This is a genomic window from Streptomyces sp. NPDC005728, from assembly GCF_040630895.1.
In the GTDB taxonomy this organism is placed as follows: Bacteria; Actinomycetota; Actinomycetes; order Streptomycetales; family Streptomycetaceae; genus Streptomyces.
The window spans coordinates 1-50,043 of sequence record NZ_JBEXYL010000028.1; the positions used below are offsets into that span (position 1 = coordinate 1).

At 70.6% G+C, this 50,043-nt stretch carries 48 protein-coding genes, 1 tRNA gene and 2 pseudogenes; 35 read left to right on the forward strand and 16 right to left on the reverse strand.

Annotated elements, in window-relative coordinates:
* Positions 1–802: pseudogene (locus tag ABZ471_RS20225) on the forward strand (glucose-6-phosphate isomerase); the annotation flags it as partial.
* 35 nt (positions 803–837) lie between these two features.
* Here ABZ471_RS20225 and ABZ471_RS20230 read toward each other — a convergent pair.
* Genes ABZ471_RS20230 through ABZ471_RS20240 form a run of 3 tightly spaced genes read right to left on the reverse strand, consistent with a single transcriptional unit; the run spans position 838 to position 4,417 of the window.
* Entirely contained in the window at positions 838–3,120 is a 2,283-nt protein-coding gene (locus ABZ471_RS20230) for an FtsX-like permease family protein (RefSeq protein ID WP_359068146.1), read from the reverse strand.
* Between the two features lie 35 nt (positions 3,121–3,155).
* Positions 3,156–3,905 carry an ABC transporter ATP-binding protein gene (locus tag ABZ471_RS20235; protein ID WP_359068147.1) on the reverse strand — a complete coding sequence of 250 codons (750 nt, stop codon included), beginning with the start codon at positions 3,903–3,905 and terminating at the stop codon, positions 3,156–3,158.
* A complete protein-coding gene (locus ABZ471_RS20240) occupies positions 3,902–4,417 on the reverse strand; it encodes a PadR family transcriptional regulator (protein ID WP_359068148.1) in 516 nt (171 codons plus the stop codon). The genes ABZ471_RS20235 and ABZ471_RS20240 overlap by 4 nt, the downstream gene beginning before the upstream one ends.
* Positions 4,418–4,545: 128 nt before the next feature.
* On the opposite strand from ABZ471_RS20240, the gene ABZ471_RS20245 reads away from it, so the two are divergent.
* The 5 genes from ABZ471_RS20245 to ABZ471_RS20265 all read left to right on the forward strand — a co-directional run bounded on the left by ABZ471_RS20245 (position 4,546) and on the right by ABZ471_RS20265 (position 11,150).
* Complete coding sequence (locus ABZ471_RS20245) at positions 4,546–5,814, forward strand: ABC transporter substrate-binding protein (RefSeq protein ID WP_359068149.1); 1,269 nt, start codon at positions 4,546–4,548, stop codon at positions 5,812–5,814.
* A gap of 135 nt (positions 5,815–5,949) precedes the next feature.
* The gene (locus ABZ471_RS20250) at positions 5,950–7,581 is read left to right on the forward strand and encodes an alpha-amylase family glycosyl hydrolase (protein WP_359068150.1); all 1,632 of its coding nucleotides are present in this window, start codon (positions 5,950–5,952) and stop codon (positions 7,579–7,581) included.
* Positions 7,582–7,618: 37 nt separating this feature from the next.
* The gene (locus ABZ471_RS20255; RefSeq protein WP_359068151.1) at positions 7,619–8,944 is read left to right on the forward strand and encodes an ABC transporter substrate-binding protein; all 1,326 of its coding nucleotides are present in this window, start codon (positions 7,619–7,621) and stop codon (positions 8,942–8,944) included.
* 8 nt (positions 8,945–8,952) lie between these two features.
* The gene (locus ABZ471_RS20260; RefSeq protein WP_359068152.1) at positions 8,953–10,314 is read left to right on the forward strand and encodes an ABC transporter permease subunit; all 1,362 of its coding nucleotides are present in this window, start codon (positions 8,953–8,955) and stop codon (positions 10,312–10,314) included.
* The gene (locus ABZ471_RS20265) at positions 10,311–11,150 is read left to right on the forward strand and encodes a carbohydrate ABC transporter permease (RefSeq protein ID WP_359068153.1); all 840 of its coding nucleotides are present in this window, start codon (positions 10,311–10,313) and stop codon (positions 11,148–11,150) included. The genes ABZ471_RS20260 and ABZ471_RS20265 overlap by 4 nt, the downstream gene beginning before the upstream one ends.
* Positions 11,151–11,212: 62 nt before the next feature.
* On the opposite strand, the gene pgl is transcribed toward ABZ471_RS20265, so the two are convergent.
* From pgl to tkt, 5 genes are read right to left on the reverse strand one after another with little or no spacing between them, the layout of a single operon-like run.
* The gene (gene pgl, locus ABZ471_RS20270) at positions 11,213–11,995 is read right to left on the reverse strand and encodes a 6-phosphogluconolactonase (RefSeq protein WP_359068154.1); all 783 of its coding nucleotides are present in this window, start codon (positions 11,993–11,995) and stop codon (positions 11,213–11,215) included.
* Positions 11,992–13,032: a glucose-6-phosphate dehydrogenase assembly protein OpcA gene (gene opcA, locus ABZ471_RS20275; RefSeq protein WP_359068155.1), complete on the reverse strand. Its 1,041-nt coding sequence runs from the start codon at positions 13,030–13,032 to the stop codon at positions 11,992–11,994. Before opcA ends, pgl begins: the two co-directional genes overlap by 4 nt.
* Positions 13,029–14,567 carry a glucose-6-phosphate dehydrogenase gene (zwf, locus tag ABZ471_RS20280; RefSeq protein ID WP_359068156.1) on the reverse strand — a complete coding sequence of 513 codons (1,539 nt, stop codon included), beginning with the start codon at positions 14,565–14,567 and terminating at the stop codon, positions 13,029–13,031. Before zwf ends, opcA begins: the two co-directional genes overlap by 4 nt.
* A gap of 1 nt (position 14,568) precedes the next feature.
* Complete coding sequence (gene tal, locus ABZ471_RS20285) at positions 14,569–15,687, reverse strand: transaldolase (RefSeq protein WP_359068157.1); 1,119 nt, start codon at positions 15,685–15,687, stop codon at positions 14,569–14,571.
* Between the two features lie 33 nt (positions 15,688–15,720).
* On the reverse strand, positions 15,721–17,808 hold the full coding sequence (gene tkt / locus ABZ471_RS20290; RefSeq protein ID WP_359068158.1) for a transketolase: 2,088 nt from the start codon (positions 17,806–17,808) through the stop codon (positions 15,721–15,723).
* A gap of 377 nt (positions 17,809–18,185) precedes the next feature.
* Here tkt and ABZ471_RS20295 point away from each other — a divergent pair, with 377 nt between their 5' ends.
* The 4 genes from ABZ471_RS20295 to ABZ471_RS20310 all read left to right on the forward strand — a co-directional run bounded on the left by ABZ471_RS20295 (position 18,186) and on the right by ABZ471_RS20310 (position 21,567).
* Positions 18,186–19,139: a heme o synthase gene (locus tag ABZ471_RS20295; RefSeq protein ID WP_359068239.1), complete on the forward strand. Its 954-nt coding sequence runs from the start codon at positions 18,186–18,188 to the stop codon at positions 19,137–19,139.
* Between the two features lie 58 nt (positions 19,140–19,197).
* Entirely contained in the window at positions 19,198–19,518 is a 321-nt protein-coding gene (locus ABZ471_RS20300; RefSeq protein WP_359068159.1) for a hypothetical protein, read from the forward strand.
* A gap of 186 nt (positions 19,519–19,704) precedes the next feature.
* Positions 19,705–20,811, forward strand: a complete 1,107-nt coding sequence (locus tag ABZ471_RS20305; RefSeq protein WP_359068160.1) for an amidohydrolase family protein — start codon at positions 19,705–19,707, stop codon at positions 20,809–20,811.
* An 18-nt stretch (positions 20,812–20,829) separates the two neighbouring features.
* Positions 20,830–21,567 carry a nucleotidyltransferase domain-containing protein gene (locus tag ABZ471_RS20310; RefSeq protein ID WP_359068161.1) on the forward strand — a complete coding sequence of 246 codons (738 nt, stop codon included), beginning with the start codon at positions 20,830–20,832 and terminating at the stop codon, positions 21,565–21,567.
* Here ABZ471_RS20310 and ABZ471_RS20315 read toward each other — a convergent pair.
* From ABZ471_RS20315 to ABZ471_RS20325, 3 genes are read right to left on the reverse strand one after another with little or no spacing between them, the layout of a single operon-like run.
* Positions 21,522–22,541 carry a COX15/CtaA family protein gene (locus tag ABZ471_RS20315; RefSeq protein ID WP_359068162.1) on the reverse strand — a complete coding sequence of 340 codons (1,020 nt, stop codon included), beginning with the start codon at positions 22,539–22,541 and terminating at the stop codon, positions 21,522–21,524. The genes ABZ471_RS20310 and ABZ471_RS20315 overlap by 46 nt on opposite strands.
* Positions 22,542–22,597: 56 nt before the next feature.
* Complete coding sequence (locus ABZ471_RS20320) at positions 22,598–23,371, reverse strand: ABC transporter permease (protein ID WP_359068163.1); 774 nt, start codon at positions 23,369–23,371, stop codon at positions 22,598–22,600.
* Positions 23,368–24,291 carry an ABC transporter ATP-binding protein gene (locus ABZ471_RS20325; RefSeq protein WP_359068164.1) on the reverse strand — a complete coding sequence of 308 codons (924 nt, stop codon included), beginning with the start codon at positions 24,289–24,291 and terminating at the stop codon, positions 23,368–23,370. Before ABZ471_RS20325 ends, ABZ471_RS20320 begins: the two co-directional genes overlap by 4 nt.
* Before the next feature lie 252 nt (positions 24,292–24,543).
* On the opposite strand from ABZ471_RS20325, the gene ABZ471_RS20330 reads away from it, so the two are divergent.
* Genes ABZ471_RS20330 through ABZ471_RS20365 form a run of 8 tightly spaced genes read left to right on the forward strand, consistent with a single transcriptional unit; the run spans position 24,544 to position 31,106 of the window.
* Complete coding sequence (locus ABZ471_RS20330) at positions 24,544–25,287, forward strand: ArsR family transcriptional regulator (protein ID WP_359068165.1); 744 nt, start codon at positions 24,544–24,546, stop codon at positions 25,285–25,287.
* Complete coding sequence (gene sufB / locus ABZ471_RS20335) at positions 25,284–26,705, forward strand: Fe-S cluster assembly protein SufB (RefSeq protein WP_359068166.1); 1,422 nt, start codon at positions 25,284–25,286, stop codon at positions 26,703–26,705. Before ABZ471_RS20330 ends, sufB begins: the two co-directional genes overlap by 4 nt.
* Positions 26,706–26,763: 58 nt before the next feature.
* Positions 26,764–27,948: a Fe-S cluster assembly protein SufD gene (gene sufD / locus ABZ471_RS20340; protein ID WP_359068167.1), complete on the forward strand. Its 1,185-nt coding sequence runs from the start codon at positions 26,764–26,766 to the stop codon at positions 27,946–27,948.
* Positions 27,945–28,268: a non-heme iron oxygenase ferredoxin subunit gene (locus ABZ471_RS20345; RefSeq protein WP_355715238.1), complete on the forward strand. Its 324-nt coding sequence runs from the start codon at positions 27,945–27,947 to the stop codon at positions 28,266–28,268. The genes sufD and ABZ471_RS20345 overlap by 4 nt, the downstream gene beginning before the upstream one ends.
* A 7-nt stretch (positions 28,269–28,275) precedes the next feature.
* Entirely contained in the window at positions 28,276–29,040 is a 765-nt protein-coding gene (gene sufC, locus ABZ471_RS20350) for a Fe-S cluster assembly ATPase SufC (protein WP_359068168.1), read from the forward strand.
* Positions 29,037–30,293: a cysteine desulfurase gene (locus ABZ471_RS20355; protein ID WP_359068169.1), complete on the forward strand. Its 1,257-nt coding sequence runs from the start codon at positions 29,037–29,039 to the stop codon at positions 30,291–30,293. Before sufC ends, ABZ471_RS20355 begins: the two co-directional genes overlap by 4 nt.
* A gap of 16 nt (positions 30,294–30,309) precedes the next feature.
* A complete protein-coding gene (sufU, locus tag ABZ471_RS20360; protein WP_359068170.1) occupies positions 30,310–30,777 on the forward strand; it encodes a Fe-S cluster assembly sulfur transfer protein SufU in 468 nt (155 codons plus the stop codon).
* On the forward strand, positions 30,774–31,106 hold the full coding sequence (locus ABZ471_RS20365; RefSeq protein WP_061928429.1) for a metal-sulfur cluster assembly factor: 333 nt from the start codon (positions 30,774–30,776) through the stop codon (positions 31,104–31,106). The genes sufU and ABZ471_RS20365 overlap by 4 nt, the downstream gene beginning before the upstream one ends.
* 82 nt (positions 31,107–31,188) lie before the next feature.
* Here the strand turns inward: ABZ471_RS20365 and ABZ471_RS20370 are convergent, their stop codons facing one another.
* Complete coding sequence (locus tag ABZ471_RS20370) at positions 31,189–32,004, reverse strand: AbfB domain-containing protein (RefSeq protein WP_359068171.1); 816 nt, start codon at positions 32,002–32,004, stop codon at positions 31,189–31,191.
* Between the two features lie 198 nt (positions 32,005–32,202).
* Between ABZ471_RS20370 and ABZ471_RS20375 the strand changes: the two genes are divergently transcribed.
* The 4 genes from ABZ471_RS20375 (at position 32,203) to ABZ471_RS20390 (ending at position 35,082) form a co-directional block, all read left to right on the forward strand.
* On the forward strand, positions 32,203–32,523 hold the full coding sequence (locus tag ABZ471_RS20375; RefSeq protein WP_359068172.1) for a multidrug efflux SMR transporter: 321 nt from the start codon (positions 32,203–32,205) through the stop codon (positions 32,521–32,523).
* Positions 32,523–33,065, forward strand: coding sequence for a TetR family transcriptional regulator (locus tag ABZ471_RS20380; protein ID WP_359068173.1), 543 nt, complete (start codon positions 32,523–32,525; stop codon positions 33,063–33,065). Before ABZ471_RS20375 ends, ABZ471_RS20380 begins: the two co-directional genes overlap by 1 nt.
* A gap of 73 nt (positions 33,066–33,138) precedes the next feature.
* A complete protein-coding gene (gene dapD, locus ABZ471_RS20385) occupies positions 33,139–34,137 on the forward strand; it encodes a 2,3,4,5-tetrahydropyridine-2,6-dicarboxylate N-succinyltransferase (protein ID WP_359068174.1) in 999 nt (332 codons plus the stop codon).
* Between the two features lie 267 nt (positions 34,138–34,404).
* Positions 34,405–35,082 carry an HNH endonuclease family protein gene (locus tag ABZ471_RS20390; RefSeq protein WP_359068175.1) on the forward strand — a complete coding sequence of 226 codons (678 nt, stop codon included), beginning with the start codon at positions 34,405–34,407 and terminating at the stop codon, positions 35,080–35,082.
* Positions 35,083–35,421: 339 nt separating this feature from the next.
* On the opposite strand, the gene ABZ471_RS20395 is transcribed toward ABZ471_RS20390, so the two are convergent.
* The 3 genes from ABZ471_RS20395 to dapA all read right to left on the reverse strand — a co-directional run bounded on the left by ABZ471_RS20395 (position 35,422) and on the right by dapA (position 37,116).
* Positions 35,422–35,643 carry a hypothetical protein gene (locus ABZ471_RS20395; RefSeq protein WP_359068176.1) on the reverse strand — a complete coding sequence of 74 codons (222 nt, stop codon included), beginning with the start codon at positions 35,641–35,643 and terminating at the stop codon, positions 35,422–35,424.
* A 167-nt stretch (positions 35,644–35,810) separates the two neighbouring features.
* Positions 35,811–36,035, reverse strand: a complete 225-nt coding sequence (locus ABZ471_RS20400; protein ID WP_359068177.1) for a helix-turn-helix transcriptional regulator — start codon at positions 36,033–36,035, stop codon at positions 35,811–35,813.
* A 187-nt stretch (positions 36,036–36,222) separates the two neighbouring features.
* A complete protein-coding gene (dapA, locus tag ABZ471_RS20405; RefSeq protein WP_359068178.1) occupies positions 36,223–37,116 on the reverse strand; it encodes a 4-hydroxy-tetrahydrodipicolinate synthase in 894 nt (297 codons plus the stop codon).
* A gap of 168 nt (positions 37,117–37,284) precedes the next feature.
* On the opposite strand from dapA, the gene ABZ471_RS20410 reads away from it, so the two are divergent.
* The 6 genes and pseudogenes from ABZ471_RS20410 to ABZ471_RS20435 all read left to right on the forward strand — a co-directional run bounded on the left by ABZ471_RS20410 (position 37,285) and on the right by ABZ471_RS20435 (position 40,407).
* A complete protein-coding gene (locus tag ABZ471_RS20410; protein ID WP_359068179.1) occupies positions 37,285–37,425 on the forward strand; it encodes a hypothetical protein in 141 nt (46 codons plus the stop codon).
* Positions 37,422–38,117, forward strand: coding sequence for a hypothetical protein (locus tag ABZ471_RS20415; protein WP_359068180.1), 696 nt, complete (start codon positions 37,422–37,424; stop codon positions 38,115–38,117). The genes ABZ471_RS20410 and ABZ471_RS20415 overlap by 4 nt, the downstream gene beginning before the upstream one ends.
* Positions 38,118–38,203: 86 nt before the next feature.
* A pseudogene (locus ABZ471_RS20420) lies at positions 38,204–38,305 on the forward strand (phage holin family protein); the annotation flags it as partial.
* A complete protein-coding gene (locus ABZ471_RS20425) occupies positions 38,302–38,892 on the forward strand; it encodes a DUF3618 domain-containing protein (protein WP_359068181.1) in 591 nt (196 codons plus the stop codon). The pseudogene ABZ471_RS20420 and the gene ABZ471_RS20425, both read left to right, overlap by 4 nt.
* A 151-nt stretch (positions 38,893–39,043) precedes the next feature.
* A complete protein-coding gene (locus ABZ471_RS20430; protein ID WP_359068182.1) occupies positions 39,044–39,652 on the forward strand; it encodes a helix-turn-helix domain-containing protein in 609 nt (202 codons plus the stop codon).
* 17 nt (positions 39,653–39,669) lie between these two features.
* A complete protein-coding gene (locus ABZ471_RS20435; RefSeq protein ID WP_359068183.1) occupies positions 39,670–40,407 on the forward strand; it encodes an SRPBCC domain-containing protein in 738 nt (245 codons plus the stop codon).
* Positions 40,408–40,422: 15 nt separating this feature from the next.
* Here ABZ471_RS20435 and ABZ471_RS20440 read toward each other — a convergent pair whose 3' ends face one another.
* Positions 40,423–42,249 (reverse strand): endonuclease/exonuclease/phosphatase family protein, encoded by a 1,827-nt coding sequence (locus ABZ471_RS20440; protein WP_359068184.1) that lies wholly within the window; start codon positions 42,247–42,249, stop codon positions 40,423–40,425.
* 265 nt (positions 42,250–42,514) lie between these two features.
* On the opposite strand from ABZ471_RS20440, the gene ABZ471_RS20445 reads away from it, so the two are divergent.
* From ABZ471_RS20445 to ABZ471_RS20475, 7 genes are all read left to right on the forward strand, one after another.
* Positions 42,515–43,942, forward strand: a complete 1,428-nt coding sequence (locus tag ABZ471_RS20445) for a hypothetical protein (protein ID WP_359068185.1) — start codon at positions 42,515–42,517, stop codon at positions 43,940–43,942.
* Positions 43,943–44,196: 254 nt separating this feature from the next.
* Entirely contained in the window at positions 44,197–45,654 is a 1,458-nt protein-coding gene (locus tag ABZ471_RS20450; protein WP_359068186.1) for an alkaline phosphatase PhoX, read from the forward strand.
* A gap of 83 nt (positions 45,655–45,737) precedes the next feature.
* A tRNA-Lys gene (locus ABZ471_RS20455) sits at positions 45,738–45,807 on the forward strand.
* 366 nt (positions 45,808–46,173) lie between these two features.
* Positions 46,174–47,757 carry a TROVE domain-containing protein gene (locus ABZ471_RS20460; protein WP_359068187.1) on the forward strand — a complete coding sequence of 528 codons (1,584 nt, stop codon included), beginning with the start codon at positions 46,174–46,176 and terminating at the stop codon, positions 47,755–47,757.
* 95 nt (positions 47,758–47,852) lie between these two features.
* Positions 47,853–48,491 carry a GntR family transcriptional regulator gene (locus ABZ471_RS20465; protein ID WP_359068188.1) on the forward strand — a complete coding sequence of 213 codons (639 nt, stop codon included), beginning with the start codon at positions 47,853–47,855 and terminating at the stop codon, positions 48,489–48,491.
* Positions 48,492–48,514: 23 nt separating this feature from the next.
* Entirely contained in the window at positions 48,515–49,522 is a 1,008-nt protein-coding gene (locus ABZ471_RS20470) for a 1-aminocyclopropane-1-carboxylate deaminase (RefSeq protein WP_359068189.1), read from the forward strand.
* Positions 49,523–49,661: 139 nt separating this feature from the next.
* Positions 49,662–50,043, forward strand: a 382-nt coding sequence (locus ABZ471_RS20475) for a hypothetical protein (RefSeq protein ID WP_359068190.1), incomplete at its 3' end; no start/stop codon positions are given.

The window sequence follows — 50,043 nt, forward strand, 5'->3', positions numbered from 1 at the left end:
GATGATCGCCATCGGCCCGGACCGCTTCCGGGAGATGCTCGACGGGTTCCACCTGGTCGACGAGCACTTCCGCACCGCGCCCGCCGAGTCCAACGTGCCGCTGCTCCTGGGCCTGTTGGGCATCTGGTACGGCAACTTCCACGACGCCCAGTCGCACGCGGTACTGCCGTACAGCCACTACCTGTCCAAGTTCACGGCCTATCTCCAGCAGCTGGACATGGAGTCCAACGGCAAGTACGTGGCGCGGGACGGCAAGCAGGTCGAGTGGCAGACCGGGCCGGTCGTCTGGGGCACGCCCGGCACCAACGGACAGCACGCCTACTACCAGCTCATCCACCAGGGCACCAAGCTCATCCCCGCGGACTTCATCGGCTTCGCCGAGCCGGTCGCCGAGCTGAGCGGTGACCTCAGGGCGCAGCACGACCTGCTGATGGCCAACTTCTTCGCCCAGACCCAGGCCCTCGCCTTCGGCAAGACGGCCGAGGAGGTCCGCGCGGAGGGCGTGCCCGAGGAGCTGGTCCCGCACAAGACCTTCCCGGGCAACCGGCCGACGACCACGATCCTGGCGCGCGAGCTGACCCCGTCCGTGCTCGGTCAGCTGGTCGCGCTCTACGAGCACAAGGTGTTCGTGCAGGGCGCCGTGTGGAACATCGACTCCTTCGACCAGTGGGGCGTCGAGCTGGGCAAGGTCCTCGCCAAGCGGGTCGAACCGGCTCTCACCGAGGGCGCCGAGGTTCCGGGTCTGGACGCCTCGACGAAGGCGCTCGTCGCCAAGTACCGGGAGCTGCGCGGCCGGAGCTGACCGCCCGCGCTCGCGGCGGCCGTGGCGGGCTGGAGTCAGGCCACCGCGCTCAGGGTGTCCGCCAGCCGTCGGCGTGCCGCCCGGGCGGCGGGCAGGGCGGCGAGGGCGGCCGCCCCGAGCACGGCGCCTGCGCCCAGCAGGAACAGCAGGCCGGGCGAGGGCGACCGGGCGATACCGGCGCCGATGCCGCTGGAGCTGCCCTGGGCGTCGATCAGCCGGTGCGCCAGCGGGAGCCCGAGGGCCGTGCCGACGAGGACCGCGGCCAGGGCCGTACAGGTCGTCGCCGTCACGGTGATCGCGGTGATCTGCCGGGGGGACATGCCGATCGCCCGGAGCGCCAGCATGTCCCGCTCGCCCTCCCGGACGCTCCCGCCGATCGCGGTGAGCAGCTCGACGAGCCCGATGAGAGCCAGCACGGCGACCAGCCCCGCGACGACCGCGCGCAGCGGGGACAGCCCGTCGGCCGGATTGGTCACGGTGTGCACGTCCAGGTGTCCGCGGCCGGCCGCGGACAGCGCGGAGGCGACCTCCTGCGGGTCGGCGCCGGGGCTCAGCCGCAGCTGGTAGAAGGCCGGGGACAGCTGCGGGTCGTTCTCGCGCAGGGTGTCCAGGGAGGTCGTCACGACCCGGCCGGCGTTCTGCGGTTCGATGCTGCGGCCCACGATGTGCAGGATCTGCGGCTGTTCGCCCACCGTCATCCGCACCCAGTCCCCGACTCGTACGTGCAGCAGGTCCAGCAGGCCCTGGCCGGCCACCGCCTCGTCCGGTCCGTGCGCGGCCCGGCCCTCGGCGAGGGTGTAGGGGTACGGCTGGGCGCGGGTGCCGAGCCCGCGCAGCGCGATCGTGCCGGTCTGACCGGGGACCAGCGCGGCCACCTCGACGCCCGGGTAGGCGGCGGTGACCCGGGGGTCCGCCGCCAGCAGGGCCCGTACGCCCGGGCCGCTCATGCCACCGTCCGAGCGGACCGTGAGCGCCGCCGGCAGGCCCACCTGTTCCGGGCTGCTGTGGAACCGGTCGATGGTGGTCCACGCGCTGAGCGCCACCACGATCAGCAGCAGCGGCAGCGTCAGCCGGGCCACCCCGGCCAGCGACCGGCCGCGTCCCGCGAGCGCCTTGTGGCAGCCCAGGACCAGCGCGGCCGGCAGCCGCAGCCCCAGGGCGCCGCGGGCCAGGCCGGTCAGCCGGCCGCCCGCCGGAGCCGACGGGCGCGGCACCGGCACCGGCGGCACCCGGCCCGCCCGCCAGGCCGCGAGGCCCGTCGTCAGGCCGATGAACAGCACCGCGGCCACGGGTACGGCGGACAGCGCCAGGGTGTGCCCCGGCAGCCCCTGCCACACGCCCACCGCGTCACCGAGCCGTCCCGGGATCCGGTTGCCCAGACCCTCGGTGAGCGCGGCCACGGCCACCGCGCCCAGCGCGGCGTACGCCAGGTGCTGGAGCAGGAAGATCCGCACGACCTGGCCGGGCGTGAAGCCGATCGCCTTCAGCACCGAGATGTCCCGCAGATGACCCCGGATGCGGGTGCTGATCGCCCCGTGCACGGCGAATCCGGCGGCGACCAGGGCGCCGAGCCCGAACAGCCCGAGCACCTGCCCGAGGAGCCGGTTCTCGCCCTGTGCCTCGGCCCGCGCCTGCTGCCAGGTGGAGACCTCGCCGACCGCGCCCGCGCCCAGCGCGGTCACGGCACGCTGCACCGCGTAGTCCGTGTCGCCCGGGTCCTTCAGGCGCAGCCCGGTCACCTGGCCGCCGGGGGCGCGCACGGTGGACGGCAGCGCCCAGACCAGACCCGGCTGCGCGCCCGGGCTGTAGCCGGGCTCGGCGCTGTCGGCGATGCCCTCGACGGTCAGGGTGCGGGCGGTACCGGGCAGGGTGAGGGTGTCGCCCGGCTCGGCCAGCAGGGCCCGGGCCAGGCCGCTCTCCAGGACCACGCCGTCCGGCTCCGCCGCGTCCAGCCAGTGGCCGGCGGTGAGCAGGGGGCGGCCGACGGAGGGCGGGCGCGGGGTGCCGCGCAGTTCCACGGCGGCGCGGGTGCCGCGCGAGGCGACGGTGGCGGACTCGGTCCGGTAGGGGCCGGCGACGGACTCGACGCCGTCCAGCCGGGCGAGCCGGCGGGCGTCGGCGGAGGCGGCCGTGTGGATCCACACATGGGCCCCGCGTGCTTGGGTGAAGGTCCGCTGCCAGGGGTTGGTGGCGTAGCCGAAGAGGGCGGCGGCCAGCAGCAGCGAGGCGACGATGCCGGCGGTGGCGAGCGTGATGAACAGCGCCTCGCCGCGGTGCGTGCGCAGATCGGAGTGGGCCCAGCGGAGGGTGGCGCGCACGGCTCAGTCCCCGGTTCCGGGCAGTCGCCGCGCCATCAGTCCCTCAGCTCCAGCACACCCGATGTCCCGGGCTTGCGGGACGGGGTGCCGTCCAGTGCGGCGTCGTCGGCTATGCGGCCGTCGAAGAAGCTGATCACCCGGTCGGCGGCGCTGGCCAGCCGGGCGTCGTGGGTGACAAGTACGATGCTCTGCCCGCGCCCGTGGAAGCGGGACAGCAGCCGCATCACCTCGCGGGTGCCCTTGCTGTCGAGGCTGCCGGCGGGCTCGTCGGCCAGCAGCAGCGGCGGATGGTTGACCAGGGCGCGGGCGAGCGCGACCCGCTGCTGTTCGCCGCCGGACAGCTCGCCCGGCATGCTGCGCTCCTTGCCCTGAAGGCCCAGCTCGGAAAGGAGCGTCTCGCGCTCGGCCCGGGCCCGCTTCGGCGGGACACCGGCGAGCAGGGCGGGCAGCTCGACGTTGTCGGCGACCGACAGGCTGGACACCAGGTTGAAGAACTGGAAGACGATGCCGATGGCCTTCCTGCGCTCCACCGCCCAGCGCGCCTCGCTGAAGGAGTCCGTGCACCGGCCGTCGAGCCGGATGCTGCCCTCGTCCGGCCGCTGGAGCCCGCCGAGCAGGTGCAGCAGCGTGGACTTGCCCGCTCCGGACGGTCCCGTGATCGCCACGAACTCGCCCCGGGCCACGCTCAGGTCGACCCCGCGGACGGCGTGCGCGGGCGCGCCCTCGCCGTGGTGGGTCTTCACCAGACCCTCGGCGCACAGCACAGGAGGGTGGCCGTCACTCACTCCAGCTCCTCCAGTTCCTCCTGGCACCGCTCCAGCCAGTCGAGGTCGGCCTGCAGGTGCAGCATCGCGCCCTCGATGAGCAGATGGGCGATTCGGTTGTCCCGGTTCTCGGCGGCGGCCAGCTTCGACAGGTTGCGCATGGTGTTGAGGTACTGGCGCCGCTGTCTGTTGATGAGGGCTATCTGCTCGGCGAGACCGGTCTGCGGGGCGAGCGCCAGCTTCATGAAGAACTCGTCCCGTACCCGCGGCTCGTCCTCGGTCTCCTCGAACCAGGCGTGCAGCGCCTCGCGCCCGGCGTCGGTGAGGTGGTAGACCTTCTTGTTGGGTCGGCTGGACTGCTCGACGTCCTCGCCCTCGATCAGTCCCGACTTCTCGAGGCGGCCGAGGGTCACGTAGATCTGGCCGACGTTCGGCTGAGGGTACGCGGAGCCCAGCAGTTGCTCAAGGTCCTGCTTCAGCTCGTAGCCGTGGGCCGGGCCGCGCGCGAGGAGTGCCAGGAGGGGCAGGCGCACTCGTGCTGTCCTCCTGTCTGCTCAATGTGCTCCAGGCCCTAGTATCGCCCATACCTAACAGGTATACATGGCCTCTGTCCCCGGGCGAAGAAGCCCGTGGCCGGGTGTACGTGTTCAGGGAGGAACCTATGCGGTGGATGCGCGCCGCCGGTAGGGGGCTCCTGGTTCTCGCCGTGGTTCTCACCGGGTACGTGGCCTCCGGCGCGCACGCGGACGAGGGCGGCGGGCAGAGAGGGCCGCTCACGTTGGCCACCGCCGGTGACCTCACCGGTTACCTCGGACCGCTCCTCGAGGGCTGGAATCGTACGCATCCCGCCGAGAAGGTCACCCTCGTCGAGCTGCCGGACTCCGCCGACGAGACCCATGCGCAGATGACCACCGACCTGCGCGGCGGCGACCGGAGCCGGTTCGACGTCCTCAACATCGACGTCAACTGGACCCCGGAGTTCGCGGCGGCCGGCTGGATCCGCCCGCTGCCTCGCGAACGCTTCCCGCTGAAGACCTTCCTGCCGCCGGTCGTGGACACCGCCACCTACGACGGGCGGCTGTACGCCGTGCCGTACGTCACCAATGCCGGACTGCTGCTCTACCGCAAGGACGTCCTCGCCAAGGAGGGCGTGCCACCGCCGCGCACCTGGGCCGAGCTGGAGCGCGACGCGAAGACGATCGCGCCCAGATACGGCCTGGACGGCTACGCGGGGCAGCTCCTGCCGTACGAGGGTCTGACCGTCAACGCGGCCGAGGCCGTGTACTCGGCGGGCGGCACCATCCTCGGCGACGAGGGCGCGCGCGTCACCGTCGACTCGGACGCCGCCCGCGAGGGCATCGGCTTCCTCGCCCGCGGCCTGCGCGAGGGCTGGATCCCCAAGGCGGCGCTGACGTACAAGGAGGAGGAGTCCAAACAGGCCTTCCAGGACGGCCATCTGCTGTTCCTGCGCAACTGGCCCTACGCCTACGCCGTGGCCTCGGCCAGGGGCTCCGAGGTCGCCGGCCGGATCGGCGCCGTACCGCTGCCAGGGCCGGACGGGCCGGGGACGAGTGTCCTCGGCGGCTCCAACCTGGCCGTCAACACACGCGCCCGGCACCCCGATTCGGCCGCGCGGCTCATCGCGTACCTGACGAGTGGGAGCGTGCAGCGGCAGGTGCTCACGCGGGGCGCGCTGCCGCCCGTGCGGGCCGCGCTCTACGAAGATCCCGCACTCGTACGGCGGTTCCCCTATCTGCCGACCCTGCGCGCCGCCGTGCTCACGGCCGCCCCGCGCCCCAAGAGCCCCCACTACGACCAGGTCAGTCTGGTGGTGCAGGCGGTGGTGCGCGACGCCCTGACCGGGCACGAGACGCCCGCGGCGGCGGTACGGCGACTGGCGCGCGAGCTGGCGGCCGTCTCCAGTCGCTAGTTACTTGTTAGGTAACGCGGACATCTCATCTTGCTTCAAAGTGTCCGGATAGATCCGCATTTCACACCCCAACTCAGCGGTAGCTTCCGTTCTTTTCATTGACACCCTCGCGACACGCCTACCTAACATGCATGCATGTTGAGTAAGTACCACTGGTGGCGCGACGCCGTGATCTACCAGGTGTATGTCCGCAGCTTTCTGGACAGCACCGGTGACGGCATCGGTGATCTGGCCGGGGTCCGCGCCGGACTGCCCTACCTGAAGAAGCTCGGCGTCGACGGCATCTGGCTGAGCCCCTTCTACCCCTCGCCCCAGCACGACCACGGCTACGACGTCGCCGACTACCGCGGTGTCGACCCGCTCTTCGGCGACCTCGCCGAGTTCGACCTGCTGATGGCAGCCGCCCGGCGGCTCGGGATCCGAGTGCTCCTGGACATCGTCCCCAACCACTGCTCCAGCGAGCACCCGTGGTTCCGCGAGGCCCTCGGCGCCGAGCCCGGCAGCCCCGCCCGCGCCCGCTTCCACTTCGCCGACGGCCGCGGCCCGGACGGCAGCGAGCCGCCCAACAACTGGCACGCCATGTTCGGCGGCCCGGCCTGGACCCGGGTCACGGAGGCGGACGGCCGCCCCGGCCAGTGGTACCTGCACATGTTCACGCCGGAGCAGCCCGACTGGAACTGGCGCAACCCCGACATCCCCGCCGAGTTCGACCGCATCCTGCGCTTCTGGCTGGACCGGGGTGTCGACGGCTTCCGTATCGACGTCGCCGCCGGCCTGTACAAGCACCCCGAACTGCCCGACTCCGACGACCCGGAGGCCGACGCCCGCACCCGCGACTCGGTCAACCCGCTCGCCTGGAACCAGCCCGAGGTGCACGACGTGTGGCGGCGCTGGCGCTCCCTGTGCGAGGAGTGCGCCGCCCGCGACGGCCGGGAGCGTCTCCTCGTCGGCGAGGTGTCCGTCCCCACGGCCCGCGAACACGCCGAGTACGTCCGCCCCGACGAACTCCACCAGGCCTTCTTCTTCGACCTGCTCGGCGCCGCCTGGGACGCCGACGCCTTCCGCAAGGTCATCTCCGAGGCCATGCAGGACATAGCCGGCACGGGCTCGACGGTCACCTGGGTGCTCAACAACCACGACCAGGTCCGCACCGTCACCCGCTACGGCGAGCCCGCCACCGAGGGCAGCGGTCTCGGAGCCGCCCGCGCCCGCGCCGCCGCGCTGCTGATGCTGGCGCTGCCCGGAGCCGCGTACATCTACCAGGGCGAGGAACTGGGCCTGCCCGAGGTCGTCGACCTGCCCGACGACGTACTCACCGACCCGATCTTCCGGCGCACCGGAAGCCGCGCCCGCATACGCGACGGCTGCCGGGTGCCCCTGCCCTGGTCCGGGCAGGCCTCCCCGTTCGGCTTCACCTCCGGAGCCGAGGGTGCCAAGCCCTGGCTGCCGCAGCCCCCGTACTTCGCCGAGTACGCCACCGACCGCGCCCTCGCCGACACCCGCTCCTTCTGGCACCTGTACCGCGACGGCCTGCAACTGCGCTCCTCGCTGCCCCAGTTGGGCGAGGGCACGCTGCGCTGGCTGGACACCCCGCCCGGCGTCCTCGCCTTCGTCCGCGGCGACGGCCTCGTCTGCGCCGTCAACTTCGGTACGTCGCCCACGCCCGCGCCGGCCTCCGGCACCCCCCTGCTGTCCAGCGGCCCCTGTCCGGTCGGGGTGCTGCCCGGTTCGACGGCGGCCTGGTGGCTGAGCGACACCACCCTCTGATTTCCGTCAACTCCCATCCCCTGAAGGGACATCAAAGATGATGCGACGCCGTACGACCCTGCTCACGAGCTGCACCGCCCTCGCCCTGGCCCTCGGCGCAACCGCCTGCGGCGGCGGTCCGGTGACCGCCGGCGGTGGTGACAAGGCGCTCAGCGGCCAGACCGTCACCGTGGCCGGCGTCTGGTCCGGGACCGAGCAGAAGAACTTCCAGAAGGTGCTGGACGCGTTCACCGCGAAGACCGGCGCCAAGACGCAGTTCGTCTCCACCGGCGACAACGTCTCCACCGTCGTCGGCAGCAAGATCGAGGGCGGCAACGCGCCCGACGTGGTGATGGTCCCGCAGGTCGGCGTGCTCCAGCAGTTCGCGAAGCAGGGCTGGCTCAAGCCGCTGTCGGCCACGACCCGACAGTCGGTGGACGCCGGCTACGCCCCGGTCTGGAAGAAGTACGGCAGCGTCGACGGCACCCTCTACGGCCTCTACTTCAAGGCGGCCCACAAGTCGACCGTCTGGTACAGCCCCGACGCCCTCGCCCAGGCCGGCGTCAAGCCGCCGAAGACCTACGACGAGATGCTCAAGGCCGGGCACACCGTCTCCGACTCCGGGCTCGCGGCCTTCGCCGTCGCCGGACAGGACGGCTGGACCCTCACCGACTGGTTCGAGAACATCTACCTCTCCCAGGCCGGACCCGAGAAGTACGACGCCCTCGCCACCCACCGGCTGAAGTGGACCGACCCGAGCGTGGTCCAGGCGCTCACCACGCTCGGCAAGCTCTTCAAGGACAAGCAGCTCGTCGCGGGCGGCCAGAAGGAAGCGCTGAACACCGACTTCCCGGGCTCGGTGGAGAAGGTGTTCGGGCCCAAGCCCGAGGCCGGCATGGTCTTCGAGGGCGACTTCGTCGCCGGCGTCGCCCACGACCAGTTCCAGAAGACCATCGGCAAGGACGCGAACTTCTTCCCGTTCCCCGCGGTCGGCGGCGGCACCGCACCCGTGGTCAGCGGCGGCGACGCGGCCGTCGTCCTCAAGGACGGCAAGAACGCCAAGGCCGGCATGAAGCTCCTGGAGTACCTGGCCACACCGGAGGCGGCGGCCGTGTGGGCGAAGGCGGGCGGCTTCCTGTCCCCGAACAAGAAGCTCGACCTCGCCTCCTACGGCGACGACGTCACCCGGGCCACCGCCGAGTCCCTCGTCTCGGCCGGGGACTCGGTCCGCTTCGACATGTCCGACCAGGCACCGGCGTCCTTCGGCGGCACCAAGGGCACGGGCGAGTGGAAGCTGCTCCAGGACTTCCTGCGCGACCCCTCCGACCCGAAGGGGACCGCGGCGAAGCTGGAGTCCGCGGCGGCCAAGGCCTACCAGGGCTGAGCGGAAAAATGACCGTCACCACACTCGCCGAGCAACAGGCGAACCCGCGGGCCGCCGGCGCGGCCCGCGGGCGCCGCGGCCGGCGGCGCGCCCGGACCGTCGCCCTGCTCTTCGTCTTCCCCGCCCTGCTCCTGCTCGGAGCGCTCGTCGTCTACCCCGTGCTGTTCTCCGTCGGCCGCAGCTTCTTCGACGCCTCCGGCACCCGCTTCGTGGGCGGCGACAACTACGCCGAGATGTTCCGCGACCCGACGACCCTGAAGGCCGTCCGCAACACCACGATCTGGGTGGTCGTAGCCCCCACCCTGCTCACCGGACTGGGCCTGATCCTCGCCGTCCTGGTCGAGAAGGTCCGCTGGGCCACCGCCTTCAAGCTCCTGCTGTTCCTGCCGATGGCGGTGTCCTTCCTCGCCGCCGGCATCATCTTCCGGCTCGCCTACGACGAGGACCCGGACAAGGGCGTCCTCAACGCGGCCGTGGTCTCCGTCCACGACGCCTTCAAGGGGACCTCGTCGTATCCGGCGGCACGGGCACGTGACGGGCAGGGGCTCACCCCCGGCCGGGACGGCTCGTACCTGACGAACGCGGACCTGTCCCCGGGCCGCTCGGTGTCCCTCGGCCTGGTGGGCGTGCTGCCCGAGGACCTGCCGAAGGCTGCTTCGCCCGCCTACCCTGCCGCGGCCCGTAAGGCCGCCGCCGACGAACTGCGCGGTGTCGTCTACCTGGACTTCACGCCCGGCGGGGGAGGGAAGCAGGGCAGGGTCGACCCGAAGGAGAGCGGCCTGCCCGGCATGACGGTCGAGGCGCTGCGCGACGGAAGGACGGTCGCGAGCACGACGTCCGCGTCCGACGGCTCCTTCCGCTTCGCCGGGCTCCGGGAGGGCTCCTACACGGTGAAACTGCCCGCGTCGAACTTCGCGCCGCCCTACCAGGGAGTCTCCTGGCTCGGCCCGACGCTCGTCACACCGGCGATCATCGGCGCGTACCTGTGGATCTGGACGGGCTTCGCGATGGTGCTGATCGGCGCGGGTCTGTCCGCCCTCCCGCGGGACTCGCTGGAGGCCGCGCGGATGGACGGCGCGAACGAGTGGCAGATCTTCCGCAGGATCACCGTCCCGCTGCTCGCCCCCGTGTTGACCGTGGTCTTCGTGACCCTCGTGATCAACGTGATGAAGGTCTTCGACCTCGTCTACATCATCGCGCCGGGCCCCGTGCAGGAGGACGCCACCGTCCTCGCCACCCAGATGTGGCTGGTGTCCTTCGGCGGTGGCAACAACCAGGGCCTGGGCAGCGCTCTCGGCGTGCTGCTCCTGCTCCTCGTGATCCCCGCGATGGTCTTCAACGTCCGCCGTTTCCGAAGGAGCCAGCGATGAACGCGGTCAGGCGTGGCCTGGGCAATGGGCTCGTGCAGGCCTTCCTCGTGGTGATCGGCCTGGTCTGGCTGACGCCGCTGGCGGGGCTGTTCGTGTCGTCCTTGCGGTCGGCCTCGGACACGGCGAAGGGCGGCTGGTGGACGGCGCTGGCGAGCCCCGGCCAGTTGTCCTTCGACAACTACTCGGCGCTGCTGAAGAACGCCGGCATGACGCAGGCCTTCTGGAACACGGTCCTGATCTCGGTGCCGGCCACGACGCTCGTCGTGGTCATCGCGGCGCTCGCCGGATACGCCTTCGCCTGGCTGGACTTCCCGGGCCGCGAGCCGCTCTTCCTGCTGGTGGTGGCCCTGTTGGTGGTGCCGGTGCAGATCGGCCTGCTGCCGGTGGCCAAACTCTTCGGCCAACTGGGCCTGTTCGGCACGATTCCCGGCGTCGTCCTCTTCCACGTGGCCTACGGCCTCCCCTTCGCGGTGTTCCTCCTGCGGAACTACTTCGCGGAGATGCCGAAGGAGATGCTGGAGGCGGCGCGGATGGACGGCGGCAACGAGTGGCGCATCTTCACGCGCCTGGTCCTTCCGGTGGGCCGGCCCGCGATCGCTTCGCTCGCCATCTTCCAGTTCCTGTGGGTCTGGAACGACATGCTGGTCGCCCTGCTCTTCGCCGACAGCTCGTCCCAGCCGCTGACCGTGGAACTCCAGTCCCAGATCCGCCAGTTCGGCAGCAACATCGACGTCCTGGCGCCGGGCGCCTTCCTGTCCCTGATCGTGCCGGTGGCGGTGTTCTTCGCCTTCCAGCGGCACTTCGTGCAGGGGGTGATGGCGGGGTCGGTGAAGTAGTCGGAGGGTGGGCACAGGCCCGGGGTCCAGGGGGCGGAGCCCCCTGGGACGGTCACCGGCACTTACGGCGAGGCCGGCGGATACAGGGACCGAGGCAGCTGGGAGGCCGCCGCGGCGTCCAGGAGCCACAGGGTCCGGGAGCGACCGTACGCACCCGCCGCCGGGGCCTGGACCTCGCCCGCGCCCGACAGGGCGATGGCCACGGCCTGGGCCTTGTCCTCGCCGGCCGCGAGCAGCCAGACCTCGCGGGCCGAGCGGATCGCAGGCAGGGTCAGCGAGACCCGGGTCGGCGGGGGCTTGGGGGCACCGTGCACGCCGACCACCGTGCGCTCCGTCTCCCGGACCGCGGGCAGCTCCGGGAAGAGCGAGGCCACGTGGGTGTCCGGGCCGACGCCCAGCATCAGGACGTCGAAGGAGGGGACCGCGCCGTGGTTCTCCGGCCCGGCCGCCTTGGCCAGCTCGGCCGCGTAGGCCTCCGCCGCCGCCTCCACGTCCGCGCCGTACGGGCCGTCGGAGGCGGGCATGGCGTGCACGCGCTCCGGGTCCACCGGTACGGCGTCCAGCAGGGCCTCGCGGGCCTGCGTGACGTTCCGTTCCGGGTCGCCCTCGGGCAGGTAACGCTCGTCGCCCCACCACAGGTCGAGGCGGCTCCAGTCGATGGCGTCCCGAGCCGGGGCCGCCGCCAGCGCGGCCAGCAGGCCGTTGCCGTTGCGGCCGCCCGTGAGGACCACGGACGCGTGGCCCCGGGAGGCCTGCGCGTCCACGATCTTCGTGATCAGACGGGCCGCGGCGGCCTGCGCCATCAGGTCCTTGTCGTGGTGCACGACCAGCTGCGGAGTGCTCACTTCGTCGCCGCCTTCTTCGCCGGGGCCTTCTTGGCGGCCGCCTTCTTGGCAGGAGCCTTGGCGGCCTCCGCCCCGGCTTCCGCCACCGGTTCCGGCGCGGCGGCCTCGGCCCCCGAGTTCAGCCGCTCCACGCCGTAGCGCAGCGCCGACGCGTAGGTGTCGTCCGGGTCGAGCCGGCGCAGCTCCTCCGCGATCAGCTCGGCGGTGTCCCGCCGCTTGAGCGCCACCGCGCGGGCCGGCTGGCCCTCGATGGCGAGGGTGGCCAGTGCACCGTCCGCCCGGTCCAGCACGATGGGGCCGCAGCTGGTGTCCATGCGGACGCCGGTCAGGCCCGGGCCCGCGGACAGCGAGCGCTTGACGGGGACGTCGAGGCGGTCCGCGAGCCACATCGCCAGCAGCTCGCAGCTCGGGTTGAACTCCTCGCCCTCCACCTCGACGGCCTTCACCTCGCAGACCACCTGGTCCAGGGCCGCCGCCAGCATCGAGCGCCACGGCGTGATCCGGGTCCAGGACAGGTCGGTGTCGCCGGGCGTGTAGGCCTCGGCACGGGCGGACAGCTCCCGTACCGGCTGCTCGGCGGCGTAGGTGTCGGTGACCCGGCGCTGGGCGAGCGCGCCGAGGGGATCCTTGGCCGGGTCCAGCGGGGCGTTCACCGGCCACCAGACGACGACCGGGGCGTCCGGCAGCAGCAGCGGCAGCACGACCGAGTCGGCGTGCTCGGAGACCTCGCCGTACAGCCGCAGCACCACCGTCTCGCCGGTGCCCGCGTCCGCGCCCACCCGCACCTCGGCGTCCAGCCGCGAGGACGTGCGGTCGCGCGGGGAGCGGGAGACACGCTTGATGACCACCAGCGTGCGCGAGGGGTGCTCGCGCGACGCGTCGTTGGCGGACTTGAGGGCGTCGTAGGCGTTCTCCTCGTCGGTGACGAGGACGAGGGTGAGGACCATGCCGACGGCGGGGGTGCCGATGGCGCGGCGGCCCTGCACGAGCGCCTTGTTGATCTCGCCGGCGGTGGTGCCGGTCAGGTCTATCTTCATGGCCGGCGCCAGCTCCGTCCGTCTCGTGCGAGCATCTCGTCCGCCTCGGCGGGACCCCAGGTGCCCGACTTGTACTGCGCCGGCTTGCCGTGCTTGTCCCAGTACTGCTCGATCGGGTCGAGGATCTTCCAGGACAGCTCGACCTCCTCCGTGCGCGGGAAGAGGTTGGCGTCACCCAGCAGCACGTCCAGGATCAGGCGCTCGTAGGCCTCCGGGCTGGACTCCGTGAAGGACTCGCCGTAGGCGAAGTCCATGGACACGTCCCGGATCTCCATCGAGGTGCCCGGCACCTTGGAGCCGAAGCGGACCGTGATGCCCTCGTCCGGCTGGACGCGGATGACGATCGCGTTCTGCCCCAGCTCCTCCGTCGCCGTGTGGTCGAAGGGGGAGTGCGGAGCCCGCTGGAAGACGACGGCGATCTCGGTGACGCGGCGGCCGAGCCGCTTGCCGGTGCGCAGGTAGAAGGGGACGCCCGCCCAGCGGCGGTTGTCGATCTCCAGCTTCACGGCCGCGTAGGTGTCGGTCTTCGACTTCTGGTCGATGCCGTCCTCTTCGAGGTAGCCGATGACCTTCTCGCCGCCCTGCCAACCGGCCGCGTACTGGCCGCGCACGGTGCTGCGGCCCAGATCCCTGGGCAGCCGGACGGCGCCGAGCACCTTCTCCTTCTCGGCGGCCAGCGCGTCCGCGCCGAAGGAGGCCGGCTCCTCCATGGCCGTGAGGGCCATGAGCTGGAGCAGGTGGTTCTGGATGACGTCACGGGCGGCGCCGATGCCGTCGTAGTAGCCGGCGCGGCCGCCGATGCCGATGTCCTCGGCCATGGTGATCTGCACATGGTCCACGAAGGACCGGTTCCAGATCGGCTCGAACATCGTGTTGGCGAAGCGCAGCGCCAGGATGTTCTGGACGGTCTCCTTGCCGAGGTAGTGGTCGATCCGGAACACCTGGTCCGGCTCGAACACCTCGTGCACGACCTTGTTCAGCTGCTCGGCCGACTCCAGGTCGTGGCCGAACGGCTTCTCGATGACGGCCCGGCGCCAGGAACCGCCGGTCTGGTCGGCCAGCCCGTGCTTCTTCAGCTGCTGGATGACCACCGGGAAGGAGCGCGGCGGCACGGACAGGTAGAAGGCGAAGTTGCCGCCCGTGCCCTGTGCCTTGTCCAGCTCCTCGATGGTGGCGCGCAGCCGCTCGAAGGCGTCGTCGTCGTCGAAGGTGCCCTGGACGAAGCGCATCCCCTGGATGAGCTGCTGCCAGACCTCCTCGCGGAACGGCGTGCGCGAGTGCTCCTTGACCGCGTCGTGCACGACCTCGGCGAAGTCCTCGTGTTCCCAGTCGCGGCGGGCGAAGCCCACCAGGGAGAAGCCCGGCGGCAGCAGACCCCGGTTGGCGAGGTCGTAGACCGCGGGCATCAGCTTCTTGCGTGACAGGTCGCCCGTGACGCCGAAGATGACCAGGCCCGACGGCCCCGCGATACGCGGGAGCCGTCGGTCCGCGGGGTCACGAAGCGGGTTCGCTCCGGAACCAGCAAGGGGTGACAAATCAGCCCTCCGAGGGGGCGAGGCGCTGTAGCTCCGCCTCGGTCGACTTCAGCAGGTCGTTCCAGGACGCCTCGAACTTCTCGACGCCCTCGTCCTCCAGCACCTGGACCACGTCGTCGTACGAGATCCCGAGCTTCTCGACCGCGTCGAGCTCGGCGCGGGCCTGCTCGTAGGTGCCGCGGATGGTGTCGCCGGTGATCTGGCCGTGGTCGTCGGTGGCTTCCAGGGTGGCCTCCGGCATGGTGTTGACCGTGTTCGGCGCGACCAGGTCGTCGACGTACAGGGTGTCCTTGTACGCCGGGTCCTTCACACCGGTCGAGGCCCACAGCGGACGCTGCTTGTTGGCGCCCGCCTTCTCCAGCGCGTGCCAGCGGTCGGAGGAGAAGACCTCCTCGTAGGCCTGGTAGGCGAGCCGCGCGTTGGCGAGGGCGGCCTTGCCGCGCAGTGCCTTGGCCTCGTCGGTGCCCAGGGCGTCCAGACGCTTGTCGATCTCGGTGTCCACGCGGGACACGAAGAACGACGCCACGGAGTGGATCAGCGAGATGTCCAGGCCGCGCTCCTTGGCCTTCTCCAGACCCGTGAGGTAGGCGTCCATGACCGCGCGGTAGCGCTCGAGGGAGAAGATCAGCGTGACGTTGACGCTGATGCCGTGGCCGATCGTCTCCGCGATCGCCGGCAGACCCGCCTGAGTGGCCGGGATCTTGATCAGCGTGTTCGGGCGGTCGACCAGCCACGCCAGCTGCTTGGCCTCGGCGACCGTCGCCCGGGTGTGGTGGGCCAGGCGCGGGTCGACCTCGATGGAGACTCGGCCGTCCTGGCCGCCGGTGGCGTCGTAGACGGGACGCAGGATGTCGGCGGCGTCGCGGACGTCCGCCGTGGTGATCATGCGGATGGCCTCTTCGACCGTGACCTTGCGGGCGGCGAGGTCGGACAGCTGCTGCTCGTAGCCGTCGCCGCTGCTGATCGCCTTCTGGAAGATCGTCGGGTTGGTGGTGACGCCCACGACGTGCTGCTGGTCGATCAGTTCGGCGAGGTTGCCGGACGTGATCCGCTTGCGCGACAGGTCGTCCAGCCAGATCGCGACGCCTTCCTCGGAGAGGCGCTTGAGTGCGTCTGTCATGGAATTACATCTCCTACGTGTCGTATGTGAGCGTCAGCGCTGGGCGGCGGCGAGGGATTCCCGGGCCTGGGCGGCCACGTTCTCGGCAGTGAAGCCGAACTCGCGGAAGAGGACCTTGCCGTCGGCGGAAGCACCGAAGTGCTCCAGGGAAACGATGCGACCGGCGTCCCCGACGTACTTGTGCCAGGTGAGGCCGATGCCCGCCTCGACCGAGACACGAGCCTTCACGGACGGCGGCAGCACGGAGTCCCGGTAGGTCTGGTCCTGCTCCTCGAACCACTCCACCGAAGGCATCGAAACGACCCGCGTCGGCACCCCGTCGGCCTGCAGCTGCTCGCGCGCCTCGACGGCCACGTGCACCTCGGAACCGGTGGCGATGAGGATGACCTGCGGCTCGCCGCCGTCAGCCTCGAAGAGGACGTAACCACCGCGCGCGGCCTCGTCGTTGGACTCGTACACCGGCACGCCCTGGCGGGTCAGCGCGAGGCCGTGCGGGGCGCCCTTGCCGAACTCCTTGGTGTAGCGGCGCATGATCTCGCGCCAGGCGATCGCGGTCTCGTTGGCGTCCGCCGGGCGGACGACGTTCAGACCGGGGATCGCGCGCAGCGAGGCCAGGTGCTCGACCGGCTGGTGCGTCGGGCCGTCCTCGCCGAGGCCGATGGAGTCGTGCGTCCACACGTACGTCACCGGCAGGTGCATCAGGGCCGACAGGCGCACCGCGTTGCGCATGTAGTCGGAGAAGACGAGGAACGTACCGCCGTAGACGCGGGTGTTGCCGTGCAGGGTGATGCCGTTCATCTCCGCGGCCATGGAGTGCTCGCGGATGCCGAAGTGGATGGTCCGGCCGTACGGGTCCGCCTCCGGTAGCGGGTTGTCCGCCGGCAGGAAGGAGCTGTCCTTGTCGATGGTGGTGTTGTTCGAGCCGGCGAGGTCGGCGGAGCCGCCCCACAGCTCGGGGACCACCGCGCCGAGCGCCTGCAGCACCTTGCCGGACGCGGCACGCGTCGCGATGCCCTTGCCCGTCTCGAAGACCGGGAGCTTCTCCTCCCAGCCGGTGGGCAGCTCGCCCTTGCTGATGCGGTCGAACTCGGCCGCACGCTCGGCGTTGGCGCCCTGCCACTCCTGGAAGGACTTCTCCCACTCCGCCTTGGCCTGGCGGCCCCGGTCGAGCGCCCGGCGGGTGTGGTCCAGCACCTCGCCGGAGACCTCGAAGGACTTCTCCGGGTCGAGACCGAGGACGCGCTTGGTGGCCGCGACCTCCTCGTCGCCCAGCGCCGAGCCGTGCGCGGCCTCGGTGTTCTGCGCGTTCGGGGCCGGCCAGGCGATGATCGAGCGCATCGCGATGAAGGACGGCTTGTCCGTGACCTTCTTCGCGGCCTCGATCGCGTTGTAGATGGCGTGCGGGTCCAGGTCGCCGTCCGGCTTCGGGGCGATCCGCTGCACGTGCCAGCCGTACGCCTCGTACCGCTTGACGGTGTCCTCGGAGACGGCGGTCTCGGTGTCGCCCTCGATCGAGATGTGGTTGTCGTCCCACAGCAGGATCAGGTTGCCCAGCTCCTGGTGGCCGGCGAGCGAGGACGCCTCGGCGGAGATGCCCTCCTGCAGACAGCCGTCACCGGCGATGCAGTAGACGAAGTGGTCGAAGGGCGACTCGCCCCGCGGGGCGTCCGGGTCGAACAGACCGCGCTCGTAGCGGGCGGCCATGGCCATGCCCACCGCGTTGGCGACACCCTGGCCGAGCGGGCCCGTCGTCGTCTCGACGCCCTTGGTGTGGCCGTACTCAGGGTGGCCGGGGGTCTTCGAACCCCACGTGCGGAAGGCCTCCAGGTCCTCCAGCTCCAGGCCGAAGCCGGCCAGGTAGAGCTGCGTGTAGAGGGTCAGGGACGAGTGGCCGGCGGACAGCACGAAGCGGTCGCGGGCGACCCACTCCGGGTCGGCGGGGTCGTGCCGCATCACCTTCTGGAAGAGGGTGTACGCGGCCGGAGCCAGGCTCATCGCCGTACCGGGATGGCCGTTGCCGACCTTCTGTACGGCGTCGGCGGCCAGGACGCGGGCGGTGTCCACAGCCCGCTGGTCCAGCTCGGTCCACTCAAGGTCTGTGGTGGTCGGCTTGGTGCTCACCCTGGGTCAGGGCTCCTCTCCACATGTCGGGCGCCGGTCTTCGGGGCATGCCCCCACCCGGCCGCCGGTGCACTTCTGCCCACCGGCCGTTGTTGAGCCTACCCCCGTAAGGACGTGCATTTTTTCGAGTGATTCCAGACTGCCGGGACTATCGGAGATCCGCCTCCCGACTGGCCTAGGACGCATTCGGCACATGAATACGGAGCCGCTCATCTGACTGCTCAATCGAGCCCCACAACCCCTCTGATGCGCTGCCCGCCAACACGACCCCACCCCCGCGAAGGCCGAGGTATGGGCAACGTCTAAAGTGGCGTGGTACGCGCGAGCCTTTACCCGCACTTCACACGGGGAGGCTTGCTGGGATGTCTCTGTCAGGGGTGTGCGTGACGGCCGTCGAATCCCGTCCAGCGGGTGCGCTCGGGACGAGCCAAAGCCCGGTTCACCGGCCGTTCGGGGCCCGTGTCAAGGCGTTCGTGGCGCTGACGAAGCCGCGGATCATCGAGCTGCTGCTCATCACCACCGTTCCGGTGATGTTCCTGGCGCAGCAGGGTGTGCCCGACCTCAAGCTGGTCCTGCTCACCTGCGTCGGCGGCTACCTCTCCGCGGGCGGCGCCAACGCGCTGAACATGTACATCGACCGGGACATCGACGCCCTGATGGACCGCACCTCGCAGCGCCCGCTGGTGACCGGCATGGTCAGCCCGCTCGAGTGCCTGGTCTTCGGCATCACCCTCGCGGTCGTCTCGACACTGCTGTTCGGGTTGACCGTCAACTGGCTGAGCGCCTGGCTGTCACTCGGAGCGCTCCTCTTCTACGTCGTCGTCTACACGATGATCCTCAAGCGGCGCACCTCGCAGAACATCGTGTGGGGCGGCATCGCCGGCTGCCTGCCGGTGCTGATCGGCTGGTCCTCCGTCACCAACTCGATGTCCTGGGCGCCGGTCATCCTTTTCCTCGTCATGTTCTTCTGGACGCCGCCGCACTACTGGCCGCTGTCCATGAAGGTCAGGGAGGACTACGCGCGCGTGGGCGTGCCGATGCTCCCGGTCATCGCCTCCAACAAGGTGGTCGCCCGGCAGATCGTCATCTACAGCTGGGTGATGGTCGCCGTCTCCCTCCTGCTGACCCCGCTCGGCTACACCGGCTGGTTCTACACCCTGGTCGCGCTCGCGGCCGGCGGCTTCTGGCTGTGGGAGGCGCACGGGCTGCAGAACCGGGCGAAGGCCGAGGTGACGGGCGTGAAGCTGAAGGAGATGCGGCTGTTCCACTGGTCGATCACCTACGTGTCGATCCTGTTCGTCGCGGTCGCGGTCGACCCGTTCCTGCGCTGACGTACGTCACAGGGCCCTGCTCTCGCCAGCCGATCTACCCGTGAGTAGCATCCTGGTCATGGCAGACACGCAGCAGGTTGACCCGAAGGCCGAGCGCAAGGCGGCGCGGCTCGCGAAGCAGATCAGCTCCTTCTCCAAGGCGCACGGCGGTGCCGAGGGCCAGGTGGCCCACATCGGCGAACGCGGCGCCCGGATCGTGCTCGTGGGCGAGGACGGCGGCTGGGGTGACCTGGTGGCACCCAGCACCGAGATCGCCCGGCAGGCCGTGGAGAAGGCGGGCATCACCGTCCACGAGTCCTTCGACGGCGAGTTCGCGGCGAAGGTCCGGACGGGCCCGTACGAGTGGAAGCGCATGGCCGGCATTCAGCTCGGCGGCTGAGCAGGCCCGTAGGGGCGCGGGGCCGGACCGGTACGCGGCTCGGCAGCGCGTGCGCGAGCAACCCCGGACGGCCGGTGCTCGCCGAACAACCCGCACCCCACCGAGCCGGACCGCGACCTCGAACCCGGTTCACCCGTTAGGACCTGTGAGCAAGCGCAGCGCCCACGCGTCCCACGGGGAGCCGGAATGATCGAAACGCCGTCCCTCGTGGACCAGTACTGCCACGGCGTACTGCGCACCGAACTGGGCCTCGGCACCTTCGAGGCCCAGCTCGCCCGCACCGAGGGACCGCCCGCACCGGGCACCACCCTCTTCGACACACAGACGGGTTTCGCCGTAAGGCGCTGGTGCCCGCCCCTGCTCGGCCTGGAACCGCACTGCCCGCCCGCCCGGTATCTCGCCCGGCGCCGCGAACTCGGTGTCCTGGAGACGGGCCGCAGACTGCTGCGGGGCAGCGGCATCACCACCTACCTGGTCGACACCGGCCTGCCCGGCGACCTCACCGGCCCCACCGAGATGGCCTCCGCGGGCAATGCCGAGGCCCGCGAGATCGTCCGTCTCGAACTCCTCGCCGAACAGGTCGCCGACACCTCCGGAACCGTCGAGTCCTTTCTCGCCAACCTCGCCGAATCGGTCCACGGCGCGGCCGCCGAAGCGGTCGCCTTCACCTCCGTCGCGGGGCTCAGGCACGGCCTGGCCGTGGCCCCCGAGCCGCCGGGGCCGGGCGAGGTACGGGGCGCGGCGGGCCGCTGGCTGGCCGGGCGGCCGGTCGGCGGCGAGCTGACCGACCCGGTGCTGCTCCGGCACCTGCTGTGGATCGCGGTCGCCTCCGGACGGCCCCTCCAGCTGCACGCCGGGCTCGGCGAGCCGGGCGCGCGCATCGACCGTACGGACCCCGTGCTGCTCACCGACTTCGTCCGGGCCACGGCCGGGCTGGGCACGGACCTGATCCTGTTGCACGGATACCCGTACCACCGGCATGCCGCCCACCTGGCCGGTGTCTTCCCGCATGTGTACGCCGACTCCGGCGCGGCCCTCGTCCGTACCGGTGCCCGTGCGGCCACGGTGCTCGCCGAGATCCTGGAGCTGGCCCCCTTCGGCAAGATCCTCTTCTCCAGCGGCGCCCACGGCCTGCCCGAGCTGCACGTCGTCGGGGCCCGCCTGTTCCGCGAGGCGCTGGGCCGGGTGCTGGGCACCTGGGTGGCCGAGGGCGCCTGGTCCCTGGGAGACGCCCAGCGGGTGGCCCGGCTGATCGCGGCGGACAACGCGCGACGGGTGTACGGGCTGGGGTGAGCCGGACAGACTGACCGGATGGAGACCGAGACGTTACTGGCCCGCTTCCTGCGTGAACTGACGGCATTGAAGCCCGTCGCCGTCTGGGCGCACGGCTCGCTCGCCGGGGGCGACTACCAGGAGGGCCGCAGCGACCTGGATCTGATCACGGTGCTGCCTGGCTCCGTGACACCGCGCGTCGTGTGGAAGGTAGCCCTCGTACATGCCCGCATACGTGCCCAGCCCCTCGCCGCCAAGCTGCACTGCACCTATCTGGCCCCGGACACCGTGGACGACGCCGCCCGCCGCCATCTGACGTGGGCGCACGAGGAGCTGTTCAAGCGGACGGTCACCCCGGTGACCCGGCGTGAGCTGCACGCCTTCGGGAGGGTGCTGCACGGGCGCGTGCCCGCCGGGCTGCTGGCGCCGGTGCCGGACCGGGAACTCGGCGACTTCGTCGTACGCGACCAGCGGGACTTCTGGAGGTCCGCCGTCGACAACGCACCGCTGTGGACTCGGGACGTGTGGGTCGACCTGGGGATGATCACTTTTGCCCGCGCCACCGTGACCGCGCGCGACGGGCGGATGATCTCCAAGCGCGAGGCCCTGGACCTGCTGCCCGGCCTGGGCGCACCTGCCGAGGTCGTCGAGGACATCCGCCGACGCCGCTACGGCGACTCCGTGCCGCCCACCGAGGAGTGGACGGCACGTCGAGCCCGGCTGACCCGGGACTACCTGGGCCCGGCGATCGACGCGCTCACCGCGTCGTACGACTGAGCGGGCAGACCGGCCGTCGTCTCGGGGCGTTCCCGCAGCGACAGCAGGACGCGCAGGACACCGATCCAGACCAGGCACGAGCCGAACATGTGGAAGCCGACGAGGACCTCCGGCAGGTGCGTGAGGTACTGGACGTAGCCGATGGCGCCCTGCGCCAGCAGGATCAGGAACAGCTCACGGGTGCGGTCGAGGGGGCCCTTGGGGGCGTCGACGGCCTTGAGGACGAACCACAGGGCGAAGGTGAGGGTCACCACGATCCAGGCGAGCACGGCGTGCAGCTTGGTGACCGTGTCCCAGTCGATCTGGATCCGGTCGACCTCCTGGGAGTCACCCGCGTGCGGGCCGGCGCCGGTCACCACCGTGCCGACCGCGATGAGCAGGACGGACGCGGCCACCAGGAACCACACCAGCTGCTGCACGGCCTTGCCGACCAGCGGACGCGGCGCCCCGTCGCCCTCGCGGGTGCGCTGCCACATCACCGTGGCGACGGCGATGAGCCCCGAGGAGAGCAGGAAGTGCGCGGCGACCGTGTACGGGTTCAGGCCCACCAGGACCACGATCCCGCCGAGCACCGCGTTGCCCATGACCACCCAGAACTGCGCCCAGCCCAGTCGGGTCAGGTCGCGTCGCCAGGGCTTCTGGGAGCGTGCGGCGATGATCGCCCAGCCGATGGCCGCGCACAGCACGTACGTCAGCATGCGGTTGCCGAACTCGATGGCTCCGTGGAAGCCCATGGCCCGGGTGGTGGTGAGCGAGTCGTCGGTGCAGGTCGGCCAGGTCGGGCAGCCGAGGCCCGATCCGGTGAGGCGGACGGCACCGCCGGTGACCACGATGACCACCGACATGACGAGCGCGATGAGCGCCGCCCGTCGGACCGTCCGGGGGTCAGGGGTCCAGCGTGCGGCGATGGAGGCGAGCGGGTTGCGCAGGGCCGCTACGGCGTCGGCGCGGGTCAGCTTTGGCACGTGCACCATCGTAGGGCGCCGCTTGTGCACGCTTTCACGAGGGTCGGCCTGAGCTTTCCCGAGGATCACTCCCAGCGGAAGAACTTCCCGGCCGCCGCCAGCCCCACGACCGCCCACACGGCGAGGATGCCCAGGTCGCCCCAGGGCATCCCGGCCCCGTGCTGGAGCACGTCCCGCAGGCCGTCCGAGAGCGCGGAGATGGGCAGCAGCCCGAGCACGTGCTGCCCGGCCGAGCCGAACTTCTCCAGCGGCACGATCACCCCGCCGCCCACGAGCAGCAGCAGGAAGACCAGGTTCGCGGCGGCCAGCGTCGCCTCCGCCTTCAGCGTGCCCGCCATCAGCAGGCCGAGGCCGGAGAAGGCGGCCGTACCGAACACCAGCAGGAGCAGGACTGGGGCGGGGTTGCCGTGCGGGGACCAGCCAAGCGCGAAGGCGATCACGGTCAGCAGGACCACCTGGAGGATCTCCGTGACCAGGACGGACGCCGTCTTCGCGGTCATCAGGCCCCAGCGGGGCAGCGGGGAGGAGGCGAGCCGCTTCAGCACGCCGTAGCGGCGCTCGAAGCCGGTCGCGATGGCCTGCCCGGTGAACGCCGTCGACATGACGGCGAGGGCCAGGATGCCCGGGGCGAGGAAGTCGACCGCCTTGCCGGCGCCGGTGTCGACGATGTCCACGGAGCCGAAGAGCACCAGCAGCAGGGTCGGGATCACGACCGTCAGCAGCAGCTGCTCGCCGTTGCGCAGCAGCATCTTCGTCTCCAGCGCCGCCTGGGCCGCGATCATGCGGGGGAGCGGTGCGGCACCCGGCTGGGGGGTGTAGGTACCCGTCGCGGTCGTCATGAGCGCAGCTCCTTGCCGGTCAGCTCCAAGAAGACGTCTTCGAGGGTGTGCCGTTCCACCGAGATCCGGTCCGGCATCACCCCGTGCTGGGCGCACCACGAGGTCACCGTGGCCAGCAGCTGCGGGTCGACCTTGCCGACGACCCGGTAGCTGCCCGCGGTCAGCTCGGCGGCCGTGCAGTCGGCCGGGAGCGCCTTGAGCAGGGAGGCCACGTCGAGCCCGGGACGACCGGTGAAGCGCAGGGTGTTCTCGGCGCCGCCCTTGCACAGCTCCTCCGGGGAGCCCTGGGCGATGACCCGGCCGCCGTCGATGATCGCGACGTCGTCGGCGAGCTGCTCGGCCTCTTCCATGTGGTGAGTGGTGAGGATGACGGAGACGCCGTCGGCGCGCAGGTCCCGCACCAGGTCCCAGGTGGCCCGGCGGGCCTGGGGGTCGAGGCCGGCGGTCGGCTCGTCCAGGAACACCAGCTCCGGGCGCCCGACGACGGCCATGGCGAGCGCGAGTCGCTGCTGCTGGCCGCCGGACAGCCGGCGGTAGCCGGTCCGGCCGCAGGAGCCGAGCCCGAGCCGCTCGACGAGCGCGTCCACGTCCAGCGGGTGCGCGTGCAGCTTCGCGACGTGGCGCAGCATCTCGTCCGCTCTGGCGCCCGAGTACACACCCCCCGACTGGAGCATCACGCCGATGCGGGGACGCAGCTCTGCGGACTGCCGTACCGGGTCGAGGCCCAGGACGCGCACCGTGCCGGAATCCGGCTTCCGGTACCCCTCGCAGGTCTCGACCGTGGTCGTCTTCCCCGCCCCGTTGGGGCCGAGTACGGCGGTCACTCCCGCCCGGGCCGCCAGGTCGAGGCCGTTCACCGCGGTCTTCGTGCCGTACCGCTTCACCAGGGCCTGGACCTGGACCACGGGCTCACTTCGCATGGATCCAGAGTCTAGGGAGACGCCGTGCCGTTCAGGCGGGCGGGTGCCGGAACTCCTCCTCACGGGGACATTGCGCGTTCGGCGTCACGAGTGGCAAGAGGGCCGGTCGGAGGGGGTGTGAGGGGGCTCGGGATGATCGATCAGAAGATCATTTCCGCAGGTCAGATTAGGTATGCCTAAGTGACGCAGGGCACCGCCCGTTGATCCGAACGGCGCTTGTCAGGGTCTGAGGAATTACGCAACAATGGCGTTGTGAAAAACGTCGGCGACGCTCGGGAGACCCCGATGGGTACCCCGCAGGAGGAGTTCGCGACCGGGGAGCGCTCCACGCGCAACCGGGTCGCGCGGTCCATCCTGGACCACGGCCCGTCGACCGTCGCCGAGCTGGCCGGCCGGCTGGGACTCACCCAGGCTGCCGTGCGACGGCATCTGGACGCCCTGGTCGCCGACGACGTCGTCGAGGCGCGCGAGCAGCGGGTGTACGGCACGCGTACGCGTGGCCGTCCCGCCAAGGTCTTCGCGCTCACGGACTGTGGCCGGGACGCCTTCGACCAGTCGTACGACAAGCTCGCCGCGGACGCCCTGCACTGGATCGCCGAGCGGGAGGGCGGAGCCGAGGCGGTCGCCGCCTTCGCCCGCGCCCGGATCGCCGCCCAGGCCGGCGCGTACCGCAAGGCGATCGAAAGCGTCAGCCCCGACGAGCGCACCGAAGCGCTGGCCAAGGCCCTGAGTGTCGACGGGTACGCTGCTACGGCGCGCAGCGCACCGGTCGGCGAACAGCTGTGCCAGCACCACTGCCCGGTCGCCCACGTGGCGGAACAGTTCCCGCAGCTGTGCGAGGCGGAGACGGAGATCTTCGCCGAGCTGCTGGGAACCCACGTCCAGCGACTGGCGACCATCGCGCACGGCGACGGCGTCTGCACGACGTTCATCCCCAAGATTTCCAAGACCAGCGACACCGCATCTGCCAGCACGGCCGGGAGGAACCCCGCATGACTCTCCCCACGGAGACTGCCCACCCCGAACTCGAGGGTCTGGGCACGTACGAATACGGTTGGGCCGACTCCGACGAGGCCGGCGCCTCTGCGAAGCGTGGTCTGAACGAGGACGTGGTCCGGGACATCTCGGCGAAGAAGTCCGAGCCGGAGTGGATGACCAAGCTCCGTCTCAAGGGCCTGCGCCTCTTCGAGAAGAAGCCCATGCCGAACTGGGGCTCGGACCTGTCGGGCATCGACTTCGACAACATCAAGTACTTCGTGCGCTCCACGGAGAAGCAGGCGGAGTCCTGGGAGGACCTGCCCGAGGACATCAAGAACACCTACGACAAGCTGGGCATCCCGGAGGCCGAGAAGCAGCGCCTCGTCGCCGGTGTCGCGGCCCAGTACGAGTCGGAGGTCGTCTACCACCAGATCCGCGAGGACCTGGAGGAGCAGGGCGTCATCTTCCTCGACACCGACACCGCGCTGAAGGAGCACCCGGAGCTCTTCAAGGAGTACTTCGGCACGGTCATCCCGGTCGGTGACAACAAGTTCGCCTCCCTGAACACCGCCGTGTGGTCGGGCGGCTCCTTCATCTACGTCCCGCCGGGCGTCCACGTGGAGATCCCGCTCCAGGCCTACTTCCGCATCAACACGGAGAACATGGGCCAGTTCGAGCGGACCCTGATCATCGTCGACGAGGGTGCCTACGTGCACTACGTCGAGGGCTGCACCGCCCCGATCTACAAGTCGGACTCGCTGCACTCCGCGGTCGTCGAGATCATCGTCAAGAAGAACGCCCGCTGCCGTTACACGACCATCCAGAACTGGTCGAACAACGTCTACAACCTGGTCACCAAGCGCGCCGTCGCCTACGAGGGCGCGACCATGGAGTGGATCGACGGCAACATCGGCTCCAAGGTGACGATGAAGTACCCGGCCGTCTACCTGATGGGCGAGCACGCCAAGGGCGAGACCCTCTCCATCGCCTTCGCGGGCGAGGGCCAGCACCAGGACGCCGGTTCCAAGATGGTCCACATGGCGCCGAACACCTCGTCCAACATCGTCTCCAAGTCGGTGGCGCGCGGTGGCGGCCGTACCTCGTACCGCGGCCTGGTCGAGATCGGCGAGGGCGCCGCGGGCTCCAAGTCCAACGTGCTCTGCGACGCGCTGCTCGTCGACACGATCTCCCGCTCGGACACGTACCCCTACGTGGACGTCCGCGAGGACGACGTGTCCATGGGCCACGAGGCGACCGTCTCGAAGGTCTCCGAGGACCAGCTCTTCTACCTGATGAGCCGCGGTCTCTCCGAGTTCGAGGCGATGGCGATGATCGTGCGCGGCTTCGTCGAGCCGATCGCCAAGGAGCTGCCCATGGAGTACGCCCTCGAGCTCAACCGGCTGATCGAGCTCCAGATGGAAGGCGCGGTCGGCTAGACGCCCACCGCCGTCTCCATCAAGCCACTCACGTAAGAAAGCGAGCAGACCGACAGCCATGGCTGAGGCTCAGAACATCCCCGTGGGCTCCACCACCGCGGGCCAGATCGCGGTGGCCGCCGAGTCGACCGTCGCCACGCGCATGAGCGCGCCCCCGTCCTTCGACGTCGCGGACTTCCCGGTCCCGCACGGCCGCGAGGAGGAGTGGCGGTTCACGCCGCTGGAGCGCCTGCGCGGGCTGCACGACGGCACCGCCGTGGCGAACGGCGAGGGCGTGAAGGTCACCGTCGAGGCCCCCGAGGGCGTCACCGTCGAGACCGTCGGCCGGGACGACGCCCGGATCGGCCGGGCGGGCACCCCCGTGGACCGCGTCGCCGCCCAGGCGTACTCGGCGTTCGAGCAGGCCGGCGTGGTCACCGTCGCCAAGGAGACGGTGCTCACCGAGCCGATCCGTATCGCCGTGCACGGCGAGGGCGGGGTCGCCTTCGGCCACCAGGTGATCGAGCTGGGCGCCTTCGCCGAGGCCGTCGTGGTCATCGACCACACCGGTGACGCGGTGCTCGCGGCCAACGTCGACTACGTCCTCGGCGACGGCGCCAAGCTGACCGTCGTCTCCGTCCAGGACTGGGACGACAAGGCCGTGCACGTGGCCCAGCACAACGCGCTGATCGGCCGGGACGCCAGCTTCAAGTCCGTCGTGGTCACCTTCGGCGGTGACCTCGTGCGCATCCACCCGCGCGTCGCCTACGCGGGCACCGGCGGCGAGGCCGAGCTGCTCGGTCTCTACTTCACCGACGCCGGCCAGCACCAGGAGCACCGTCTCCTGGTCGACCACAACACCCCGCACTGCAAGTCGAACGTCGTCTACAAGGGCGCGCTGCAGGGCGAGCAGGCGCACGCGGTGTGGATCGGTGACGTGCTCATCGAGGCCAAGGCCGAGGGCACGGACACCTACGAGATGAACCGCAACCTGGTCCTCACGGACGGTGCGCGCGTCGACTCGGTGCCGAACCTGGAGATCGAGACCGGCGAGATCGTCGGTGCCGGCCACGCCTCCGCCACCGGCCGCTTCGACGACGAGCAGCTCTTCTACCTGATGGCCCGTGGCATCCCGGAGCACGAGGCCCGCCGCCTCGTGGTCCGCGGCTTCTTCGCCGAGCTGGTCCAGCAGATCGGTGTCGCGGACATCGAGGAGCGCCTGCTCGGCAAGATCGAGGAGGAGCTGGAGGCTTCGGTCGCATGACCAGCACGTTCGTACGCGCCTGTGGGCTGAGTGAGCTGGAGGAGGACACCCCGAAGCGGGTGGAACTCGACGGCACGCCGGTCTCGGTCGTGAAGACCGAGGGCGAGGTGTTCGCGATCCACGACATCTGCTCCCACGCGAACGTCTCCCTCTCCGAGGGCGAGGTGGAGGACTGCCAGATCGAGTGCTGGCTGCACGGCTCCAGCTTCGACCTCCGCACCGGCAAGCCGTCCGGCCTCCCCGCGACGCGCCCCGTCCCCGTATACCCCGTAAAGATCGAAGGGGACGACGTTCTCGTCTCCCTCACCCAGGAGTCCTGAGGCACCCATGGCAACGCTTGAAATCCGAGACCTGCACGTCACCGTCGAGGCCGACAACGCCACGAAGGAGATCCTCAAGGGCGTCGACCTCACCGTGAAGCAGGGCGAGACGCACGCCATCATGGGCCCCAACGGCTCCGGCAAGTCGACCCTCGCCTACTCGCTCGCGGGCCACCCGAAGTACACGATCACCGGCGGCACCGTGCTGCTCGACGGCGAGGACGTCCTGGAGATGTCCGTCGACGAGCGTGCCCGCGCGGGCCTGTTCCTGGCGATGCAGTACCCGGTCGAGGTCCCCGGCGTCTCGGTCTCCAACTTCCTGCGCACCTCCGCCACCGCGATCCGCGGCGAGGCCCCCAAGCTGCGCACCTGGGTGAAGGAGGTCAAGGAGGCCATGGAGCGCCTCAACATGGACCCGGCCTTCGCCGAGCGCAACGTGAACGAGGGCTTCTCCGGCGGTGAGAAGAAGCGCCACGAGATCCTCCAGCTGGAGCTGCTCAAGCCGAAGGTCGCGATCCTCGACGAGACCGACTCCGGCCTGGATGTCGACGCGCTCCGCATCGTCTCCGAGGGCGTCAACCGCGTCCGCGAGACCGGCGAGGTCGGCACCCTGCTGATCACGCACTACACGCGCATCCTGCGCTACATCAAGCCCGACTACGTCCACGTCTTCTCCGGCGGCCGGATCGTCGAGTCCGGCGGCGCCGAGCTCGCCGACAAGCTGGAGAACGAGGGCTACGAGGCTTACACGAAGGGTGGCGCATCCGAGTGACACAGCTGCCGGGCCTCCTCGACACAGAGGCGATCCGCAAGGACTTCCCGATCCTGGACCGTCAGGTCCACGACGGTCGGAAGCTCGTGTACCTGGACAACGCGGCGACCTCGCAGAAGCCGCGCCAGGTACTGGACGCCCTGAGCGAGTACTACGAGCGCTACAACGCCAACGTCCACCGCGGTGTGCATGTGCTCGCCGAGGAGGCCACGGCGCTGTACGAGGGCGCGCGTGACAAGGTCGCCGAGTTCATCAACGCGCCGAGCCGCGACGAGGTGATCTTCACCAAGAACGCCTCCGAGTCGCTGAACCTCGTGGCGAACATGCTGGGCTGGGCCGACGAGCCCTACCGGGTGGACCACGAGACCGAGATCGTCATCACGGAGATGGAGCACCACTCCAACATCGTGCCGTGGCAGCTGCTGGCGCAGCGCACGGGCGCGAAGCTGAAGTGGTTCGGCCTCACCGACGACGGCCGGCTCGACCTGACCAACATCGACGAGATCATCACGGAGAAGACGAAGATCGTCTCCTTCGTGCTGGTGTCGAACATCCTGGGCACGGTCAACCCGGTCGAGGCGATAGTCCGCCGGGCCCAGGAGGTCGGCGCGCTGGTCTGCATCGACGCCTCCCAGGCGGCTCCCCACATGCCGCTGGACGTCCAGGCCCTCCAGGCCGACTTCGTGGCCTTCACCGGCCACAAGATGTGCGGCCCGACCGGCATCGGCGTCCTCTGGGGCCGCCAGGAGCTGCTGGAGGACCTGCCTCCGTTCCTCGGCGGCGGCGAGATGATCGAGACGGTGTCGATGCACTCCTCGACGTACGCCCCGGCGCCGCACAAGTTCGAGGCGGGCACGCCCCCGATCGCCCAGGCGGTCGGTCTCGGCGCCGCGATCGACTACCTGAACGCGATCGGCATGGACAGGATCCTCGCCCACGAGCACGCACTGACGGAGTACGCGGTGCAGCGCCTCGCGGAGGTCCCGGACCTGAGGATCATCGGCCCGACCACGGCCGAGGACCGTGGCGCCGCGATCTCCTTCACCCTCGGGGACATCCACCCGCACGACGTGGGCCAGGTCCTCGACGAGCAGGGCATCGCGGTCCGCGTCGGCCACCACTGCGCGCGGCCCGTCTGCCTCCGCTACGGAATTCCTGCGACCACGCGAGCGTCGTTCTATCTGTACTCCACGCCGGCCGAGATCGATGCTCTGGTCGACGGCCTGGAGCACGTACGGAACTTCTTCGGCTGAGAGGCGTGTCGACACCGTGAAGCTGGATTCGATGTACCAGGAAGTCATCCTGGACCACTACAAGAACCCGCACGGGCGTGGTCTGAGGGACGGCGATGCCGAGGTGCACCACGTGAACCCGACGTGCGGCGACGAGATCACCCTCCGAGTGAAGTACGACGGCACGACGGTCAGGGACGTCTCGTACGAGGGCCAGGGCTGCTCCATCAGCCAGGCCTCGGCGTCCGTCCTGAACGAGCTGCTGGTCGGCAAGGAGCTGGCCGAAGCGCAGAAGATCCAGGAGACCTTCCTGGAGCTGATGCAGTCCAAGGGCCGGATCGAGCCCGACGACGCGATGGAGGAGGTCCTGGAGGACGCGGTCGCGTTCGCCGGAGTCTCCAAGTACCCCGCCCGGGTCAAGTGCGCCCTCTTGAGCTGGATGGCGTGGAAGGACGCGACGGCCCAGGTGCTGGGCGGCGCCGACGCCGAAAGGAAGACGGCATGACTGACACCGTGGAGATGAAGCCGGCCTCGGAGGAGGAACTCCGTGAGGCCCTGATGGACGTCGTCGACCCCGAGCTGGGCATCGACGTCGTCAACCTCGGCCTGATCTACGGCATCCACGTCGACGACGCCAACATCGCGACCGTCGACATGACCCTGACCTCGGCGGCGTGCCCGCTGACGGACGTCATCGAGGACCAGGCCAAGTCCGCCACGGACGGCCTGGTCAGCGAACTGCGCATCAACTGGGTCTGGATGCCCCCGTGGGGCCCGGACAAGATCACGGACGACGGCCGGGAGCAGCTGAGGGCGCTCGGGTTCAACGTCTGAGACGGCTCCGGCTTCGAGGCGTCCGCGTGCGTGAGGCGGCGGCACCTGAGGGTGCCGCCGCTTTCGTGTGTTCGGGCCGGCTTCAGGCCAGCCCGTCCACGAGCAGGAACGCCGAGTCCGCCCGGTACAGGTCGGTGTTCTGGTACGGGTCCAGTCTCACCTGGAAGTTCTGGTGGCGCAGGAAGCGGCCGGGGTAGTTGACCGACTCCAGCATGGTCGCGCCGGTGAAGGAAGACGTACGCGGGCAGAAGGTGGCGTCCTGCCGGAACAGGCGGGATCCGTCGTCGTGTTCGGCGCGCAGGAGGAAGCCGCGGTGGCGGAGGTAGTCGCCGCCGGCCGTGGCGAAGGAGTAGCAGCGGGCGTCGGACAGGCCCTTGACGAGCCTGAAGGTGGCGGCGCTGCGGGCGGAGGGCGAGCCGACCGGGTCGAGCTTCACGTAGTCGCCGGCGATGTGCCAGTAGCGGTCCGGGTAGTTGAGGGAGCGCACCGACCGCCGGTCGGCGGCGGGCTTCGGGGAACTCCGGTGGGGCGGGCGGGACTTGGCAGGTTCGGGTGTCGATCCGGCCGTGTCCGTCGATGCGGAGGACGCGGTGACCGAGGGCGTCACCGAGGACATGGCCGCCTTGCCCTTCGGCGGAGCGGGCGTGCTCGCCGAGGGGGAGACGAAGGAGAGCAGGCCGGGGCCGTCGTCCACGGGCGCTCCGGTCACGGGTGGGGTGGTCTGCTGCCGGGGAGCGCTGTCGGTCACGGCTATCGCCGTCACACAGGCCGCGACGGTGGCCACGGCCAGTGCGCCGGCCAGCCAGAGTCTTCGGGTGCCGGGGGCCCGGGAGGTGTCCGGGGTCCAGCCGCTCTCCCAGGGCTGTGGTTGCGGGGGGTGGGGGGTGTTTTCAGGCATGCGCGGTTCTCCTCCGCCGCCCGGGGCGGCCGGGGATTTGAAGGTGAAGTGGTTGAAGAGTGAAGCTGAAGTGGTGCCGAGGGGCTGCACATTAGTGGAGCCGAGGGGGCGCCGTGGGGTGTTTCAGTGAGCGGTTTCTATGAAAGTGAAACTTTCCGTTGCGTACGCTCGTACACAACGCTGGGTACGCTTGTCCCCATGGGATACCTGTTGCTCGCCGGCGCCATCGCCGCCGAGGTCGCCGCCACGACGGCGATGAAGTACAGCGAGGGCTTCAGCAGGCTCTGGCCCTCGCTCGTGACGGCCTTGGGCTACCTCGTCTCCTTCGCGCTGCTCGCCCAGACCCTGAAGACCCTGTCGATCGGCACGGTGTACGCGATCTGGTCCGGGGTCGGCACCGCGACCATCGCCGTCCTCGGCCTGATGCTCTTCGGGGAGGGGCTGAGCGCGACCAAGGTCGCCGGGATCCTGCTGATAGTCGGGGGAGTGGTGGTCCTGAACCTGGGCGGGGCGCACTGATGCCCCGGCGCTACGACCCCGAGCGGCGGCAGCGGATCATCGACGCGGCGATCCGGGTCGTGGGGGAGAAGGGGATCGCCGGGCTGAGCCATCGCACGGTCGCCGCCGAGGCGGACGTTCCGCTCGGCTCCACGACGTACCACTTCGCCACCCTGGACGACCTCCTGGTGGCCGCCCTGTACCAGGCCAACGAGGGTTTCGCGCGGGTGCTCGACGCAAGCGGCGTCCTGGACGACGCCGATGCCGACGGTGACCTCGCGGCCGGTCTCGCCCGGGTGCTCGGAGAGTGGCTGGGCGGCGACCGGCCGGGCGTCGAGCTGGAGTACGAGCTGTATCTCGCGGCCCTCAGACGCCCCGCCCTGCGCCCCGTCGCCGCCCAGTGGACGGAGGAGACGGCCGCTCGGCTGGCCGGGCGGACCGATCCGGTGACGGCACGGGCCCTGCTCGCGCTGATGGACGGCATCTGTCTGCAGGTGCTCCTGACGGGCGGTTCGTACGACGAGGAGTACGCGCGGGGCCTGCTGGCTCGGGTGATCCCCTGAACCCGCGCCCGGCACCTGAGACGCCCCCCGCACGGGTTCGCTCCCACGACCTCCCCCACGTTAGGTTTCCTTCATGACCGACACTGCTTCTCGTACCACCGGCGCCGTCGCCGCCGGTCTCGCCACCCTCGCCTCCGACGGCACCGTTCTCGACACCTGGTTCCCCGCCCCCGAGCTGATTGCCCTGACTGCCGAGGGCCTCGGCCCCGCCGGCACGGAGCGGCTCTCCGCCGAGCAGGCTGCCGAGCTGCTCGGCAGCGGCGCCACCGCGGCGGTCGGCCCGGACGCCCGCCGGGGCGTCGAGGTGGTCGCGGTCCGTACGGTCATCGCCTCGCTCGACGACAAGCCGCTCGACGCGCACGACGTCTACCTGCGCCTGCACCTGCTCTCGCACCGCCTGGTCAAGCCGCACGGCCAGAGCCTGGACGGCATCTTCGGGCACCTCGCCAACGTGGCCTGGACCTCGCTCGGCCCGGTCGCCGTGGACGACATCGAGAAGGTGCGGCTGAACGCCCGCGCCGAGGGCCTGCACCTCCAGGTCACCTCGATCGACAAGTTCCCGCGGATGACCGACTACGTCGCCCCCAAGGGCGTGCGGATCGCCGACGCCGACCGGGTCCGCCTGGGCGCGCACCTCGCCGAGGGCACCACGGTCATGCACGAGGGCTTCGTGAACTTCAACGCGGGCACGCTCGGCACCTCCATGGTCGAGGGCCGCATCTCCGCCGGTGTCGTGGTCGGCAACGGCTCGGACATCGGCGGCGGCGCGTCCACCATGGGCACGCTCTCCGGCGGCGGCAACGTGATCATCTCCATCGGCGAGCGCTGCCTGATCGGCGCCGAGGCGGGTGTCGGCATCGCGCTGGGCGACGAGTGCGTGATCGAGGCCGGCCTGTACGTCACCGCGGGCACCCGGGTGACGATGCCCGACGGCCAGATCGTCAAGGCGCGCGAGCTGAACGGCGCCTCCAACATCCTCTTCCGCCGCAATTCGGTCACCGGCGTCGTCGAGGCCCGTCCGAACAACGCGGTGTGGGGCGGCCTGAACGACATCCTGCACAGCCACAACTGATCATGGGCGGCCGTGACCTGCGGCCGCGTCATCGATCAACGTTCTGAACCGCTGCTGAGCCGTCGACAGCCGTCGACGTCGGTCAGCGTCGAGCGCCCTTCCACGGCCCGAGGACGGCCTGGGAGGGCGCTCGTGCGTGAGCGCCGGACGGGAGTCCCTCGATGGGCGGCTGTTGGCACGCCTGTCCGGTGAACTGAGACAGCCGTATGGCTCATTCATTCGAGTCGAACCCCTCGAACGAGGTACTTGCAGTCAACTCTGCTTGACGTGATCAAGAACCTCAGGTGGGCCGCCCTCGCGGTCGTACCCCTCGTCGTGTCCCTCGCGGCACCCACTCCAGCCCAAGCGGAGGGCCGCTCCGCCCCGGTGTTCACCGTCCCCTTCGCGGCGGCGGTCCAGGCAGTCCCGTCCGCCGCGGAGGTGCGCGACGGCTATCAGCGCACGAGCTTCAAGCACTGGAACGCGGGCAGGAACCCCACCGACGGCTGCAACACCCGGGCCGAGGTGCTTCTCGCCGAGGCGGTCGACCCTCCCCAGATCCTTCCGGGCTGCAAGCTGTCCGGAGGGCGTTGGTGGTCGTACTACGACTCCAAATGGATCACCTCGGCCGGCGCCTTGGACGTCGACCACATGGTGCCGCTGGCCGAAGCCTGGGACTCCGGGGCGTCGCAGTGGACGGCGGAGCGGCGCGAGGCCTACGCCAACGATCTCGACGTCCCGACCTCCCTCGTCGCCGTGTCGGCAGCCTCGAACCGCAGCAAGGCCGACCAGGACCCGGCCGAGTGGCTGCCGCCGACCGTCGAAGTCGAGTGCCGTTACGTCTCGGAATGGGTCGCAACCAAACTCCGCTGGGGACTCACCGCGGACGCCGTCGAACGCGAGGCACTCAACCAGCTCGCGGAGGCGTGCCCCGGTACGACCGTGACCTACCAGCCCGCTCCGTAGGGCTGTGGCCTCGCCCCGGCAACAGGCCTGTGCTCCCGGACACCCCTGAGACGCCAGAGGCCCCGGAATGATCCGGGGCCTCGTCGGAGCTAGCTTGCCTTGCGTTGTGCTGTACCCGTATCCGAGACGGATGCCTGCACATCCTCGGTCAGGAAGGTGTCGTCCTCCCCGAAGTCCGGGGCCTGGAAGGGGTTGGTCGTCGGAGGCGGCGACGCTGCGGTGGTACAGCGAGGCGTCCCTTCCGGAGCAGAGAACAGCGAGGTCAGGTCGATGAGAGGTCTTCCATTCGGTACAGAGCCATGAAGGGGGCCGGCGTGCCCGTGGAGGGGCGCAGCGGTCCTACAGCTTGCTCATCTTGGTGTACGGACTCAGGATCCGCTCTCGCACCGAGCCGAAATCGACGAGTGCCGCGATTCCTTCCTCGATGCCGATCACTCGGCCGAGACCGTACATGTCGTGTGTGACCTGGTCGCCCACGGCGAACTGCTTGGGGGGCGGGGTCACCGGGGCCTTGAAGGGGCTGGTGGGCAGGTGGCGCTTCGGGGCGGCTGGCTTTGTCATTGCGACCAGTATGCGCCTGCGTGTCGGGCTGTCCATGTCCGCTGTTCGGCGCGGGCCCGGAAAATGAACACCGCTCTGGGTGCGAGGCGGGGCGGGCGAGGCTCTGACCTGGTCCTTAGCCAGTAGGTCGATCACCTCGGCTTCTGTTGCGTCCGCTGGCTTCTCCGTCACAGACCCAGGGAGATGGCCAGCCGGGTCAGCTCGGCCGTGCTGTTGATGTTGAGCTTGGCCCGGATGCGGCGCAGGTAGGCGTCGACCGTGTGCTTGGAGAGTCCCATGTGGCGGGCCGTCTGCAGGTAGGTGCGGCCGGCGGCGATGTGCCGGAGGGTCTCGCGCTCACGCGGCGCCAGCTCGGGGGTGGCGGCTTCGTGGGTGGTGAGAGTGAGGCTCATGGGATTTCCTTAGGCGGGTCGACCGGGTCGTCGCTGCTCGCGTCCTCGGAAGCAGTGGGCAAATGTCCGATATCGGCTCTTCGCCCTCTTTATTCGAGTTTGATCCGCCCAGGTCATGGCCCTGTCCGCCAACTGTCACAGCCGTGTCACGAGCCCGCCCGGGGCGTTTGTGCAGGCCGAGCGCTGATCATGCCGCCGTCAGCTCCTCGTGGAGCGCCCGCAGCCTGTCGGACGTCTCCCGGGCGGCGGGCAAAAGGGGTTCCCGTAGCGGGCCCGCCGGCAGGCCGAGCGTGCCGAGGAGCGCCTTGACGGTGACCGTGCCGGGCAGCCCCGCGGCCATCATGGCCTCGATCAACGGCGTGGCGCGCAGCTGGAGTTCGGTCGCGCGGGCCGTGTCGCCCGCGTCGAACGCGTCCAGGATGGCGGCGATGTGGCCCGGTACGGCGTTGGCGACCGTGCTCACACAGCCCGCCGCGCCCACCGCGTACAGCGCCAGGATGTGCTCGTCGCAGCCCGCGTAGTACGCCAACTCCGTGTGCGCCAGCACCTTCTGGGTGCCGAGGAGGTCGTAGGAGCAGTCCTTGACCGCCACGATCCGCGGGTGCCCGGCGAGACGGATCATCGTCTCCGACTCGATCCGGGTGCCCGTGCGGCCCGGGATGTCGTAGAGCATCACCGGCAGTCCGCTCACGTCCGCGATCCGGCGGAAGTGTGCCTCCAGCGCCTCCTGCGGCGGCCTGCTGTAGTACGGCGTCACCACCAGCACCCCGTCCGCGCCCGCCTTCTCGGCCGCGAGGGTCAGCTCGGCCGTGTGCCGGGTGTCGGCGGTGCCGACGCCCGCGACCAGCGGGACGCCGTCGCCGACCGCCTCGCGGACGGCCGTGATCAGCTCCGCCTTCTCCGTGTCCGAGGTGGTCGGCGACTCGCCCGTGGTGCCGTTCAGCACCAGACCGTCGCAGCCTTCGGCCACCAGCCGGCCGGCCAGCCGGCCTGCGCCCTCCAGGTCCAGCGTGCCCGCCGCGGTGAACGGGGTGATCATTGCGCAGAGTGTGCGGCCGAAGGGCTTGCGTCGAGTCGTCATGGGAGTAGTCTCGGCACCGCAATGGTGAAGCTCTACTTAATTCTTCTAAGGAATATTGCTAAGTATTCCTGATGAGTTGGCGGACGGCCGAAGGTGCTGTGTCCAACTAGGCCCTTCATGGGTCACTATGGGCCCGGACGGTCATCTACGTCGGTCATGGGAGGCACCATGAAACTCGGCAAGGCACTGGCCACCGGAGTGGCCGAGGAACGGCCGCTCGTCCACGAGGAGGAGCCGCAGCTCCCCGAGGAGAAGACCCTCACCGCACCGGCCGAGCCGGCTCGCGAAGAGGTACCGGCGGTCCGATGAGGCTGCGGCTCCCGGTGGAACGCCCCACGGAGCCGCCGACCGGATACAAGATCGCCCACCCGGTGCTGTCCCAGGACGGCACCCGGGCCGGGTTCACCGGTGTGTCACTGGGCGGCGCGCTGCCGTACGGCGTGCTCGACGACGCCGCCTGTGTCTACGGGCGCAGGCACCGCCCGCCCGCACGCCTGTGCGACTGCGGCTTCCACTGTGTGCATGACCGCGCGGCCGCCGAGGCCCTGCTGTGCACGGCGGAGCACCGGGCCGCGGTCCTGCTCGGAGTCTCCGTGCTCGGGGCCTACATCCGCTTCGAGCGCGGTTTCCGCTACGCCCGGCAGCGGGTGCGCACAGCGACCGCCGGTCCGTGCGCCTGCGGTGCCACCGTGGTCGCACTGGCCGACGCCGACTGGGGCAGACCCGGCTGGCGGGCCCTCGCCCCCGCGTGCGCGGGCTGTGCGCGCGGGCGTACGTCCCTCTCGCTCGCCGGATTCGCCCGGCTGGCCGGAGGGGGGCTGCGGGTGGTCGCGGGCGGCGACGCAGCCGCCGCACCGTCCGCGGAACCGACGGCCCGCGGGGAGTTCGGGGTACCCGAACTCGTCGCCGAGGCCGCCCTGTTGCAGGCCCGGCTCGACTGGTTCCAGACCCAGCTCGCGCGGCTCGGTGACCGCGGGGCCGGGGGAGGGGAGAAGGGCTGAGGGTCATCGGCCGGGGTACCCGGATGTTCCGTACGGAGAGGAGGCGGAGCAGCGTGACCGTTACCGAGCACGCCCGGCCCGCGGCCGGACGCGCCCGGCTGCACCGAGCCGACCCGCCCGCACCCGAGAAGACGCTCGGTGGCGGCGGGGCGGACGTCGGCGCGATCAGGGAAAGGGCACACCGATGAACGACAGGAATCCGCACGGCTCGGGCGCCAAAGGCCCCGACGAGCTGCGACACCAGATCGAGCACGCCAGGAGCCAACTCGGCGACACCGTCGCCCAGTTGGCGGACAAGGTCGATGCGACGGGCCGGGCGCGGGCCAGGGCCGCCGACCTGCGGGACAAGGCCGGCGCCATGACCGTCCAGCTGCGCACGAGCGCGGCCGAGGCGGGACATGCCGTGCAGGACCGGGCGGCCAGGACCGGGCACGCGGTGCAGGACCGGGCCAGCAGGGCCGGCCATGCGGTGCAGGACCGGGCGGCCCAGGCCGGGCATGCCGTGCAGGACCGGGCGGCCAGCACCGGGCATGCGGTGCAGGACCGGGCGGCCAGGACCGGGCACGCGATGCAGGACCGGGCGAGCCGGGCGGGCCACGCCGTACAGAGCCGGGCGGAGCGTGCGGGGCACACCCTGGAGGAATCCGCCCCGCAACCCCTGCGCGGCGCGCTGAGTGCGGGCATGCGCCATCCGGGGCTGATCCTGGCCGTGGGCGTGCTGGGCGCGGCCGCGGTCGCGGCGGGCATCGCGTGGCGCAGGCAGCGTCACCACTGACCTCCCCCGGATCCGCCGACGACCAAGAGGCTCCACCGGCCAAGAGGCTCCACCGGCGAGGTGACTCCAGCGGCGAAGCGGCTCCACGACACCCCGCACCGAAAACTCTGTCCGTCTGGACAAAAAAAGTTTTCGGTGCGAGGGTGGACGCATGCTGGACGTGACCGTGATCGAGGACCCCGAGGCGGCGGCCGTATCGCTCGACCCGATACGAGCCGGGCTGCTCGCCGAGCTGGCCGCCGGACCCGCGTCGGCGGCGATGCTGGCCGGCAAGGTCGGACTGCCCCGGCAGAAGGTGAACTACCACCTCAAGGCGCTGGAGCGGTACGGCCTGGTCGAGCTGGCCGGGGAGCGCCGCAAGGGCAATGTCACCGAGCGGCTGATGCGCGCGACCGCCGCGTCGTACGTCATCTCGCCGGCCGCGCTCGCCCCCGTGCAGCCGGACCCGGCCCGCTTCCGTGACCAGCTGTCCGCGCGCTGGCTGCTCGCGCTCGGCGCCCGCCTGGTGCGGGACGTCGGCGCGCTGATCACCGGCGCCGACAGGGCCCGCAAGCCGTTGGCGACCTACGCCCTGGACGGCGAGGTCCGCTTCGCCTCCGCCGCCGACCGCGCGGCCTTCGTGCAGGAGCTGACGGCGGGCGTGAGCGCCCTGATCCGCAAGTACGACGCCCCCGACACCGAGGGTGGCCGTGACCACCGGATCGTCGTCGCCCTCCATCCCACGGTCAAGGACCAGCCCGCCCCCGAACCGGACCAGTAGTCAGCAGGAGCCCCACCATGTCCAAGGAATTCGAGATCGTCCGCGAGTTCGAGGTCGACGTCCCGCCCGAGCAGGTGTGGGAGGCGATCACCACCGGAACCGGCGGCTACCTCTGGCCGATGGACCCGCCCGAGCCCCGGGTGGGCGGCTCGGGCCCCTTCGGGTCCACCGTCACCGCCTGGGACCCGCCCCACCGTTACACCAACCGCAGCGACGACGTCGGCTTCCCGGTCCAGTCCGTCAACCAGCTCGACTACACGATCGAGCCCCGCGACGAGGGCCGCCGTGCCTGGGTGCGCTACGTGCACAGCGGCATCTTCACCGACGACTGGAACAACCAGTACGACGGCGCCAGCAAGCACACCAACTTCTACCTGCACACCCTGTGCGAGTACCTCACGCACTTCGCGCCCCGCCCGGTCACCTTCGCCCAGCTGAACGGGCCCGAGGCCTCGCAGACCAGGGAGGCGCTCGCCGCCGTCGGCCGCGCGCTCGGCCTGGCCGACGACACGGCCGCGGGCGCGAAGGTCGGCGCCCAGGGACCCGGCGGGCAGAGCCTGGACGCCGTACTCGACTACCGCAGCCCGTACTTCATCGGGCTGCGCACCGACAGTGCCCTCATCCGCTTCTTCGGACGCGGCCACTGGGGCGCCCCGGTCGGCATCAGCGTGCACGACTTCGCGCCGGACGCCGACGCCGAGGCGAACGAGAGCGCCTGGCAGGTCTGGCTGAACGGCGTGTTCAGCCAGACCTGAGCCGAGGCCCTGTCGTTACGGGCGGAACCGCAGCACCTGCGGGTCGTGGTCGCTGATCTGGTCGTTGAACTCCGAGTTGGTGTGCACGCTGTCGTACTCGAAGTCGCAGCCGCGCCGGATCGCCGGGCTGACCAGGATCTGGTCCAGGACCTGCTGGTTGCCCTGGTAGTCGTAGGTGTAACGCTCGCTCCTGGGCAGCGACTTGATCGCCGACCACAGCTCGCCGTCACCCTCGAGGATCTTCGTGGTGCCGGAGAACTCGAAGTCGTTCATGTCGCCGAGCGCGATGACGTTCGCGTTCTTCTGGACGTCGAGGATGCTCTTGACGAACGCGTTGACCAGCGTCGCCTGTGCGTGGCGCTGGATCTCCGAGCTGCGCACCGGCGGCTGGTACTGCGCCGTCAGACCCTGGTCGCCGCCCTTGGAGTTGAGGTGGTTGGCGATCACGAACACCGTCTTGCCACGGAAGACGAACTCGCCGGCCAGCGGCTTGCGGCTGCTCTTCCAGGCCGTGTTCGCCGGGTCGATCCGGCCCGGGGAGGCCGTCAGCTGCGCCTTGCCGTGCACCTTGGTGACACCGACGGCGGTGGTGGAGTCGCCGCCCGCGCGGTCCACGAAGGACACCCGCTCCGGGTTGAACAGGAGCACCTGGCGGATGTTGCCGCCGGGCTCGCCGCCGTCCTGGTCGTTGACCGGGGTGATCGAGCGCCAGTCGTACTTCGGGCCGCCCGCCGCGACGATCGCGTCGATCAGCTTGGTGACGGTCTCGTTGGCGTCGACCGTGCCGTCGTCCTTGGCGCCGTTGTTGTCCTGGATCTCCTCCAGGGACACGATGTCGGGCGACTGCAGGTTGTTCACGATCGCGGCGGCGTGCTTGTCGAACGTGGCGTCCGACGGGTCGAGGTTCTCGACGTTGTAGGTCGCCACCGCCAGCTCGCCGCGCGACTGCTTCTGCGTGGTCTCCCGCTCGAGCCCGCCGCTGTGCAGCGTGCCGAGCTTGCCGGCGACCAGGGTGTAGCCGCCGAACTGGTTGAAGTCCAGCGGGCCCGTGGTGGTGCCCTCCAGCCGGTCGCCGACGTTCGCCTTGGGGAAGTCGGCGGTCGCGCCCAGCGACTGGATCTGCAGGCGGCCCGTGTTCTGGGAGTCGTAGGAGCCGTAGACCGTGCCGCCGCGGCGGTTGCGGTGCTCCCACGGCTTCACCGTCACCCACAGCTCGCTGTACGGGTCGGTGGCGGTGACCACGCGGGTGTCGGCGACCTGGACGTTCATGCCCTCCAGGGACTCGTAGTAGTCCAGGGCGTACGTCGACGGGTCCAGGGCCAGGCCGTTGACGGAACCGGCCGCGGCCGCGTCACCCGCCGGGGCGTACGCGTCCGGCACCGAGTCCGCGTCGATGACGGTCGGCGCCGGGACCTCGTTGCCGGTGGAGACGGTGGTGATCACCGGCTTGGTGATCTCCGTCAGCGACTGGTTGCCGGACGAGGCGCCGCCCGGGACGTACTCGGAGACCGTGCCGGTCACCGTGACCGAGTCGCCGACCGCGACCTTCGGCGTGGAGCTGGTGAAGACGAACACGCCTTCACTGGTCGCCGGGTTGTCGTCCGGGGTCGGGTCCTGGATCCAGAAGCCCCGGGAGGAGCCGTAGGTGCGCGTGGCCGTCACGATGCCGGGCACGTCCGTGACCTTCTGGCCCGCGAACGGTGATATTCGGGTCGTGCCCTGGACGTCGTGGACGCGCACCGAGTCGGCGTGCGCGGGCGAGGTGAGGACGACGGCGGACGCCGCGCTGCAGACAGCGGCGACGGTGAGCGCGGCGAGGCGCGCGGAAGACCTGCTCGGCAAGGGATCCCTCCGGGGACATGCGTGAGCGCCGGGACGAGGGTGGAACGGAAGTGTGCAGGGGACGTAGCCCTGTGTGACACGCGTAGAGCAGAGTGAACAGTTGTCCCCCCAACTTCTACGCGCGTCAATCTCCTGCCTGCTGCGGGGAGTTGTCAAGGTTTCGGCCATGTACGGCCGCCGGCGGGGAGATGAACCGGGTGGCATGGGTGGAAATCCGTCTAGGCTGAGCGGCTGAGTCCTTTCACGGTCCGAGGAGAACCAGCCGATGTCAGACAGCTCCCCCCTGCCGCCCGTACGGCTGCACCCCGAAGCGGAGCTGGCGCGCGCCGCGCTGTCCACGCCGTTGCTCTCCCGTGCCGCCCGCCTCGCCCGCTGGGCCGGGCCCGACATCCGGGTGGACGCCGGCGGCGGGCTGCTGGAGGAACAGCTTCCGGCCGCCGCCGAGCTGCTCGGGCTGAGCGGGGACGAGGCCGCCGCGTATGCCGCTGAGGCCTGGCGGGCGGCCGTGGACGCCGGGCTCGTCGAGATCACCGACGAGGAGGCCGGGACCGTCGCCGTCGGCGCGGAACTGGCGTTGCTCACCGGCGGCTCCCCGCACGACGTGCTGACGGTGTGGCTGGCCACCCTGGAAACCGTCATCGGGGATGCGAGCGTGCCCGATCTGGACGGCCTGGTCGACGCGACGGAGGAGGGCGGCGAGGTCGATTTCTCGTCACTCGAGTGGGACCCGGAGGCCGAGGCGGAGTTCCTCGACGGCGTCCTCGGCAACCTCTATCTGCTGACCGTCAGTGAGGACGGCTCCGGCGGGAGCCCGGTGCCGCTGCCCGCTCTCGCCGCCTCGATGATCGTCCCCAGCGACATGGGTGATCCCACCAACGACGTCCTCGAACAGGTCTCCGACGCGATGATGCGTCTCGACGACCAGTTCCGGATGCTGGAGCCGGTCGGACTCGTGGAGTACCAGCCGGTGGACGAGGCACTCATGGCGGACGCGGACGAAGAGCCCGCGGCGACGGTGGACGACACCGACGTCTCCCGCTACGGCATGGTCCGGCTGACCCCGCTCGGTGAGTACGGGCTACGGGCACGGCTGCTGGACGCCGGTTTCGAGGCGCCCGCGGTCGGTGAACTCGCCGACAAGGGAGCGGACGTGCTGCTCGACGGCACCGCGCACTTCGGGCAGTCCGCCGCGCAGGCGGAGACCGAGCAGTGGCTGGTCCGGCGTGAACCGCTCACCGCGGCACAGGAGCTGCTGGCGGCGGCGCGGGGGGCGGACGCGGGCGCGCCGCTGCGCAGGCTGCGCTGCCAGCAGGCGCTGTCCCTGGTCGGCCCGGAGGCCGAGCCGGCGCTGCGCGACGTCCTGGACGATCCCGAGCTGGGCGGGCTCGCCCGGGTGTGGCTGAGCGAGCGGGGCGCCTCCGGCGTGCCCGCGCCCTCGCAGGACCTGGTGTTCTGGCTGACCATCGACACGGTGGCCGCGCAGCTGGCCGCCGAGGGCAACTCGGAGGAACTCCAGGCACTGGTGGAGGGGCTGGCCGAGCAGCACAGCGGGTTCTTCGCGGCTGCTTGGCGGGTCGAGCATCCCGCCACCGCGGACGTGCTCGAGGCGATGGGCCGGTTGCACCCGGACAAGAAGGTGGCCAAGGAGGCCCGGAAGGCCGCGTTCAAGGCGCGTTCCCAGCAGGCTGGTTGAGCCGTAAGGGCTGGTGCTCGGTCCGGTACCCGGCGGGCCGAGCGCCGCTCCGGCGGGCGGGAAGGGCAGAGGTGGCAGCGGGCGAGGACACGGTCGCCGCTTGGGTTGCTCATGGGACGATCCGGACGGGTTCATGGAACAGGGGCCCCCGAAGTAGCCGGGCGTTCAACTCCCGTTCAGTAGGTGGCGGAAGCGTGTGCGCCGAACCGAGACCCCCCACCCTCCACGGCACGCCCACCGTCACAGGAGACACCATGTCGCTCACCCGCAGGGACTTCGCCAGAAAATCCGCGATCACCGGTGCGGGGGTCGCACTGGCGGGCAGCGTCGGCGCCCTCGCCACCGCGCCCCAGGCCCTGGCCGCCACGGACGACTTCGAGAGTGTGGACGGCGAGTCGGTGCACGGGCACGGGCACCACGGCGTCGGCTACGGCCCGCTGATCCCCGACCCGGACGGCCTCCTCGCGCTGCCCGAGGGCTTCAAGTACCGGGTCATCACCTACAGCGGGAAGACCCAGCTGGAGTCGGGCGAGTTCACCCCGTCCAACCACGACGGCACCGCCACCTTCGACGGCCCGCGCGGTACCACCCTCCTCGTCAACAACCACGAGCTGGCCGGCGCCCGTGCGCAGTGGCCGCACCCGGTGCCGCTCACCGAGGGCCTCGTGTACGACCCGGCGGCGGCCGGCGGCTGCACCGTCGTCGAGGTCCGCCGCGGCGGCGAGGTCGCCGAGTGGGTGGGCATCGCCGGCACCGCCACCAACTGCGCCGGCGGCAGTACCCCGTGGGGCACATGGCTGACCTGCGAGGAGACCGAGGACAAGGCCGGCAAGAACGGCTTCACCAAGGATCACGGCTATGTCTTCGAGGTCGACCCGGAGGACCGCCGGGCCAACCACGACCCCAAGCCCATCAAGGCCCTCGGCCGCTACGCCCACGAGGCCGTCGTCGTCGACCCCAAGCGCGGCCACCTCTTCCTCACCGAGGACGCCTCCAACCCCAACGGCCTGCTCTTCCGCTGGACCCCGCCGGCGGGCTTCCACCACGGCCGCGGCAAGCTGCGCACCCTCGCCGACGACGCGGGTGTGCTCCAGGCCTTCAAGTGCTTCGACTCCGGCGGCAACTTCGTGGACGACCTGTCCCGGGCCACCAAGATCGGCACCGTGTACGGCGTCGACTGGGTCGACGTTCCCGACCGCGACGCCAAGACCGTCTCCGTGCGCAAGCAGTTCACCGCAGGACAGATCACCCGCGCCCGCAAGCTGGAGGGCATGTGGTGGGGTGACGGTGGCGTCTACATCGTCTCTTCCTTCGCCCGCGCGGAGAGCCCGGTCCAGCACGACGGCCAGGTCTGGTTCTACGACCCCAAGCGCCGCACCCTGACACTGAAGGTCCTCCTCGGCGTCAACCCCGACCCGGCCAAGGACGGCGCCTTCGACGGCCCCGACAACATCACCGTCTCCCCGTACGGCGGCCTGGTCATCGCCGAGGACGGCGAGGGCGTGCAGCACCTGTTCGGCGCCACCGAGAGCGGCCGCACCTACCCGATCGCCCGCAACGAGCTGAACATCGGCACCGAGGAGGAGCCCGAGTACAGCGAGTTCACCGGCGTCACCTTCTCGCCCGACGGCCGGACCCTGTTCGCCAACATCCAGACGCCCGGCATCATGCTCGCCATCACCGGCCCCTGGAAGCGCCAGAAGTGCAACTGACGCACGCACTGACAAACGTGCGGACGCACGCGCGGTAATTAATTCGCTCGCTCGTCCCGCGGCCCCCCTCCTAGAGTGATCCTTGTCCAGGTGCGAAGGCAGGACCTACTTCCACTCTTAATGGGGAGGCCGCGGGTTCGAGTCCCGCCACCGGCTCCGACAGGCCGGTGTAGCTCAGAGGCTAGAGCACCACGTCGGTTCCGCCGACCTCGATCTCTGGACACCGAAAACTTCATGCACCTCCCGGTGCGCAGGCTGCGGTTACTTCTTTTGCAAAGAGAACCCGGAACCGCCGCCGACCTGATCTCGGGAGGCGTGGCACATGGTGGGTGTCCGGTGCGAAGGCAGCGGATACTTCGGGCACAGCGGGTCGCGGGTTCGAATCCCGTCAGCGCCTTCGGGGCGCTGTAGCTCAGTGGGTAGAGCAGTTGTTCATCTCCGTCGCCGACCCGGATCTCGGGCACCCTCCATTTGCCGCGCCTCCCTCCGAAACAGACTATGAATTCGGGGGAATTCATCATGGCGCGATTCAACACGCGTGCCGCCAAGGCGCAGCTGAAGTCGGCGGTGACGTCGACAGGCCGTGTGCTCCGTACCTACGAGGGCGGCCGCGGTCGTCAGCGCGACGCGCGCTCCGAGCTCTTTCTGCTCGCCGTGTCCAACTTCGTGTCGCAGCAGACCTTCTACGAGACCGGCGCCGACCGCGACGACCGCTTCGTGACGCTCGTGCGCGAACTCGCCGTCGCCGATCCTTCGTGGACGGCCGGCCTGCTCGGCTGGCTGCGCGGCGAGGGCAACATGCGGACGGCCTCGATCGTGGGCGCCGCCGAGTACGTGCACGCCCGGCTGGCTGCGGGCGTGACCGGCGGTCCCTCCAACCGGCAGGTCGTGGACTCCGTACTGCAGCGCCCGGACGAGCCCGGCGAACTGCTCGCCTACTGGACGGCGACGTACGGCCGTGCCGTCCCCAAGCCCGTCAAGCGCGGCGTCGCCGACGCCGTACGGCGGCTGTACCACGCCAAGTCGCTGCTGAAGTACGACACCGCGTCCAAGGGCTACCGCTTCGGCGACATCCTCAACCTGGTGCACGCGGCGCCGGACGCGGACAAGCCGTGGCAGGGGGAGCTGTTCCGCTACGCCCTCGACCGGCGGCACAGCCCCGACACCGCCGTGCCGCCCGCCGTGCTCCCGGTGCTCACCGCGCACCGTGAGCTGATGGCACTGCCCGTCGAGCAGCGGCGGGCCGTCGTCACCGCACCCGGCGGCGCCGAGCGGCTGGCCGCGGCCGGGCTCACCTGGGAGGCGCTGGCCGGCTGGCTGCAGGGCCCGATGGACAAGGCGGCCTGGGAGGCCGTGATCCCGTCCATGGGCGCGATGGCGCTGGTGCGCAACCTGCGGAACTTCGACGAGGCGGGCGTCTCGGACGAGGTCGCCGCCAAGGTCGCGGCGAAGATCAGCGACCCGGAGCAGGTGGCGCGCTCGCGGCAGTTCCCGTTCCGCTACCTGGCCGCGTACCGGCACGCGCCCTCGCTGCGCTGGTCCTACCCGCTGGAGCAGGCACTCGGCCACTCGCTGGCCAACGTGCCCGCGCTGCCGGGCCGGACGCTGGTCCTGGTCGACCGCTCGGGCTCGATGTTCTGGTCGCAGGTGTCCGAGCGCGCCCAGCTCACCCGGGCCGACGCGGCGGCGATCTTCGGTACCGCGCTCGCGCTGCGGGCGGCGGACGCCGACCTGGTCGAGTTCGGCTCGACCAGCGCGACGGTGGACTTCCGCAAGGGCGAGTCCGTGCTGAAGATCCTGGAGCGCTTCGGCAACCTGGGCGGCACCGACACCACCGAGGCGGTGCGCCGGCACTACAGGAAGCACGACCGGGTGCTGATCGTCACCGACGAGCAGTACGCCCCGCACCAGCACGGCGACCCGACGGCCCAGGTCCCGGACCGCATCCCGGTCTACACCTGGAACCTGGAGGGCTACCGGGCGGGCCACGGTCCGTCGGGAACCGGAAACCGCCACACCTTCGGCGGCCTCTCGGACGCGGCTTTCCGGATGGTGACGCTGCTGGAGCGGGCGAAGAGCGCCGACTGGCCGTGGGAGGCCTGAACCGCGGCCGGCCCTGATCGTGGCCCGCACTTCACACGGGGGGTGCGGGCCACACCCTTGCCTGCCGAGGGAACTGATATCTAACATTTCAGTTCGTGGAGACCCTGCGACCCGTTCCCCGCACCCTGCTCCGGGACCGCGCCTGCGCGGCGATCCGGGACGCCATCGTGGCCGGGGAGATCGAGCCCGGCACGGTGGTGCGCGACGCCGAGTTCGCCGAGCGGCTGGGTCTGTCCCGGGCGCCCGTGCGCGAGGCGTTCGCCCGGCTCGTGGACGAGGGGCTGCTGGAGAGCAAGCCGCAGAGCTACACCCGGGTCACCCCGCTCGTCGCCGCCGATGTACGGGATGCGGCGGCCGTGGTCGGCGCCATGCACGAACTGGCCACCCGGGTCGCCGTACCCCGGTTGCGGCCGGCGGACCTCGAGGTGATGCGCGCCGCCAACGACCGGTTCGCCACCGCCGTACACGCCGGTGACGTGGACGAGGCCCTGCGCGCCGACGACGAACTGCACGACGTCCTCGTCCGGGTCGGCGGCAACCGCGCGGCCGCCGCGACCGTCGCCCGCTACACCCCGCTCATCCGCCGCCTGGAACGGCAGCGCTTCGGCGAGGGCGGCTCCTGCCGCTCGCGCGGCCTGCACGAGCGGCTGATCGAGGCCTGCGCCGACGGTGACGTGGACGGAGCGGTCCGGGCCACGGCCGACATCTGGCGCACGCTCGCCGACCCCGGCTGACTCCACCCGACCCAGGAGGATCCGTGTCCCTGTCGTCCTACGCCCGCTACCCCCTCCTCTTCGGCCCCTCCCCGGTCCACCCCCTGGAACGGCTGACCGCCCGTCTCGGCGGCGCCGCCCTGTGGGCCAAGCGAGAGGACTGCAACTCCGGGATCGCCTACGGCGGGAACAAGACCCGCAAGCTGGAGTACCTCGTCGCCGATGCGCTCGCGCAGGGCTGCGACACGCTCGTCTCGATCGGCGGGGTGCAGTCCAACCACACCCGCCAGGTGGCCGCCGTCGCGGCCCACGCCGGACTCAAGTGCGTGCTGGTGCAGGAGAGCTGGGTGGAGTGGCCGGACGCCGTGTACGACAAGGTGGGCAACATCTTGATCAGCCGGCTCGCCGGGGCCGAGGTGCGTCTGGTCCGGGCCGGGTTCGGGATCGGGATCAAGGAGAGCTGGGAGCAGGCGTTGCGGGACGTCGAGGAGGCGGGCGGCAAGCCGTACGCGATCCCGGCCGGCGCCTCCGACCACCCGCTCGGTGGCCTCGGCTTCGCCCGCTGGGCCCACGAAGTCGCGGAGCAGGAGCAGGAATCGGGTGTCTTCTTCGACACGGTGATCGTCTGCTCGGTCACCGGGTCCACGCAGGCGGGCATGATCGCCGGATTCCGCGCCCTGGAGGAGTCGGGCGGGCGACCGCGCCGGGTGCTGGGCATCGACGCTTCGGCCGAGCCCGCCCGTACCCGCGCCCAGATCGCCCGGATCGCCCATGCCACCGGTCAACTCATCGGAGTCAAGGGGGAGTTGACCGTCGAGCTGGACGAGCGGTACCACGCGGGGATCTACGGCATCCCGGACGAGGCCACCCTGGAGGCGATGCGGCTAGCCGCGCGGACGGAGGGCATGGTCACCGACCCCGTCTACGAGGGGAAGTCCATGGCCGGGCTCATCGACCTCGTCCGGCGCTGCGAGATCGGTGCGGACTCGACGGTGCTCTACGCCCACCTGGGCGGACAGCCCGCGCTGAACGCCTACAGCGCTCTGTTCTAGTTCGGGGGGGGCTTGCCCCAGTTGTCCTGTGGCCGACACGGCGCCCTGCCTAAGATCGCAAATTACTACGATCCGTGCGTCTATTCTCACGCTGAGTATCCAATGTAGAACTTCACACTCGGGTGAGAAAGGTCAAACCATGCGCAAGTTTCAGCGCGCTGCACTCGTAGCCGCAGTGGTGGCGGGGTTGTCCACAGCCGGAGTCGGCGTCAGCTTCGCCGACGACTCCGACGGTCCGCAGGAGGTATCCGCGGTGGCTTCCGCGCAGGCCACCGCCGTGGTCACGTGGGGTGCCCCGCACAGCGAGCCGCAATCCGATGCGCACGGCACTCCGCATGCGGAGAAGGCGCAGGACCACGAGCATGCGGCGAAGGGGCCCGATGGCAAGGAGCAGGCTTCGAAGCAGGATGACAGGCGTCCGGCGTCGAAGAAGCAGGATCACAAGCAGAAGCCGTCGAAGCAGGATGACAGGCGTCCGGCGTCGAAGAAGCAGGATCACAAGCAGAAGCCGTCGAAGCAGG

Bases quoted from the DNA above. Each gene is read 5' to 3' on its own strand.
- ABZ471_RS20450 (WP_359068186.1), top strand. From the start codon at position 44,197: ATGTCGCTCACCCGCAGGGACTTCGCCAGAAAATCCGCGATCACCGGT.
- dapA (WP_359068178.1), bottom strand. From the start codon at position 37,116: ATGACGACTCGACGCAAGCCCTTCGGCCGCACACTCTGCGCAATGATC.
- ABZ471_RS20305 (WP_359068160.1), top strand. From the start codon at position 19,705: ATGATCGAAACGCCGTCCCTCGTGGACCAGTACTGCCACGGCGTACTG.
- ABZ471_RS20395 (WP_359068176.1), bottom strand. From the start codon at position 35,643: ATGACAAAGCCAGCCGCCCCGAAGCGCCACCTGCCCACCAGCCCCTTC.
- ABZ471_RS20265 (WP_359068153.1), top strand. From the start codon at position 10,311: ATGAACGCGGTCAGGCGTGGCCTGGGCAATGGGCTCGTGCAGGCCTTC.
- opcA (WP_359068155.1), bottom strand. From the start codon at position 13,032: ATGAAGATAGACCTGACCGGCACCACCGCCGGCGAGATCAACAAGGCG.
- ABZ471_RS20300 (WP_359068159.1), top strand. From the start codon at position 19,198: ATGGCAGACACGCAGCAGGTTGACCCGAAGGCCGAGCGCAAGGCGGCG.
- ABZ471_RS20460 (WP_359068187.1), top strand. From the start codon at position 46,174: ATGGCGCGATTCAACACGCGTGCCGCCAAGGCGCAGCTGAAGTCGGCG.
- ABZ471_RS20445 (WP_359068185.1), top strand. From the start codon at position 42,515: ATGTCAGACAGCTCCCCCCTGCCGCCCGTACGGCTGCACCCCGAAGCG.
- ABZ471_RS20345 (WP_355715238.1), top strand. From the start codon at position 27,945: ATGACCAGCACGTTCGTACGCGCCTGTGGGCTGAGTGAGCTGGAGGAG.
- ABZ471_RS20370 (WP_359068171.1), bottom strand. From the start codon at position 32,004: ATGCCTGAAAACACCCCCCACCCCCCGCAACCACAGCCCTGGGAGAGC.
- sufD (WP_359068167.1), top strand. From the start codon at position 26,764: ATGGCTGAGGCTCAGAACATCCCCGTGGGCTCCACCACCGCGGGCCAG.
- ABZ471_RS20255 (WP_359068151.1), top strand. From the start codon at position 7,619: ATGATGCGACGCCGTACGACCCTGCTCACGAGCTGCACCGCCCTCGCC.
- ABZ471_RS20365 (WP_061928429.1), top strand. From the start codon at position 30,774: ATGACTGACACCGTGGAGATGAAGCCGGCCTCGGAGGAGGAACTCCGT.
- ABZ471_RS20320 (WP_359068163.1), bottom strand. From the start codon at position 23,371: ATGACGACCGCGACGGGTACCTACACCCCCCAGCCGGGTGCCGCACCG.
- ABZ471_RS20425 (WP_359068181.1), top strand. From the start codon at position 38,302: ATGAACGACAGGAATCCGCACGGCTCGGGCGCCAAAGGCCCCGACGAG.
- ABZ471_RS20380 (WP_359068173.1), top strand. From the start codon at position 32,523: ATGCCCCGGCGCTACGACCCCGAGCGGCGGCAGCGGATCATCGACGCG.
- ABZ471_RS20375 (WP_359068172.1), top strand. From the start codon at position 32,203: ATGGGATACCTGTTGCTCGCCGGCGCCATCGCCGCCGAGGTCGCCGCC.
- ABZ471_RS20410 (WP_359068179.1), top strand. From the start codon at position 37,285: ATGAAACTCGGCAAGGCACTGGCCACCGGAGTGGCCGAGGAACGGCCG.
- ABZ471_RS20260 (WP_359068152.1), top strand. From the start codon at position 8,953: ATGACCGTCACCACACTCGCCGAGCAACAGGCGAACCCGCGGGCCGCC.
- ABZ471_RS20315 (WP_359068162.1), bottom strand. From the start codon at position 22,541: ATGGTGCACGTGCCAAAGCTGACCCGCGCCGACGCCGTAGCGGCCCTG.
- tal (WP_359068157.1), bottom strand. From the start codon at position 15,687: ATGACAGACGCACTCAAGCGCCTCTCCGAGGAAGGCGTCGCGATCTGG.
- sufC (WP_359068168.1), top strand. From the start codon at position 28,276: ATGGCAACGCTTGAAATCCGAGACCTGCACGTCACCGTCGAGGCCGAC.
- ABZ471_RS20400 (WP_359068177.1), bottom strand. From the start codon at position 36,035: ATGAGCCTCACTCTCACCACCCACGAAGCCGCCACCCCCGAGCTGGCG.
- ABZ471_RS20435 (WP_359068183.1), top strand. From the start codon at position 39,670: ATGTCCAAGGAATTCGAGATCGTCCGCGAGTTCGAGGTCGACGTCCCG.
- ABZ471_RS20430 (WP_359068182.1), top strand. From the start codon at position 39,044: ATGCTGGACGTGACCGTGATCGAGGACCCCGAGGCGGCGGCCGTATCG.
- ABZ471_RS20250 (WP_359068150.1), top strand. From the start codon at position 5,950: ATGTTGAGTAAGTACCACTGGTGGCGCGACGCCGTGATCTACCAGGTG.
- ABZ471_RS20325 (WP_359068164.1), bottom strand. From the start codon at position 24,291: ATGCGAAGTGAGCCCGTGGTCCAGGTCCAGGCCCTGGTGAAGCGGTAC.
- ABZ471_RS20415 (WP_359068180.1), top strand. From the start codon at position 37,422: ATGAGGCTGCGGCTCCCGGTGGAACGCCCCACGGAGCCGCCGACCGGA.
- dapD (WP_359068174.1), top strand. From the start codon at position 33,139: ATGACCGACACTGCTTCTCGTACCACCGGCGCCGTCGCCGCCGGTCTC.
- sufB (WP_359068166.1), top strand. From the start codon at position 25,284: ATGACTCTCCCCACGGAGACTGCCCACCCCGAACTCGAGGGTCTGGGC.
- ABZ471_RS20310 (WP_359068161.1), top strand. From the start codon at position 20,830: ATGGAGACCGAGACGTTACTGGCCCGCTTCCTGCGTGAACTGACGGCA.
- ABZ471_RS20245 (WP_359068149.1), top strand. From the start codon at position 4,546: ATGCGGTGGATGCGCGCCGCCGGTAGGGGGCTCCTGGTTCTCGCCGTG.